Source organism: Saccharothrix sp. CB00851 (assembly GCF_001905065.1).
In the GTDB taxonomy this organism is placed as follows: domain Bacteria; phylum Actinomycetota; class Actinomycetes; order Mycobacteriales; family Pseudonocardiaceae; genus Actinosynnema.
Genome location: NZ_LWLC01000034.1, coordinates 91,973 through 149,643 on the forward strand (window position 1 = coordinate 91,973; position 57,671 = coordinate 149,643).

48 protein-coding genes, 2 tRNA genes, 1 pseudogene and 1 riboswitch (2 of these 52 running past the window's edge) are annotated in these 57,671 nt (G+C 71.4%); of the genes and pseudogenes, 31 read left to right on the plus strand and 20 right to left on the minus strand.

Annotated features, from left to right (window positions below; translation table 11 throughout):
* From A6A25_RS29205 to A6A25_RS29240, 8 genes and pseudogenes are all read left to right on the plus strand, one after another.
* Positions 1–457, plus strand: partial view of a UTP--glucose-1-phosphate uridylyltransferase gene (locus A6A25_RS29205; RefSeq protein WP_073895613.1) — the 3' portion only. 425 nt of this gene lie to the left of the window's left edge; only the last 457 of its 882 coding nucleotides appear in the window; its start codon lies off the left edge, out of view; the stop codon is at positions 455–457.
* Between the two features lie 13 nt (positions 458–470).
* Positions 471–1,694 carry a molybdotransferase-like divisome protein Glp gene (gene glp, locus A6A25_RS29210; protein ID WP_073895615.1) on the plus strand — a complete coding sequence of 408 codons (1,224 nt, stop codon included), beginning with the start codon at positions 471–473 and terminating at the stop codon, positions 1,692–1,694.
* A 33-nt stretch (positions 1,695–1,727) separates the two neighbouring features.
* The gene (locus A6A25_RS29215; protein ID WP_073895617.1) at positions 1,728–2,384 is read left to right on the plus strand and encodes a GNAT family N-acetyltransferase; all 657 of its coding nucleotides are present in this window, start codon (positions 1,728–1,730) and stop codon (positions 2,382–2,384) included.
* Between the two features lie 161 nt (positions 2,385–2,545).
* A complete protein-coding gene (gene sepX / locus A6A25_RS29220; protein ID WP_073895619.1) occupies positions 2,546–3,250 on the plus strand; it encodes a divisome protein SepX/GlpR in 705 nt (234 codons plus the stop codon).
* A gap of 62 nt (positions 3,251–3,312) precedes the next feature.
* Positions 3,313–3,385 (plus strand) — tRNA-Ala (locus A6A25_RS29225).
* Between the two features lie 296 nt (positions 3,386–3,681).
* Positions 3,682–4,595, plus strand: a pseudogene (locus A6A25_RS29230) (DUF1028 domain-containing protein).
* Between the two features lie 166 nt (positions 4,596–4,761).
* A complete protein-coding gene (locus A6A25_RS29235) occupies positions 4,762–7,731 on the plus strand; it encodes a UvrD-helicase domain-containing protein (protein WP_073895623.1) in 2,970 nt (989 codons plus the stop codon).
* A 130-nt stretch (positions 7,732–7,861) separates the two neighbouring features.
* Positions 7,862–9,178, plus strand: a complete 1,317-nt coding sequence (locus A6A25_RS29240) for an alpha-lytic protease prodomain-containing protein (protein ID WP_073895625.1) — start codon at positions 7,862–7,864, stop codon at positions 9,176–9,178.
* Between the two features lie 91 nt (positions 9,179–9,269).
* Here A6A25_RS29240 and A6A25_RS29245 read toward each other — a convergent pair whose 3' ends face one another.
* A complete protein-coding gene (locus A6A25_RS29245) occupies positions 9,270–9,767 on the minus strand; it encodes an SDR family oxidoreductase (RefSeq protein WP_158073838.1) in 498 nt (165 codons plus the stop codon).
* Between the two features lie 58 nt (positions 9,768–9,825).
* On the opposite strand from A6A25_RS29245, the gene A6A25_RS29250 reads away from it, so the two are divergent.
* Both A6A25_RS29250 and A6A25_RS29255 read left to right on the plus strand, forming a co-directional pair.
* Complete coding sequence (locus A6A25_RS29250; protein ID WP_198932903.1) at positions 9,826–10,209, plus strand: hypothetical protein; 384 nt, start codon at positions 9,826–9,828, stop codon at positions 10,207–10,209.
* Positions 10,210–10,225: 16 nt separating this feature from the next.
* Positions 10,226–12,139: a serine/threonine-protein kinase gene (locus tag A6A25_RS29255; RefSeq protein ID WP_083668776.1), complete on the plus strand. Its 1,914-nt coding sequence runs from the start codon at positions 10,226–10,228 to the stop codon at positions 12,137–12,139.
* Here the strand turns inward: A6A25_RS29255 and A6A25_RS29260 are convergent.
* Positions 12,090–13,208 (minus strand): APC family permease, encoded by a 1,119-nt coding sequence (locus A6A25_RS29260; RefSeq protein ID WP_073895629.1) that lies wholly within the window; start codon positions 13,206–13,208, stop codon positions 12,090–12,092. The genes A6A25_RS29255 and A6A25_RS29260 overlap by 50 nt on opposite strands.
* Positions 13,205–13,597 (minus strand): DUF2000 domain-containing protein, encoded by a 393-nt coding sequence (locus A6A25_RS29265; protein WP_198932904.1) that lies wholly within the window; start codon positions 13,595–13,597, stop codon positions 13,205–13,207. Before A6A25_RS29265 ends, A6A25_RS29260 begins: the two co-directional genes overlap by 4 nt.
* Positions 13,598–13,700: 103 nt before the next feature.
* Here A6A25_RS29265 and A6A25_RS29270 point away from each other — a divergent pair, with 103 nt between their 5' ends.
* Entirely contained in the window at positions 13,701–14,159 is a 459-nt protein-coding gene (locus A6A25_RS29270; RefSeq protein ID WP_073895631.1) for an Lrp/AsnC family transcriptional regulator, read from the plus strand.
* 10 nt (positions 14,160–14,169) lie between these two features.
* Here A6A25_RS29270 and A6A25_RS29275 read toward each other — a convergent pair whose 3' ends face one another.
* On the minus strand, positions 14,170–15,414 hold the full coding sequence (locus A6A25_RS29275; protein ID WP_073895633.1) for a hypothetical protein: 1,245 nt from the start codon (positions 15,412–15,414) through the stop codon (positions 14,170–14,172).
* A gap of 31 nt (positions 15,415–15,445) precedes the next feature.
* Positions 15,446–17,017: a dolichyl-phosphate-mannose--protein mannosyltransferase gene (locus A6A25_RS29280; protein WP_073895635.1), complete on the minus strand. Its 1,572-nt coding sequence runs from the start codon at positions 17,015–17,017 to the stop codon at positions 15,446–15,448.
* A gap of 24 nt (positions 17,018–17,041) precedes the next feature.
* Here A6A25_RS29280 and rsmI point away from each other — a divergent pair, with 24 nt between their 5' ends.
* The 10 genes from rsmI to A6A25_RS29330 all read left to right on the plus strand — a co-directional run bounded on the left by rsmI (position 17,042) and on the right by A6A25_RS29330 (position 29,238).
* Positions 17,042–17,887: a 16S rRNA (cytidine(1402)-2'-O)-methyltransferase gene (gene rsmI / locus A6A25_RS29285; RefSeq protein WP_073895637.1), complete on the plus strand. Its 846-nt coding sequence runs from the start codon at positions 17,042–17,044 to the stop codon at positions 17,885–17,887.
* A gap of 87 nt (positions 17,888–17,974) precedes the next feature.
* Positions 17,975–19,765 carry a methionine--tRNA ligase gene (gene metG / locus A6A25_RS29290; RefSeq protein ID WP_073895639.1) on the plus strand — a complete coding sequence of 597 codons (1,791 nt, stop codon included), beginning with the start codon at positions 17,975–17,977 and terminating at the stop codon, positions 19,763–19,765.
* A 4-nt stretch (positions 19,766–19,769) separates the two neighbouring features.
* The gene (locus tag A6A25_RS29295; RefSeq protein ID WP_073895641.1) at positions 19,770–20,606 is read left to right on the plus strand and encodes a TatD family hydrolase; all 837 of its coding nucleotides are present in this window, start codon (positions 19,770–19,772) and stop codon (positions 20,604–20,606) included.
* A gap of 280 nt (positions 20,607–20,886) precedes the next feature.
* Positions 20,887–22,317, plus strand: coding sequence for a resuscitation-promoting factor (locus A6A25_RS29300; protein ID WP_073895643.1), 1,431 nt, complete (start codon positions 20,887–20,889; stop codon positions 22,315–22,317).
* Between the two features lie 167 nt (positions 22,318–22,484).
* Positions 22,485–23,363 carry a 16S rRNA (adenine(1518)-N(6)/adenine(1519)-N(6))-dimethyltransferase RsmA gene (rsmA, locus tag A6A25_RS29305; protein ID WP_073896155.1) on the plus strand — a complete coding sequence of 293 codons (879 nt, stop codon included), beginning with the start codon at positions 22,485–22,487 and terminating at the stop codon, positions 23,361–23,363.
* A gap of 86 nt (positions 23,364–23,449) precedes the next feature.
* A riboswitch (SAM riboswitch) is annotated at positions 23,450–23,542 on the plus strand.
* Positions 23,543–23,745: 203 nt separating this feature from the next.
* Entirely contained in the window at positions 23,746–24,756 is a 1,011-nt protein-coding gene (locus A6A25_RS29310) for a methionine ABC transporter ATP-binding protein (protein WP_073895645.1), read from the plus strand.
* Entirely contained in the window at positions 24,753–25,436 is a 684-nt protein-coding gene (locus A6A25_RS29315) for a methionine ABC transporter permease (protein ID WP_073895647.1), read from the plus strand. The genes A6A25_RS29310 and A6A25_RS29315 overlap by 4 nt, the downstream gene beginning before the upstream one ends.
* 28 nt (positions 25,437–25,464) lie before the next feature.
* Positions 25,465–26,271 carry a MetQ/NlpA family ABC transporter substrate-binding protein gene (locus A6A25_RS29320; RefSeq protein ID WP_073895649.1) on the plus strand — a complete coding sequence of 269 codons (807 nt, stop codon included), beginning with the start codon at positions 25,465–25,467 and terminating at the stop codon, positions 26,269–26,271.
* 131 nt (positions 26,272–26,402) lie between these two features.
* Entirely contained in the window at positions 26,403–27,368 is a 966-nt protein-coding gene (locus A6A25_RS29325) for a 4-(cytidine 5'-diphospho)-2-C-methyl-D-erythritol kinase (protein WP_073895651.1), read from the plus strand.
* Between the two features lie 100 nt (positions 27,369–27,468).
* Complete coding sequence (locus A6A25_RS29330) at positions 27,469–29,238, plus strand: ABC-F family ATP-binding cassette domain-containing protein (protein ID WP_073895653.1); 1,770 nt, start codon at positions 27,469–27,471, stop codon at positions 29,236–29,238.
* Between the two features lie 158 nt (positions 29,239–29,396).
* Here the strand turns inward: A6A25_RS29330 and A6A25_RS29335 are convergent, their stop codons facing one another.
* Both A6A25_RS29335 and A6A25_RS46465 read right to left on the minus strand, forming a co-directional pair.
* Positions 29,397–29,966 (minus strand): dienelactone hydrolase family protein, encoded by a 570-nt coding sequence (locus tag A6A25_RS29335; RefSeq protein WP_073895655.1) that lies wholly within the window; start codon positions 29,964–29,966, stop codon positions 29,397–29,399.
* A 34-nt stretch (positions 29,967–30,000) separates the two neighbouring features.
* Positions 30,001–31,251 carry a DivIVA domain-containing protein gene (locus A6A25_RS46465; RefSeq protein WP_073895657.1) on the minus strand — a complete coding sequence of 417 codons (1,251 nt, stop codon included), beginning with the start codon at positions 31,249–31,251 and terminating at the stop codon, positions 30,001–30,003.
* A gap of 107 nt (positions 31,252–31,358) precedes the next feature.
* On the opposite strand from A6A25_RS46465, the gene A6A25_RS29345 reads away from it, so the two are divergent.
* A complete protein-coding gene (locus A6A25_RS29345) occupies positions 31,359–33,008 on the plus strand; it encodes a fatty acyl-AMP ligase (RefSeq protein ID WP_073895659.1) in 1,650 nt (549 codons plus the stop codon).
* A 238-nt stretch (positions 33,009–33,246) separates the two neighbouring features.
* On the opposite strand, the gene pth is transcribed toward A6A25_RS29345, so the two are convergent.
* The 5 genes from pth to A6A25_RS29370 form a co-directional block, all read right to left on the minus strand.
* A complete protein-coding gene (pth, locus tag A6A25_RS29350) occupies positions 33,247–33,816 on the minus strand; it encodes an aminoacyl-tRNA hydrolase (RefSeq protein WP_073895661.1) in 570 nt (189 codons plus the stop codon).
* Entirely contained in the window at positions 33,806–34,318 is a 513-nt protein-coding gene (locus tag A6A25_RS29355) for a DivIVA domain-containing protein (protein ID WP_073895663.1), read from the minus strand. The genes pth and A6A25_RS29355 overlap by 11 nt, the downstream gene beginning before the upstream one ends.
* A gap of 58 nt (positions 34,319–34,376) precedes the next feature.
* On the minus strand, positions 34,377–34,982 hold the full coding sequence (locus A6A25_RS29360) for a 50S ribosomal protein L25/general stress protein Ctc (protein WP_073895665.1): 606 nt from the start codon (positions 34,980–34,982) through the stop codon (positions 34,377–34,379).
* 233 nt (positions 34,983–35,215) lie between these two features.
* Positions 35,216–35,584, minus strand: a complete 369-nt coding sequence (locus A6A25_RS29365; protein ID WP_073895667.1) for a hypothetical protein — start codon at positions 35,582–35,584, stop codon at positions 35,216–35,218.
* Positions 35,581–37,551: a hypothetical protein gene (locus A6A25_RS29370; protein WP_073895669.1), complete on the minus strand. Its 1,971-nt coding sequence runs from the start codon at positions 37,549–37,551 to the stop codon at positions 35,581–35,583. Before A6A25_RS29370 ends, A6A25_RS29365 begins: the two co-directional genes overlap by 4 nt.
* Positions 37,552–37,895: 344 nt before the next feature.
* Here A6A25_RS29370 and A6A25_RS44310 point away from each other — a divergent pair, with 344 nt between their 5' ends.
* Positions 37,896–38,066, plus strand: a complete 171-nt coding sequence (locus A6A25_RS44310; RefSeq protein WP_158073840.1) for a hypothetical protein — start codon at positions 37,896–37,898, stop codon at positions 38,064–38,066.
* Positions 38,067–38,081: 15 nt separating this feature from the next.
* Positions 38,082–38,306 carry a hypothetical protein gene (locus A6A25_RS29375; RefSeq protein ID WP_143193485.1) on the plus strand — a complete coding sequence of 75 codons (225 nt, stop codon included), beginning with the start codon at positions 38,082–38,084 and terminating at the stop codon, positions 38,304–38,306.
* Positions 38,307–38,348: 42 nt separating this feature from the next.
* On the opposite strand, the gene A6A25_RS29380 is transcribed toward A6A25_RS29375, so the two are convergent.
* The 5 genes from A6A25_RS29380 to A6A25_RS29400 all read right to left on the minus strand — a co-directional run bounded on the left by A6A25_RS29380 (position 38,349) and on the right by A6A25_RS29400 (position 44,193).
* Positions 38,349–39,320, minus strand: a complete 972-nt coding sequence (locus A6A25_RS29380) for a ribose-phosphate diphosphokinase (protein WP_073896156.1) — start codon at positions 39,318–39,320, stop codon at positions 38,349–38,351.
* Between the two features lie 13 nt (positions 39,321–39,333).
* Positions 39,334–40,812 carry a bifunctional UDP-N-acetylglucosamine diphosphorylase/glucosamine-1-phosphate N-acetyltransferase GlmU gene (gene glmU, locus A6A25_RS29385; RefSeq protein ID WP_073895673.1) on the minus strand — a complete coding sequence of 493 codons (1,479 nt, stop codon included), beginning with the start codon at positions 40,810–40,812 and terminating at the stop codon, positions 39,334–39,336.
* 67 nt (positions 40,813–40,879) lie between these two features.
* The gene (locus A6A25_RS29390) at positions 40,880–42,529 is read right to left on the minus strand and encodes a GGDEF domain-containing protein (protein ID WP_241828980.1); all 1,650 of its coding nucleotides are present in this window, start codon (positions 42,527–42,529) and stop codon (positions 40,880–40,882) included.
* 93 nt (positions 42,530–42,622) lie between these two features.
* Positions 42,623–42,693, minus strand: a tRNA-Gln gene (locus A6A25_RS29395).
* Positions 42,694–43,047: 354 nt separating this feature from the next.
* Positions 43,048–44,193 carry an alpha/beta hydrolase family protein gene (locus A6A25_RS29400; RefSeq protein WP_083668777.1) on the minus strand — a complete coding sequence of 382 codons (1,146 nt, stop codon included), beginning with the start codon at positions 44,191–44,193 and terminating at the stop codon, positions 43,048–43,050.
* A gap of 154 nt (positions 44,194–44,347) precedes the next feature.
* Between A6A25_RS29400 and A6A25_RS29405 the strand changes: the two genes are divergently transcribed.
* Both A6A25_RS29405 and A6A25_RS29410 read left to right on the plus strand, forming a co-directional pair.
* Complete coding sequence (locus tag A6A25_RS29405; protein WP_073895676.1) at positions 44,348–45,307, plus strand: acyl-CoA desaturase; 960 nt, start codon at positions 44,348–44,350, stop codon at positions 45,305–45,307.
* Positions 45,308–45,422: 115 nt separating this feature from the next.
* Positions 45,423–46,016, plus strand: coding sequence for a TetR/AcrR family transcriptional regulator (locus A6A25_RS29410; RefSeq protein ID WP_053719425.1), 594 nt, complete (start codon positions 45,423–45,425; stop codon positions 46,014–46,016).
* A gap of 155 nt (positions 46,017–46,171) precedes the next feature.
* Here A6A25_RS29410 and A6A25_RS29415 read toward each other — a convergent pair whose 3' ends face one another.
* From A6A25_RS29415 to A6A25_RS46475, 3 genes are read right to left on the minus strand one after another with little or no spacing between them, the layout of a single operon-like run.
* A complete protein-coding gene (locus A6A25_RS29415; RefSeq protein ID WP_073896158.1) occupies positions 46,172–47,290 on the minus strand; it encodes a PQQ-dependent sugar dehydrogenase in 1,119 nt (372 codons plus the stop codon).
* Positions 47,291–47,327: 37 nt separating this feature from the next.
* Positions 47,328–47,594 (minus strand): DUF4291 family protein, encoded by a 267-nt coding sequence (locus A6A25_RS46470; protein WP_274534352.1) that lies wholly within the window; start codon positions 47,592–47,594, stop codon positions 47,328–47,330.
* Positions 47,567–47,851, minus strand: a complete 285-nt coding sequence (locus A6A25_RS46475) for a DUF4291 family protein (RefSeq protein ID WP_274534353.1) — start codon at positions 47,849–47,851, stop codon at positions 47,567–47,569. Before A6A25_RS46475 ends, A6A25_RS46470 begins: the two co-directional genes overlap by 28 nt.
* A 149-nt stretch (positions 47,852–48,000) precedes the next feature.
* Here A6A25_RS46475 and mfd point away from each other — a divergent pair, with 149 nt between their 5' ends.
* From mfd to A6A25_RS29445, 5 genes are all read left to right on the plus strand, one after another.
* Entirely contained in the window at positions 48,001–51,579 is a 3,579-nt protein-coding gene (gene mfd / locus A6A25_RS29425) for a transcription-repair coupling factor (RefSeq protein ID WP_073895678.1), read from the plus strand.
* A 13-nt stretch (positions 51,580–51,592) separates the two neighbouring features.
* Positions 51,593–52,537, plus strand: coding sequence for a SurA N-terminal domain-containing protein (locus A6A25_RS29430; protein ID WP_073895680.1), 945 nt, complete (start codon positions 51,593–51,595; stop codon positions 52,535–52,537).
* Entirely contained in the window at positions 52,534–53,448 is a 915-nt protein-coding gene (locus tag A6A25_RS29435) for a MazG family protein (RefSeq protein ID WP_073895681.1), read from the plus strand. Before A6A25_RS29430 ends, A6A25_RS29435 begins: the two co-directional genes overlap by 4 nt.
* 355 nt (positions 53,449–53,803) lie before the next feature.
* Positions 53,804–56,971: a S41 family peptidase gene (locus A6A25_RS29440; protein ID WP_073895683.1), complete on the plus strand. Its 3,168-nt coding sequence runs from the start codon at positions 53,804–53,806 to the stop codon at positions 56,969–56,971.
* A gap of 200 nt (positions 56,972–57,171) precedes the next feature.
* Positions 57,172–57,671: the 5' portion of a lytic transglycosylase domain-containing protein gene (locus A6A25_RS29445; RefSeq protein ID WP_073895685.1), read on the plus strand. 340 nt of this gene lie beyond the right edge of the window; 500 of the gene's 840 nt are visible here — the first part of the coding sequence; it begins with the start codon at positions 57,172–57,174; the stop codon falls past the right edge of the window.

The window sequence follows — 57,671 nt, forward strand, 5'->3', positions numbered from 1 at the left end:
GCTGAAGAAGATGGCCGCGGTCCGCGAGAAGTTCGGCGGCAGCGTGCTGTGCGCGTTCGACATCCCCAAGGAGCAGATCTCCGCCTACGGCGTCTTCGACGTCCGGGACACCGGTGACGACGACGTCAAGCAGGTCGTCGGCATGGTGGAGAAGCCCAAGCCGGAGGACGCGCCGTCCACGTTCGCCGCGGCCGGCCGCTACCTGCTCGACCGCGCGATCTTCGACGCCCTCAAGCGCATCACGCCGGGCGCGGGCGGCGAGCTGCAGCTCACCGACGCCATCGCGCTGCTGATCAACGAGGGTCACCCGGTGCACGTCGTGGTCCACCGCGGTGGGCGACACGACCTGGGCAATCCGGGGGGATTCCTCAAAGCTGCGGTTGACTTCGCACTTGAGCACCCCGATTACGGGCCCGAGCTGGGGGAGTGGTTGCGGGCACGCCTCGCCAACTCCTAAAACGAGGTCAACTATGAGGTCAGTGGACGAGCAGCTCGCCAGGGTGGTCGCCGCCGCCGTGCGGCCCGCCCCGGTGCGGGTGGCGATCTCCGAGTCGCAGGGCCTGCTGTGCGCCGAGGAGGTCGTCGCCGAACGCGCGTTGCCCGGGTTCGACCAGGCGGCGGTCGACGGCTACGCCGTGCGCAGCGTCGACGTGCAGGCCGCCAACGAGGAACCGGTCACGCTCCCCGTGGTCGGCGAGATCCCGGCGGGGTCGCGCCAGCCCAGACGGCTGCAGCCCGGCCAGGCGGTCCGGGTCGCGACCGGCGCGCCACTGCCCACCCTGGCCGACGCCGTGGTGCCCATCGGCTTCACCGACGGGCACCCGGCGAAGGTGACCGTGCGGCGCTCGGTGCCGTCCGCGGCGTTCGTCCGGCGCACCGGCGAGGACGTGCAGACCGGTGACGTCGCGGTGCGCCGCGGCGCGTCCATCGGCGCCGCGCAGGTCGGCCTGCTCGCCGCCGTCGGCCGCAACAAGGTGCTGGTCCACCCGCGGCCGCGGGTGTCGGTGATCTCGATCGGCGAGGAACTGGTCGACGTCGACCGCACCCCCGGCCAGGGCCAGGTCTACGACGTCAACTCCTACTCGCTGGCCGCCGCCGCGCGGGACGCGGGCGCCGAGGTCAGCCGGGTCGGCATCCAGTCGCCGGACCCGCGCCGGCTGCGCGAGGTCGTGGAGGGACGGCTGCTGCTGTCGGAGATCGTGGTCGTCGCGGGTGGCGTCGGGGGCGTCATCGGCGACGAGGTGCGCGCGGCGCTGGCCGACCTGGGTGACGTGGACGTGACGCGGGTGGCCATGCACCCCGGTTCGGTGCAGGGTTTCGGCCGGCTCGGACCCGACGCGGTGCCGACGTTCCTGCTGCCCGCGAACCCGATGAGCGCCCTGGTCGTTTTCGAAGTGCTGGTGCGTCCGCTGATCCGGGCCGCGCTGGGCAAGCGCAACCCGTACCGGCGGGCGGTCAGCGCGCGGCTGCTGTCGCCGCTGACCTCGACCAAGGGCCGGCGCGGCTACCTGCGCGGCCAGCTGCTGCGCGACGCGGACAACGGCGAGTACCTGGTGCAGCCGCTGGGTACCTCCGGGTCGCACCTGCTGGCGTCGTTGGCCGAGGCGAACTGCCTGATCATGGTCGACGAGGACGTGACGGACGTGGCGGTCGGCGAAGAGGTCATGGTCAGCTTCCTCGCGCAACGAGGATGACCTCGCAGCGGGGAACGAGCACGGTGGGGATGGATGGGTTTCGCGGGTGACGGTGGTCGGCACCCCGGCTGGCCCGCGCGGCTCGGGCCGTTGCGGGTCGACGCGGGCCTGGTGGCGCTGCGCCCGCCGAAGCTGTTCGACGCCTCGGCGTGGTCGCGGGCCCGGCTGCGCGACCGGGCGTACCTGGAGGACTGGGAACCCACCGCGGCCGAGGGGTGGCACGAGCGCAACGCGCCGATGGCGTGGCCGCAGCAGTGGTCGTCGCTGAGGGCGTTGGCCCGGCGCGGCCAGGCGCTGCCGTTCGTGATCACCGTGGACGGCGTGCTGGCCGGGCAGATCACCGTGGGCAACATCGTGCGCGGCTCGCTGCGCTCGGCGTGGGTCGGTTACTGGGTGGCGGCCGACCGGGCGCGCGGCGGCGTGGCCACGGCGGCGCTCGCGCTCGTGGTCGACCACTGCTTCGGCGAGGGCGGCCTGCACCGGCTGGAGGCCACCGTCCGGCCGGAGAACGGGGCCAGCCTGCGCGTGCTCGCCAAGGCCGGGTTCCGGGAGGAGGGCCTGTTCCTGCGGTACCTCGACGTGGCGGGCGACTGGCGCGACCACCTGTGCTTCGCGATGACCGCGGAGGAGACGTCCCCGGAGGGGTTGGTACGCCGGTTGGTCGCACAGGGATACGCCCGATCTGCCTGATCTGCGCGCCGAGCGGCTTATTCGGATCACCCGAAAGTGGGTGATACACCACACTTTGGTACGTACGCCAGTCGGCGTGCCTCCGACACAGGTGTGACTGTTGTGACTAGCGTGGCATGCGCACCACCGAGCGTGCCGCGGGGTAGGGGGAGGTGACGGGGATGCCGAGCTCGCTGATCGTCGTGGGACTGGTCGTGGCCTGGTTGGTCGTCCTCGTGCCGATGGTCGTGCGCAAGCGCGCCGACGCGTCACGCGGCAGCATGGAGGAGGAGTACGACGCCATGCCCGAGGACGACACGGACTTCGACGACTACGACGACTACGACGAGCCGGACGCCGACTACGTCGCGCACCGGCCGTTCCGCCCCGGGCGGGGCGGCTACGACCCGGAGACCGCGGCGATCGTGGCCCAGGCGAAGTACGCGTTCCGCCGTCGGGTGGTCGGTACGCTGCTGCTCCTGGCCCTCGTCACCGGTGTCGTCGCCGGTGTGCTGTACCCGGTCGTCTGGTGGGGCCACGCCGCGGTCGACGTGACGCTCTTCTCCTACCTCGCCTACCTGCGCCGGCAGGTGCGGATCGAGGAGGAGATCCGCGCGCGCCGCCAGGCCAGGCTCGCCCAGGCCCGTCGCCGCTCCACCACGCGCCAGGCAGCCGACGTGCCGCCGCAGGCCGCGCCCACGCCGTCGTCCGCGCCTTCCCCGGAGGCCGAGAAGACCCGTGACCAGCCCGGCCTGGCACCGCAGCCGAGGTTCCAGCACCAGCCCCGCCCTGGCACCGTCGTGGTGGACCCGGACGACGAGGACCCGCTGTTCGTCGAGCTGGACGGCCCCGAAGCCCTCCCGTACCGGCGGGCGTCGGGCGAGTAGAGGGGGGTGGCAAAACCACCCCCCGACTACTGATATGCTTCCTCCGCACGACAACAGAACACGGGGCTGTAGCGCAGTTGGTAGCGCGACTCGTTCGCATCGAGTAGGTCAGGGGTTCGATTCCCCTCAGCTCCACTCGTCGAGGGGCGAGGTGTGTCGATGGAAAGCGTCGACCATCTCGCCTCGTCGTGTTTTCCGGGGGTGCAACCCCCGGACCCCGCCCGGAGGGCGCTGCCCCCGGACCCCCGTTCGTAGGTGGTCGGGTTGGTGGTGCGGGGTTGTATTTGCGGAGTGCGGACGCCCTTGACTCGTCATCGCTGGAACTCCGAGCCCTTGGCGTGATTCCGGGGATGTGGGTGAGGGCGGGCACTCGGTAGGTGGGCGATTGTCCGCGTCGGATATTCGATTGCGGCGGCGGAACGCGGGTTCGGATGATCGCGGCCGTGACTTACTCGATCGTGGCGCGTGACGCTGAGACCGGATGCCTGGGCGTGGCGGTGCAGAGCGGGGTGCTCGCCATCGGCCGCGGGTGCCTGCCGCGCTCGCTGGAGTCGGCGCGGTGGTGGTGCAGGCGGGGTCGGAACTGCCTTGGCGGTCGATGCTGCTGGACCTGCTGGCGAGCGGGATGAGCGGCGAGCAGGCGGTGCGAGCGCTGGCGACCGTTCCCGGTGCGGCGGAAGCGCAGTTCGCGGCGGTGGGCGTGCGAGGTCCGGCGTCGGTGTTCACCGGTCCCGACTGCATTTCAGAGGCGGGGCACAGCGCGCGTGACGCGGTGAGCGTGCAGGCGAACATGATGGCGTCCGCGACGGTGTGGCCGGCGATGCTGGAGGCGTACTCCACGGCTCCCGGTGACCTGGCCGACCGGTTGGTGGCCGCCTTGGTCGCCGCCGAACGGGAAGGCGGGGACGTGCGCGGCCCGCAGTCGGCCGCGCTGCTCGTCGTCGGGCCGCAACGGGGTGCGCAGGCGACGGGCAACGCGGACGACCCTGTGATCGACCTGCGCGTTGACGACTCGCGCGACCCGGTGGGTGACCTGAGCCGTCTGCTGACCGTCGCGCGTGCCCACCGCCACCTGATCCGCTCCGGGATGACGGCCGGTGACGACGCGCTGCGCAACGCCGAACTCCCCGCGGCCGTCGCGATCGCGCCCGACGATCCGGCGGTGTTGCGGTCGGCCGGCATCACCCTCACCCTGCACGGTTTCGCGGACGAGGCTCTGCCGCTGCTCGAGCGCGCGATCGCGGTGGAGCCGGGGGTGCAGCGATGGGCGCGGGTGTCGGCTGAACGCGCGCTCCGCAACGGCAACCTCAACGGCGCGGTGCTGCTCGACTGGCTGAACGGCTGAACGGCAGTAACCGTCCCGGTGACCGCCCGACCGCTGCCGTGAAACGCGCCGATGTGATTCGACGGACTTCTCGGGCTACCCGTGAGTGTGGGGCGCCAGGGTGTGGGTTCCTGGTGAATCAGGGTCGGGCGGGAGGCGTTGTCGATCACTCACTACGATCTCGTCGGTGCGCTTTGTGGCGGATCTCCACATCCACTCCAAGTACTCCCGGGCCTGCAGTCGTGACTGCGACCTCGAACACCTGACCTGGTGGGCCCGGCGCAAGGGGATCTCGCTGGTCGGCACCGGCGACTTCACTTACCCCGCCTGGTACGACCACCTGAGTGACAACCTGGTCGAGGCCTCGCCCGGGTTGTTCCGGTTGCGGGACGAGTTGGACCGGGACATCGACCGCAGGCTGCCACCATCGTTGGCCTCGGCGCCGGTGCGGTTCATGCTCTCGGTGGAGATCTCGACCATCTACAAGCGCGGCGACCGCACCCGCAAGGTGCACCACCTCGTGTACATGCCGGACCTGTCGTCGGCGGCGCGGTTCAACGCCCGGTTGGCCAAGATCGGCAACCTCGGGTCGGACGGGCGGCCGATCCTCGGGCTCGACTCGCGCGACCTGCTGGAGATCACGCTGGAGTGCGGCGGCTACCTCGTGCCCGCGCACGTGTGGACGCCGTGGTTCGCGGTGCTCGGCTCGAAGTCCGGGTTCGACGCGATCGAGGACTGCTACGCCGACCTCGCGTCGCACGTCTTCGCGGTGGAGACCGGGCTGTCGTCGGACCCGCTGATGAACTGGCGGGTGTCGGGGCTGGACCGCTACCGGCTGGTCAGCAACTCGGACGCGCACTCGCCGCCGGTGCTGGGTCGTGAGGCGACCGTGTTCGACACCGAGCTCGACTACTACTCGGTGCGCAACGCGCTGGAGACCGGGGACGGGTTCGGCGGGACGTTGGAGTTCTTCCCGGAGGAGGGCAAGTACCACGTCGACGGGCATCGCAAGTGCGGTGTGCGGATGGAGCCCGAGGAGACGTTGGCGCACCGCGGGATCTGCCCGGAGTGCGGCAAACCGCTGACGGTCGGGGTGCTGAGCCGGGTGGAGGAGTTGGCCGACCGGCCGCACGGTGCCCGGCCCTCCGGCGCGGCCGGGTTCACCAGCCTGGTGCCGTTGCCGGAGGTCGTGAGCGAGATCGTCGGCACCGGGCCGAAGAGCAAGAAGGTGCTGGGCGAGATCGACAAGCTGACCGCCGCGCTGGGGCCGGAGCTGGTGATCCTGCAGGACGTGCCGGTGGACGACATCGCCGTGCACTCGCCGTTGCTGGCCGAGGCGGTGACCCGGCTGCGGCGCGGTGAGGTCGTGCGCGACTCGGGGTACGACGGCGAGTACGGCGTGATCAGGGTGTTCGAGCCGGGGGAGTTGGAGCGTCGGCGTTCCGCTTTCGCGTTGTTCGACTACGCCGCTCCGGTGCCGTCCACTGTGGAGCGTCCACGGGTCGCTGCTCCTGTTGTTGCTCCTGTTGCTGTGCCTGTCGTTTCAGCTCCGGGTTCGTTGCTGGACGGGCTGGACCCGGAGCAGCGCGCGGCGGCCGAGGTGGGCGGTGGGCCGTTGCTGATCATCGCCGGGCCGGGGACGGGGAAGACGCGGACGTTGACGCACCGGATCGCGGACCTGGTGACGTCACGGGACGTGCCGGCGTCGGAGTGCCTGGCGATCACGTTCACCCGACGTGCGGCGGAGGAGATGGCGGAACGGCTGGCCGCCCTCGTCGGTGACGCGGTCGGTGAGATGACGATCGCGACGTTCCACTCGCTCGGCGTGTTGATCCTGCGTGCGCACGGTGCGGCGTTCGGGTTGTCGGCGTCGTTCGGGGTGGCGGATCCGGAGGGGCAACTCGCGGTGGCGCTGTCCGTGGTGGCGGACGAGAAGGAGGCGCGGGCGCTGATCGCCGCCGGTGACGACCGGTACAAGAAGGCGTTGCGGGCGCAGGACCTGGTGGACTTCGACGACCTGATCACGCTGCCGCTGTCGTTGCTGGAGTCGTCGCCGGACCTGGTCGAGGCCTACCGGCCGCGGTGGCGGTGGGTGTCGGTGGACGAGTACCAGGACGTGGACGAGCAGCAGTACCGGCTGTTGCGGCTGCTCGTGCCGCCGGACGGCAACCTGACCGCGATCGGCGACCCGGACCAGGCGATCTACCGGTTCCGCGGTGCCGACGTCGGGTTCTTCCTGCGGTTCCGGGAGGACTTCCCGTCGGCGCGGACCGTGCAGCTGACCAGGAACTACCGGTCGTCGTCAGCGGTGGTGACGGGTGCGCTGGAGGTGATCGCGCCGTCGTCGCTCGTGCCGGGGCGGGAGCTGCGGCCGATGGTGGACCACGGTGCCGCGCCGATCGGTGTGCACCACGCGTCGTCGGAGGCGGCCGAGGCGGCGTTCGTGGCGCGGACGATCGAGCAGGTGCTGGGCGGTGCGTCGTTCCACGCGTTCGACAGCGGGCGCGTGGTGGGTGACGGCACGCAGGGGCTGGGTTTCTCCGACTTCGCTGTGCTGTACCGGACGGATCGCCAGTCGCGGGCGTTGGTGGAGGCGTTGACGCAGTCGGGGTTGCCGTTCCAGAAGCGGTCGCACGACCGGTTGGCGGACCGTCCCGGGGTGGCGCGGATCGCCCATGAGGTCGCTTACGCCGCCGGTGCGACCGTCCTGGAGCGCGTGCGTGCGGTGGCGGGTGACGACCACACCGCGTACGAGCTGCTCAAGCCCCTGGCCACGGAGTGCGGGACGGACTTCGAGCGCTTCCACACGGCTCTCGCGCTGGGGGTGGAGGTCGACACGTGGGATCCCCGGGCGGACCGGATTTCGCTGCTCACGTTGCACGCGTCGAAGGGCCTGCAGTTCCCGGTCGTGTTCATCGTCGGGTGCGAGGACGGCGTCCTGCCACTGCGCTGGCCGGGTGAGGAGGACGAGGAGTCGGTAGCCGAGGAGCGTCGACTGCTGTTCGTGGGGATGACGCGGGCGCAGCGGCACTTGTTCGTGAGTCACACGACCGGGCGACCGAAGTCACCGTTCTTGGCGAGCTTGAAGGCCTTCGAGCAACTGGGCGACGCGCAGCCGCGGCGCAAGCGGAAGGGTACCCAGCTCAGCCTGCTGTGAAGATCACGAGTGGACTGGACCATAACGCGGCGTTATGACTGGACTGGCATATCCGCCCGGCCTTTTCGCCGGCTAGCGTCGGGTCAACGGCCCCGCATCCCGTGTCACCACCCCTGCAAGGAGACAGCGGATGACTCGACGTAGCGTCGCCGCGGTCGCCGTGGCGGTCTTGAGCGCTGCCGGACTGGCAGCTGCACTGGCCACCACCGCGACCGCGGGTCCCCCACCGCCCCAGACCGCCGCCGACGGCGGCATGGTCGCCGCCATGGCGCGCGACCTCCACCTGACCCCCGACCAGGCCCGCGCGCGCATCCAACGGGAGGCGGACGCGGCTCGGACGGAGAGCACGCTGAAGGCACGGCTCGGGCCCGGCTTCGCGGGTGCCTGGCTGAACGCCGACGCCACCGAACTCGTCGTCGGCGTCACGTCGGCGTCGCAGATCCAGGCCGTCGAAGCGGCGGGCGCACGGCCGAAGCTGGTCCAGCGGTCGCTCGCCCAGCTCGACGCCCTCAAGGTCAAGCTCGACCAGAACGCCGGCAGCGCACCGAAGTCCGTGCCCGGCTGGTACGTCGACACACCCACCAACACCGTGGTCGTCCTGGCCCGCGATGTGGCAGCCGCGAAAGCGTTCGCGCACGCCAGCGGGCTCGCCGACGCCGACGTCCGGATCGAACGGTCCACTGAGGAACCGCGCCCGCTGATCGACGTGATCGGCGGCAACGCCTACTACATCGGCAGCGGCTCGCGCTGTTCGGTCGGGTTCGCGGTCAACGGCGGGTTCGTGACCGCCGGACACTGCGGCCGCACGGGTGCGAGCACGACCCAGCCCAGCGGCACGTTCGCCGGCTCCAGCTTCCCCGGCAACGACTACGGCTGGGTCCGCACGGCCGCGGGCAACACCGGCCGCCCGCTGGTCAACCGCTACCCCGGCACGGTGCCGGTGGCGGGTTCCACCGAGGCACCCGTCGGCGCCTCCGTCTGCCGCTCCGGTTCCACCACGGGCTGGCGCTGCGGCACCATCCAGCAGAAGAACACCTCCGTGACCTACCCCGAAGGCACGATCACCGGCCTGACCCGCACGAACGCCTGCGCCGAACCCGGCGACTCCGGCGGCTCGTGGCTGACCGGTGACCAGGCGCAGGGCGTCACCTCCGGTGGCTCCGGGAACTGCACGTCCGGCGGGACGATCTACTTCCAGCCGGTCAACGAGATCCTCCAGGTCTACGGCCTCCAGTTGATCGTCAGTGGCGGCGGCCCCACCAGCACCACCTCGCCGACCACGACGAGCACCACCAACCCGGGCCAGACCACCTGGCAGCCAGGCGTCGCGTACGCGATCGGCTCCCTCGTGACGTACGAAGGCGTCGGGTACAGGTGCTTGCAGGGGCACACGTCCCAACCAGGCTGGGATCCGCCGTCGGTGCCCGCCTTGTGGCAGCGCGTGTGAGCTAGCGGCGAGCGCACGCGCGGGGGTCCGGCTCGCACACGCGGCGAGCCGGACCCCTTCGCCGCACGGCCCGACCTCACGCGGCCCGACCTCACGCGGCTCGACCCACCCGGCCAGACCTCGCACGGCTCGACCCCGCGCACCCCAACCCGGCGCGGCCGGATCCCGCACACCTCGACCCAGCGCGGCCCAGCTGCGCACGGCCCAACGCCTGCGGACGCCGACACCGCGCGGCCGGACCCCACGCGGCCCGGCTCAGCACTGCCGGACCCCGCGCGGCTCGGCCCCACGGCGCCCGCACGTTCACCGCGAACACCTCGTCGAACGCCTCGGGCGTCACGTCCTCGATCGCCGCCGGCAGCCCGATCGCGGCGTTGTTCACCAGCACGTCCAACGGTGGCAGCGCCGCCACCAGCGCGTCGAGCTCCGAAGGCAACGACGCCCGCACCGCGAACGAACCACGCCCGGCCTCCGAAGCCACGGCGGCAGCCGCGTCGGCGTCCCGCGCGCAGTGCACGACCACCCGCATCCCGTCCGCCGCCAACCGCAGCGCGATCGCCCGCCCGATCCCACGACTCGCCCCGGTCACCAACCCGCCGAGCCTCTACGCCGCGTTCGGCGACAAACGCGCCCTCTTCACCGAAGCCGTGGCCCGCTACCAGCAGACCTACGGCGCGTTCACCGCACGAGCCCTCGACGAGGAGCTGACCGCGCGCCAGGCCGTCGAGCGGATCCTGACCGAGGCCGCGGTCGAGTACACGACCCCCGACCGCCCCAAGGGCTGCCTGGTCCTCAGCGCCCCCGAGCTGCACGACCTGCGTGACCAGGCCAGACAAGCCCTGGAGAGCAAGATCCGGCACGACGTCGCCACCGGCGCGCTCCCCGCCGGCACCGACCCGCACCGCCTGGCGGTGTTCGTCGCGGCCACCGTCCGGGGCATGTCCTCGCTCGCCCGTGACGGCGCCACGCGGGCTGAACTGCACGACGTTGCCCGGACGGCGCTGACGGCGTGGCCCGCACCCGTACCCTGAGAGGCGACGAGAAGGGGTGGTGCGGGTCGTGGAGCTGGCCGAGTCGCTGCTGGCGTGGCTGCACGGCTGGACCGGTGTGCCCCTCTGCCCCGGCGACTGGGCCTGGACGGTCACCGCGTTCGGCGCGCTGATCGGCGTGCTGCCGACCATCGCCGCCCTGCTGTCGATCACCGTCCGCCGCGTGGTCGGCAACTCCTACGGGCCGTTCACCGGCGCGATCTTCGCCGTGCTGGGTGTGGTCAGCACCCTGGTCCTGCCGTGGATGGCGTTCACGGCCGCCTACAAGCTGCTGCGCACCCGCGCGCTGCCGGGCATGGAGTCGCTGGACGAGGCGCCGTGCATGGCGTTCAGCCAGTACGACTACCTGGTCCTCGCGGACTCGTTCGTCACGGTGGTCACCGGCCGGGCCGGGGTGGAGGACATGATCGCCGCGGGTGCCGCCGCGGTGCTCGCGCTGCTGTGCCTGCTGTTCGTGATGCTCCAGGCGGGCTCGGCGTTCCGGCTCGGCCCGAACTGGCCGCGGCGGGTGTTCTGGCCCCCGTTCCTGGTCCTGCTGCTGTCGACGTCCGCGCTGCCGGTCACGCTGGTGGGCCACCTGCTGCTCGGGTTCTTCCCGATCGCGGTGTTGGGCTCCTTGGTCGTGCGGGTTTTCGGGTTGACTACCGCCATGCTGAACCGCCCCGGTCGCGATCGCGGGAACCCGAGCCCGCAACCCGCGGTGTCGAGAACGCCCTCGGCGCCGCAACCCCAGAACCGCCAGTCCCAGCCGCACAACCAGCAGCCGCACAACCAGCAGCCGCAGAAACCGCCGCCGTACCAGGTGGAGAAGCCGCCGCCCTACCAGCCCGCGCAGATCCCGCCGTACCAGCCGATCCCGCCCTACCGGCCCACCCCGCCGCAGCGGCACTACCCGCCGACGCGGGTCGCCGACGTGCCCGTCGAGCCGCCGAAGCCGACCAGGGTGGAACAGCCGGCGCAGCTCGCCGACACCCCCGGCCCGCTGCCGTTCGGCCCGGGCAGCGGCGCCACCAGCGCGCCGACGCCCACGCCAGACTCCGGCAAGGTGTGGAACCCGGCCGGTGGCAGGTTCCGGCGGATCCGCCAGCTGGGCCGGGGCGGGTTCGGCACGGTGTGGCTCGCCGTGGACGAGCAGCTGGCCCGCACGGTCGCGGTGAAGCTCGCGCACGCGCCGGACAACGACACCGAGCAGCGCATGCTGCGTGAAGCGCGCGCTCTGGCCGCCGTACGGCACCCGAACTGCGTGCGCGTGTTCGACATCGTGCAGGACCCGGACGGCCTGGCGATCGTCATGGAGTACATCGACGGCCAACCGCTGTCGGACGTCGTGCTCAACAGCGGTCTGCTCGCCGACACCCTCGCCGCCCGGCTCTGGGTGAACATGGCGGACGCGCTGGCCGCCGCGCACGAGCAGGGCGTGCTGCACCGGGACGTGAAGCCGTCCAACGTCATCGTGGACACCCAGGGCACCGCGCACCTGATCGACTTCGGCATCGCCAGGTCGAAGGGCGACAGCACGCTCACCGCCACCGGGATGATGGTCGGCACGCCCGACTTCCTCGCACCGGAGACCGCCCGCGGTGAGACGGCCAGCCCCGCGTCGGACGCCTGGCAGCTGGCCGCGACGGTCAGCTACGCGCTCACCGGCCACCCGCCGCGCGGGTCGCGGGAGAACCCGATCTCGTCGCTGATGGCCGCCGCCCAGGGCGAGCCGTGCGTGAAGCTGCCCCAGCACAGCGCCCACGCCCGGTTGCTCACCGCCGCGTTGGACGCGGACCCGGCCAAGCGCCCGTCGTTGGCCGCGATCCGCACCGAGCTGAGCACGTGGCTGTCGCAGGCGGGGTTGAGCAAGGAAGGCCCGGTCACGAGGATGATCGACCGGCCGGAGCCGCCGACCCGACCCGTGCGCTGACCACGGCCGCGACCCCGATCACCAGGGGCACGGCCAGCAGCACGCCCGAGAACGCCAGCACCAGCGCGGTGCAGCCGAGGGCGAACGCGGCCGTGCGGCTGCGGAGGAGCTTGACGGCGGCGGCCAATCCCGCCGCCGTCACCGCGGCCAACGCGGTCGACGCGACGCGCATCACCGCGTCCAGCTCGACGTGCACGCGCAGCGTCACGGCGGTGAGCAGCGCGCACAGCACGAGCAAGCCGGTCAGGCCGTGCCGCCCGCCCAGACGCGCGCCGCCCGCCAGGTAGGTGTTGATCGCGCCGAACGTCAGCAGCGTCGCGGCCACCGCCGTGACCAGCCGGGCGGACGGCCCGAACGCGCGTTCCAGCAGGTCGGCGAGCGGGACGTCACTCGTCGTGCCCGCCGTGGTGACGGCCAGCCCCAGGTACAGCACCGCGACGACGACCAGCGTCCGCCGGGTCGCCCGACGCACGTCGCCGAACTCGTCCGCCAAGGCGCTCGCCGCCTCCCACCCGGAGAACGCGAAGAACAGCACCACGGCCGCGTGCCCGACGGCGAGCCACCCGTGCGGCGCGAAGGGCTCGAAGTCCTCCGCTCGGACATGCGGAACGCTGTACGCGACAGCCACGACCAGGACCGTCGCCAGCAATCCGACCAGCAGCACCTGCGCGCCCGCCGACACCCGCACCCCGGCGTAGTTGGTCGCGAAAGCCCCGGCCAGCAGCACCACGCCGATCAACGCGGGATCGCCGCCACCCAGCGCGTAGGCGATGTACTGCCCACCGACCAGCGCGCCCCCGAGCACGCCGAACGGCACGCCGACCAGGTAGAACCACCACCGGACCGCTCGTGCGGCCGGTCGTCCGTATGCGATCTGCACGAAACCGACCACTCCGCCCCGGTGGTGCACGCCGAGCCGGGCGAACGACACCGCGATCGGCACGCTCAACGCCAGCAGCGCGGCCCACGCCAGCACGGAAGCGGGCCCGGCGGCGGCGTTGGCCAGGGCGGGCAGCACCAGCACGCCGGGGCCGAGCACCGCGCCCACGTACATCGCGGTGAGCCTCATGCCATCAACGGGAGCTTGCGGGTCAACCGGGTCACCTCGGCGCGCGGGCCGTACAGGGCGACGGCGACGAACTCGGGGTCCTCGGTCCCGGCGAGGGCTTCCAGGTAATCGGGGTAGGTGCGGGCCCGGCGGGCGACCTCGGTGAAGCCGATCTTCAGCACGCCGTCGGCGCGGTGCAGGGCCTTGAGGTGCTCGGCGGACGTGGTCAGCACCGGCACCGGGTGGGTGTTGAGGCCGAGGTGGACGGTGCCGTCGGCGTCCTTGGCGTCCTCGCCGAGGATCTCGGGCAGCCGGGCGCCGAGGGTGAGGCCGAGGCAGACGGCGGCGTTGGCGGCGAGGTTCGGCGGCAGGTCGTCACGCAGGACGATCGCGAGTTTGGTGGGCAGCACTTCAGGTCCGTTCGTTCGGTGGATTGCCTCCAGACTTGTCCACCTGAATGCTGCGATCCAGAGCAGCCGAACTTAATTCGTGCCAGCGTGTCATGATCTGGACGTGGACGAACTTGATTCGGCGATCGTCAGGGATCTGCAACTGGATGCGCGGCTGACCAACCGCGAGCTGGCCAGGCGTCTCGGCATCGCCCCTTCGACGTGCCTGGAACGCGTGCGCGCGCTCCGCGACCGTGGCGTCATCAAGGGCTACCACGCGGACGTGGACCTGAGCGCGCTCAACCGCCCCGTGCAGGCCTTCGTCGCCGCCCGCCTGCGCCCGATGAGCCGAGCGGTGATCGACAACTTCAAGGCCGCGATCGGCGCCCTGCCCGAGGTGACCGCGATGTACGTCGTGGCGGGCGACGACGACTTCCTCATCCACCTGGCCGTGCCGGACCTGGAACACCTGCACGCGTTCCTCATCGACCGCCTGAGCGAACGCCGCGAAGTCATCAGCTTCCGCAGCTCGGTGATCTACGAGAGCATCCGCAACCCCGTGCTCACCGAGCTGCCGGGCTGACCACGCGTGCTCAGGGCGCCAGGCGCCGGAAAGCGACCGCGAACGGCGCCAAGCGCGTCGACTCCAGCGCCAGTTCCCGCAGGAAGACCAGGTGCGGTCGACGGCTGGTGACCAAGCGCGCGCTCCACTGCTGGCGCGACCGGGAGACCTGGCTCGTCGTCTCGACCGACGCCAGCGGCACGGCGAACCTCAGCGTGACCTCCTGGCTGCCCTTCTCTCCCAAGCCCAGTTCCCGCTCCACCTCGCGCACCACCGCGCGCAGCTCCTCCTGGGCGGTGGCCACCCCGTGCAGGTCGCTCTCGTCGCGCAGGCTCCGCTCGACGTCGCGCAGCCACTTGCGGAACCCGACCACCTTCGGGTTGCGCCGCACCTCCGCGGCCACCCGGAGCAGCTCGCCGCGGGACGACGACTGGCCGATGACGAACGAGGCGATGAGCGGGAAGTCCGTCGACAGCGCGGTGGCCGCGCCGAACTCCCGGTCGATCCGCTTGCGCAGCACCCGCCGCAGCTTCCCGGCTTCCTCCAGGACGAAGTCGCTGAACCGCGCCCGCGGGTGGTCGAGCTGACCGCGGATCAGCTCGGAGCGCCACGAGTGCGGCATGTACGACATGCTCACCAGGTGTGCCAGGTCCTGGTAGTAGAAGCCGCGGAACGCGAAGAACGCGAAGTTGCGCACCGGCTCCGGGTACTGGTCGAGGGTGGCCGCGAGGTGCCGCAACCGCTCCTGCCCGGCCTCCGCCGCCTCGGTCAGCCCGCCGCCCGGCTTGCCCATGGCGGGCGCGGTCAGGCTGATGAACTGCTCCGTGCTCTGGTACAGCGGCGGCAGCACGTCGAGGTCCCGCGCGGTGGGGAGGAACCCGAGGTGGCGCACCAGGTCACCGGCCCGCAGTGACCGGGAGGTCTTCTCGGCGCTCGACGCGATCAGCACGTCGTGGAACTCGTGCCCGAGCCGCTCCAGGACCGACGTGTCCTGGAAGAACGAGCCGGACGCGTCGCTGACCGCGCCCAGCTCCGGCCACGCGTAGTACTCCCGGCTGGACGCGTCGACCGCGAAGCGGTCCAGCAGCACGACCGCTTCGAGCACGTCCATCAGCGAGCGCAGGTCCACCCCGGACGGCAGCTCACCCGGTCGCGGCGGATCCCACTCGAACGCGTGACGCGCGCCGAAGATCGTCGTGTTGTCGAGGAGGACCACCCCCTCGAACGGGTTCGCCACGCCGTCATCGGCACGGACCCGCCGCCGGAACCCGAACACCCCGCCTCCGAGCACGCGCCGCCGTCGGACCTCAGTTCCAGGAGGGGAGCCACTTCTGGGCGTCCCACAGCTCCGGGGTGATCGGTATGCCGTTGAGGATCGGCCAGAGCCACACGAAGTTGGCCACGACCAGGCCCACGTACAGGGCCACGGCGAGCAGACCGGTGCCCCGGCGCTCCTTGCCGTCGGTCCGCTTGCCCAGGACCTCGCCCAGCGCCAGCGCGATGCCCAGCACCAGGAACGGCGCCATCGGCATCGCGTAGAAGTAGTACATCTGCCGGTCGACGTTGATGAACCACGGCAGGTAGCCCGCGCCGTACCCGACCAGCACCGCCGCGTACCGCCAGTCCAGCTTGGCGATCGCCTGCCACATCGCCCACGCCAGCATCGGGAACGCCAGCCACCACATCGCCGGCGTGCCGATCAGCATGATCGCGCCCACGCAGGTCGGCCCGCCGCAGCCCTGCACGGCGCCCTCGAAGTAGTACAGCATCGGCCGCAGGCCCATCGGCCACGTCCACGGCTTCGACTCCCAGGGGTGCGGGCTCCCCTCCGGCGTCACCAGCTTGGTGTGGAACTCCAGCACGTTGCCGCTGTAGAACCAGAGCGCCCGCAGCGGCGCCGGGATCCAGCCCTCCTCGGGGATCTTGGTGCCCGCGATGTGCCGGTCGATGGCCGTCTCCGACGCGAACCACGCCCACCACGTCGCCAGGTACGCCAGCAGCGGGACCACCAGCAGCCCGAACAGCGACGGCAGCAGGTCCCTGACGAACGCGCCGGCCCACGGCCGCTCCACGCCCGCCGCACGCCGTGCCAGCGCGCTCCACACCACCGACAGCACGCCGAAGAACGCGATGTACCACACGCCGGACCACTTCACGCCGCACGCGAGCCCCAGCGCGATCCCGGCCGCGAACCGCCACCAGCGGAAACCCAGCCACGGCCCGTACGGCGAGGTCGTCACCCAGCCCTCGCGCGTGGCTTCCGCCAACCGCTTGCGAACCTGGTCCCGGTCCACCACCAGGCACGCGAACGCCACCACCACGAAGAACGTCAGGAACGCGTCCAGCATCCCCATCCGCGACTGCACGTGGCTCAGGCCGTCGGCGATCAGCAGCACGCCCGCGATCGCGCCGATCAGGTCCGACCGCGTCATCCGCCGCGCGATCCGCACCACCAGCAGGATCGTCAACGTGCCCACGGCCGCCGACGCGAACCGCCAGCCCACGCCGTCGTAGCCGAACAGCCACTCGCCGATCGCGATGAGCTGCTTGCCCAGCGGCGGGTGGACGATCAGCTCGTAGCCGGGGTTGTCCTCGTACCCGCCGTTGCGCAGCACCTGCGCGCCCTGCGGCACGTAGTGCTTCTCGTCGAAGATCGGGGTGCCCTTGTCGGTCGGGAACCCGAGGTTCCAGAACCGCACCACACCGCCGATCAACGCCACGGCCAACGTGACGAGCCAGCCCTTCAGGGCGTCGCTCATCGGGCCGGGTTCGAGCAGGCGGGCCCGCTGTTCGCGGTCGTTGCCCGGTGGCGGGCTCGTCGGCGGTACCTCGCCGGCGTCGACCACATCGTCTGCGGACTGCGGTGCGATCAGGCTCACGCGCCCGATCGTAGGGTGAGAGGCGTGAGACCTGTATCTGGATCAGGCCGTTTGGTGCTGGCGGCTACTCCGCTCGGCGACGTCCGGGACGCTTCACCGCGCCTGGTCGAGGCGCTGGGCACGGCCGAGGTGATCGCGGCCGAGGACACCAGACGGCTCCGCTCGCTCGCTTCGGCCCTCGATGTCACCCCTTCGGGGCGGGTGGTCAGCTTCTACGACCAGGTCGAGACGGCCCGGCTGCCCGGCCTGCTGGAGGCGCTGCGGGACGGGCAGACGGTGCTGCTGGTGACCGACGCCGGCATGCCGAGCGTGTCCGATCCCGGCTACCGCCTCGTGGACGCGTGCGTGGCGGAGGACATCCGGGTCACGTGCCTGCCCGGCCCGTCGGCGGTGACGACCGCGTTGGCCGTGTCGGGCCTGCCGTCGGACCGGTTCTGCTTCGACGGCTTCCCGCCGCGCAAGCAGGGTGAACGCCGGCGGTGGTTCGCCGCGCTGCTGGCCGAGCCCCGGACGTGCGTCTTCTTCGAATCACCCCATCGGCTGGCGGACACCCTCGCCGACGCCGTGCACGTCCTGGGCGCGGACCGTCGTGCGGCGGTGTGCCGTGAGCTGACGAAGACGTATGAGGAGGTCAAGCGGGGTGGTCTCGGCGAGTTGGCCGAGTGGGCGGCGGACGGCGTGCGGGGCGAGATCACCGTCGTCCTGGCACCCGCCGAGGCCCGCGAGGCCCCGCCGATGGAGGCGCTGGTCGCCGAGGTGAAGCAACGCGTGGCCGCCGGCGAGCGGATGAAGACGGCGGCGGCGGAGGTCGCCGAGGCGGCGGGGGTGAGCAAGAAGGCCCTCTACGACGCCGCGATCAGCAAGAGCTGAGACGGGCGGACGGCCTGCCGCGCACGGCCCTTCGCGGACTGCCCAACCCGCGGAAAAGTGCTGGAAGGGCCTCCGTAGGCTTGGCCCATGAGTGCCTCCGTGCTGACCGCGGTGGCGTGGCCCTACGCCAACGGCCCCCGCCACATCGGTCACGTCTCCGGTTTCGGTGTCCCCTCCGACGTGTTCTCCCGCTACATGCGCATGTCGGGCAACCGGGTGCTGATGGTCTCCGGCTCGGACGAGCACGGCACGCCCATCTCGGTGCAGGCCGAGAAGGAGGGCATGTCCACCCGCGAACTGGTGGACAAGTACCACCGCGTCATCGCGAACGACCTGCACGGCCTGGGCCTGTCCTACGACCTGTTCACCCGCACCACCACCGGCAACCACTACAAGGTGGTGCAGGAGCTCTTCCTCGCCCTCTGGCGCAACGGCTACGTCATCCCCAAGACCGAGATGGGCGCGATCAGCCCCTCCACCGGCCGCACGCTGCCCGACCGCTACATCGAGGGCACCTGCCCGATCTGCGGCTACGACGGCGCCCGCGGCGACCAGTGCGACAACTGCGGCAACCAGCTCGACCCCGTCGACCTGAAGAACCCGCGCTCCCGCATCAACGGCGAGGTGCCGAAGTTCGTCGAGACCGAGCACCTGTTCCTGGACCTGCCGCAGTTCATCGACGCGCTCGGCGGCTGGCTGCAGACGCGCACCGAGTGGCGCCCGAACGTGCTCAAGTTCAGCCAGAACCTCATCGACGACCTGCGCCCGCGCGCCATCACCCGCGACCTGGACTGGGGCATCCCGATCCCGCTCGACGGCTGGCGCGAGCAGCCGATGAAGCGCTTCTACGTGTGGTTCGACGCGGTGATCGGCTACCTCAGCGCGTCCGTCGAGTGGGCCCGCCGCAGCGGGGACGACGACGCCTGGAAGGAGTTCTGGACCGGTGACGCCCAGGGCTACTACTTCATGGGCAAGGACAACATCGTCTTCCACTCGCTGATCTGGCCGTCCCTCCTGCTCGGTCAGAACGGCCAGGGCGCGAAGGGCGGCGAGCCGGGCGCGTTCGGCACGCTGAACCTGCCCACCGAGGTGGTCAGCTCCGAGTTCCTGACCATGAGCGGCTCGAAGTTCTCCACCTCGCGCGGTACCGTGATCTACGTCACGGACTTCCTGGAGCAGTTCGGGCCCGACGCCCTGCGCTACTTCATCTCGGTGGCCGGTCCGGAGAACCAGGACACCGACTTCACCTGGGAGGAGTTCGTCCGCCGGACGAACTTCGAGCTGGCCAACGAGTGGGGCAACCTGGTCAACCGGTCGATCTCGATGGCGCACAAGAACGTGGGCGCCGTGCCGAAGCCGACCAGCCCCACCCAGGCCGACCACGAGCTGCTGGAGCTGTCCCGCAAGGCGTTCGACGTGGTGGGCGCGAACCTGCGCCGCTCCCGGTTCAAGCAGGCCTCCAGCGAGGCGATGAAGGTGGTCGGCGCGGCCAACCGCTACCTGTCCGACCAGGAGCCGTGGAAGCTCAAGGACGACCCCGAGCGCCGCGACACCGTGCTGCACACCGCGTTGCAGGTCGTGCAGGACGCCAACGCCCTGCTGACGCCGTTCCTGCCGCACTCGGCGCAGAAGGTGCACGAGGCGCTGGGCGGCACGGGCGTGTGGGCCGCGCAGCCGCAGCTGACCGACGTGGCCGACCTCGACGTGCCCGACCGCGAGTACCCGGTGCTGACCGGCGACTACGCGGCCGAGCAGGCGACCTGGGCGTCCACGCCGATCGAGGTGGGCAGGCCGCTGGCCAAGCCGGCGCCGCTGTTCGCGAAGCTGGACCCCGAACTGGGTGAGACCGGCCCCGAGTGGGCCCCGATCGTCAAGTGACGAAGTGACGAAACGCCGCGGCGAACGGCCACCGGTCCCGGAACCCCTTCCGGCGCCGGTGGTCGACGCCCACACCCACCTGGACGCGTGCGGCGCGACGACACCCGACCAGGTCCGCGAGGTGGTCGACCGGGCCGTCGGGGCGGGCGTGGACCGCGTGATCACCGTGGCCGACGACCTCGACGCCGCCCGCTGGGCCGCCGAAGCCGCGACGTGGGACGAGCGGGTGTTCGCCGCCGTCGCCCTGCACCCGACCCGCACGTCGACGTTCGGCGAGGTCGAGCAGGCGGAGTTGAGCAGGCTCGCCGAGCAGCCCCGGGTCGTCGCGATCGGCGAGACGGGCCTGGACTACTACTGGGACTACGCGCCGAAAAGCGCCCAGCACGAGGCGTTCCGCTGGCACATCGACCTGGCCAAGAAGGTCGACAAGCCGCTGATGATCCACGACCGGGACGCGCACGACGACATCCTGAAGGTGCTCGACGCCGAGGGTGCGCCGTCCACAGTGGTCTTCCACTGCTTCTCCGGTGACCTCTCCTTCGCGCGCGCGTGCGTGGAACGCGGGTTCGTGCTGTCCTTCGCGGGCACCACGACGTTCCGCAACGCCCACGCCCTGCGGGAAGCCGCACTGTGGGTGCCGGAGGACCACCTGCTCGTCGAGACCGACGCGCCGTTCCTCACGCCCCACCCGTACCGAGGTCGCCCGAACGAGCCTTATTGCGTCAACTACACGGTCCGTGACCTAGCGACTCTGCGTGAGACCGATCTGGCCGAGCTGGCCACGAAGATCACCCGAAACGCCGAACGGGTCTTCGGTCTTCGTGACGCGGCGGAGTCGTAATCCTCCTTACAACGAATGGCGGACAGACTTGCTCCCCTAACGGAGTGACTGAACTCACAAGGATTGCGGGGGTGTTGGCACAACCGCCCGGGACCCGTTACGGTCCCGTGACCGTGCCCCGAGTAGCAGTTCGGGGCGCACCCGCAGTCGGGGCGGGTCACGTTGACACCAGAAGCGACGAAGCCGAACACGCACAGGAGTTGCCGGAGATCACCAGCTGACCACCGACATCGAACGTGCGCGTCGCCGGACTTCGCGCCTTCAGGAGGTATGGCACCCCGTGAACTCGTTCAACGAGGACACCGACTGGTTTACGCCCGTGCAGGCACCGATCACCGGTGTCGACGTCCTGGACAGACCCGGGCCGCCGTCCGAATGGGACACCGCGGTGTTCACCATCACCCCGGACGACGTCCTGGAAGTACTGGGACCTGACGCCGACGCGCTGCTGGAGAGCGCGAACGTCGACGTCGACGAGCTGATCCGGCTGATCAACGCCGAGACCACGCTCCTACCCCCGATCATCATCCCCGACGAGGTCTCCCAGGACCGGGTCGCGGGCGCACTGGCCGCCGAGCGGCCCGACGCCCCGCCGGCCGCCCTGGTCGAAGCCGCGGGGAAGTGGAAGCGGCGTTTCCTCAAGGCCGCGGTCGCCACCGTGCTGGTGACCATCTCCGGTGGCGGTGCCACCGCGATCGCGATGGACAAGTCCGTCACGGTCGACGTCGACGGTGAAGCCAAGACCGTCCGCACCTACGAGTCCACGGTCGGCGAGATCCTCGCCGACGAGGGCATCACGATCGGCGAGCACGACGCGCTCAGCCCGTCACCCCAGGCGAAGGTCGGCGACGGCGGGAAGATCTCGCTGGACCGCGGCCGGCTGGTGAAGATGACGGTCGACGGCGAGCAGCGCGAGGGCTGGGTCCGCTCGGTCACCGTGGACGAGGCGCTGGACCAGATGCAGGTCAACGACGAGGGCGCGTGGCTCTCGCACGACCGCGGCATGGACGTGCCCCTCAGCGGCCTCTCGCTCGAGGTCAAGAGCCTCAAGACCATCACGCTCTACGACGGCGGCAACGCGCCCCGGCAGCTGCAGACCACGGCCGTGACCGTCGAGGAGCTGCTGAAGAACGAGAACCTCACGCTCGGCCCGGACGACAAGCTCGAAACGGCGATGGACCTGCGCGTCACCAACGGCGCCGAGGTCCACATCACGCGCACCGGCGTGTCGGTGATCAACGCGACGGAGGCCATCCAGCCGCCCGTCGAGGAGGTCAAGGACGACACGATGATGAAGGGCCAGAAAGAGGTCCTGGACCCGGGCGAGGCCGGCGAGCAGATCGTCACCTACCGCGTCACCGTGAAGAACGGCGCCGAGGTCGGCCGCGAGAAGCTGGGCGCGAAGGTCACCAAGGAGCCGAAGCCCAAGAAGGTCAAGGTCGGCACCAAGCTCCCGCCGGACGGCGAGATCTGGGACCGGCTGGCCTACTGCGAGGCGACCGGCAACTGGGCCATCAACACCGGCAACGGCTACTACGGCGGCCTGCAGTTCAACAAGGGCACGTGGGACGCCTACGGCGGTGGCCAGTACGCCGCGTACCCGCACCAGGCGACCCGCGAGCAGCAGATCGCGGTGGCGACGAAGCTGCGCGACGCGCGCGGCGGCTACTCGGCCTGGCCCCACTGCCAGCAGAAGCTGGGCCTCCCCTAGATTGCCGCTGCTCCGCAGACGGCGGGCTCGGTCGCCTGGAAGTCGATCGTTCGCGCCTGATTTTCCGACGATCGAAAAGCGTGATCGCCGGAAAATGAGTCGCGAACGATCGACGCGACCTCGCGTGGTGGTCCAGGGGCGTGCGTGACGTGGTGGAGAATGCACGGGTGACTGAGGATTCGACGTCGGCCGGTTCGGGGAGCCACCTCCTCGGGCCGGCCGACGTGCGTCGGCTGGCCGCCGAGCTGGACATCCGCCCCACCAAGAAGCTGGGGCAGAACTTCGTGCACGACCCCAACACGGTGCGGCGCATCGTGTCGGCCGCCGACCTGCGCCCGGACGACGTGGTCCTCGAAGTGGGCCCCGGCCTGGGTTCGCTGACGTTGGCGTTGCTGCCTTCCTGCCGCGCGCTGGTGGCCGTGGAGATCGACGGGGTGCTCGCCGACCGCCTCCCCGTCACGGTGGCCGAGCGCGCGCCCGACCTCGCCGACCGGCTGACCGTCGTGCACGAGGACGCGATGCGCGTCACACCCGACCAGCTCCCGACCGCCCCGACCGCCCTGGTCGCGAACCTGCCTTACAACGTGGCCGTGCCCGTCGTGCTGCACCTGCTGGCCGTGCTGCCGTCGTTGCGCACCGGCCTGGTGATGGTGCAGTCCGAAGTCGCCGACCGGATGGCCGCCGGTCCCGGCAGCAAGGTCTACGGCGTGCCCAGCGTGAAGCTCGCCTGGTACGCCGACGCCCGCCGGGCCGGCCCGGTGCCGCGCTCGGTGTTCTGGCCCGTGCCGAACGTGGACTCCGCGCTGGTCGCGTTCGAGCGCCACCCACCGCTGTCCACTGTGGACCCGAAACGGCTGTTCTCGTTGGTGGACGCCGCTTTCGCGCAGCGGCGCAAGATGCTGCGCGGCGCGCTGTCCGGCTGGGCGGGTTCGGCCGCCGAGGCCCAGCGGCTGCTCGTCGCCGCGGGCGTGGACCCGGCGGTGCGCGGCGAACAACTGGCCGTCAGTGACTTCATCCGGATAGCCGAGGCCGCGTCCCCTCGGTAGTCGATGATCTTTCGGCCGAAAGTGTGATTTGCCGGACGATCCGGTTTCAGGCTTGCGTCAGCGAGGCTCGGTCAGGTCTACTCGTGGTGCCATCCCGAGCGGCCGAGAGACCTGGCTCTACGACGCCGCAGCAACCACCCCTCCATGGGGGCAGGTGCTTCAGCCAGGATCGATGGAGGATCACGTGCCCAGGATGCGAATGCTCACCCGCCGGCGGGTCGTCGACCACGGCCGCCGCACGTCGTCAGCCTGTCGCAGCTGCCGCTAGCAGCCCTGGGCGCCTTCGAATCCTCGCGTCCTTCATTCAGGACACCTTTCTGAGCTGAGCCGTCGGTCACGCACGCCACCAGCGTGCGCGCCGCATGCTGTCGTGGAGCGAAACGTGATCACTGTCGAGAACCTCACCAAGACCTTCCCCGGGAGTACCGGGCAGGTTCGCGCGCTGGACGGCGTGAACCTGGACGTCGCCGCGGGCACCGTGCTCGGCGTCGTCGGCCCCAGCGGGGCGGGCAAGTCCACCCTGGCCCGGTGCGTCGCGCTCCTGGAGCGCCCCGACAGCGGTGCGATCCGCGTCGACGGCACCGACCTCGTCTCCCTCGACGGCACCGCCCTGCGTGCCGCCCGCCGGCAGATCGGCGTCGTGCCGCAGGGCGACTCACTGCTGCGCCAGCGCACCGCCGCGGGCAACGTCGCGCTGCCGCTGGAGGCCGCGGGCGTGGCCGGGCCGCAGCGCCGCACCCGCGTCGCCGAACTCCTCGACCTGGTCGGCCTGACCGACAAGGCCGGCTCCTACCCCGACCAGCTCTCCGGCGGCCAGCGCCAGCGGATCGCGGTCGCCCGCGCCCTGGCCGCGTCGCCGTCCGTGCTGCTGGCCGACGAGCCGACGTCCGCGCTCGACCCCGACACCACCGGCTCGGTGCTCACCGTGCTGGACCGGGCCCGCGCCGAACTGGGCGTCACCGTCCTCGTCGTCACGCACGACATGGGCGTGGTCCGCAGGATCTGCGACGACGTCGCGGTGCTGGAGGACGGCCGCGTGGTCGAGCACGGCAAGGTGCTGGACCTGGTGTCCGACGCCACCAGCCGCACGGCCTCGTCCCTGCTGCCCGCCGTGGACCAGAACCCGGCGCTGGAAGGCTCGTTCGACCGGGTCGCGGACGTCGTGCTGATCGGCTTCGCCGCCGTCGGCGCGCTGCTGCCCGAGGCGACCAGCCGGTTCGGTGTCGAGCTGAACCTGCTCGGCGGCGGCCTGACCCGGCTCGGCGAGACCCCGGTGGCGCGGTTCCGCGTCGGCCTCAAGGGTGAGCGCGCGGACTCGGCGCTGGAGTGGATCTCGGAAGCGGGCGGCTCGGTGCGACGGACCCTGTCGGGTCCGCAGGGAGTAGCTGCGTGAGGTCTGCAACACCCTGGTCCATCGTGTTCGACGACGTGCTGGTAGCCACCGGCGAGACGTTGTACATGGTGGTCGTCTCCACCCTGATCGCTGTTCTGCTCGGCGCACCCGTCGGCATCTGGCTCCAGCTCACCGCGCCCGGTGGGCTGAAGCCCCGGCCGGTGCTGCACAAGGTCCTCGGGTTCGTCGTGGACCTGGGCCGCTCCATGCCGTTCCTGGTCCTGCTGGTGGTGCTCACCTCGCTGACCAGGTTGCTGCTCGGCAGCACCATCGGACCCACGGCGGCCATCGTGCCGCTGGCCGTCGGCGCGATCCCGTTCGTCGGCAGGCTGGTCCAGAACGTGCTGGCCGAGGTGCACGTGTCGGTGGTCGAGGCCGCCGTCACCACCGGGTCGTCCACGCTGCGGATCGTGCGCAGCGTGCTGCTCCGCGAGTCGTTGCCCGCGCTGGTCAACGCCGTCGGCGTCACCGCGATCGCCCTGCTGGGCTACTCGGCGATGGCCGGCGTGGTCGGCGGCGGCGGCCTCGGCGACCTCGCCGTGCGCATGGGCTACCAGCGCTTCAACGACCGCTACCTGTGGAGCACGGTCGTCGTGCTGGCCGTCATCGCCACCCTGATCCAGTTCACCACCAACCGCGTGGCCCGCGGCGTCGACCGCCGCCGCACCGCGTCCGTCTGATCGTCTTTCTCCTCACCTAAGGAACGAAATGCGTATTCGTGCTGCCCTGCTCGCCGTGCTGCTGACCGCAGTGGGCTGCGGTAGTGGCGACACCGGGGCCGCGTCCGACCCGAACGCACCCCTTAAGGTCGGCGTGAGCCCCGTCCCGCACGCCCAGGTGCTGCGCTACGTCGCGGACAACCTGGCCGCGTCGAAGGGCCTGAAGATCGAGGTCGTGGAGTTCACCGACTACGTGCAGCCGAACGTCGCGCTGGTCGACGGGTCGCTGGACGCGAACTACTTCCAGACCGTGCCCTACCTGGACACGTTCAAGGCGGAGAGCGGCGCGCCGCTGGAGTGGATCGGCCCGGTCCACCTCGAACCGCTCGGCGTGTACTCGAAGAAGCACAAGTCGCTGGCCGACCTGCCGTCCGGCGGCCGGGTGGCCGTGGCCAACGACGCCACGAACGAAGCCCGGGGCCTGCAGCTGCTCCAGGCCAACGGGCTGATCAAGGTGATCCCGGGCAAGGAGAAGACGGCGACCATCCGTGACATCGCGGAGAACCCCCGCAACCTGGAGTTCGTCGAGCTGGAGGCCGCCCAGCTGCCGCGCTCGCTGGACGACACCGACGCGTCCGTCGTGAACGGCAACTACGCCATCGACGCGGGCCTGAAGCCGTCGACTGACGCACTGGTCCTGGAGAAGACCGAGGGCAACCCCAACGCGAACGGCCTGGTCACCAGGGTCGAGCTGAAGGACGACCAGCGCGTCAAGGACCTGCTCGCCCTCCTGCAGTCCCAGCAGGTCAAGGACTACATCAAGGAAACCTTCGCCGGCTCCGTCCTCTCCGTCTGACCCCTGTCCACCGACCCGTGACTCGCGGTAGCCGGTCCCGGGACGCGAACGGAGGCACCTGACGTGCGTTTCACCGCAGGTCAGCGGTCAGTGGCAGCGAGCTACCCGGAAACGCCCGTACGCTTCATGGCGTGCTCGCTGTCGTCCCACCCCCGGTCACCGTCCGCGTCCCGGCCAAGGTCAACCTGCACCTGGCCGTAGGCGACCTCCGCGCGGACGGGTACCACGACCTGGTGACGATCTTCCAGGCCTTGTCCCTGACCGACGAGGTGACCGTCGCCATCGCCGAGGACCCCGGTGTCGAGGTGCACGGTGAGGGCGCCGACTCGGTGCCCACCGGCGCGTCCAACCTGGCCTGGCGGGCGGTGCGGGCGTTGGCCCAGCACGTCGGCCGCGACCCGGACGACCCGAAGGTCCGCGTCGTCATCCGCAAGTCCATCCCGGTCGCCGGTGGCATGGCGGGTGGCAGCGCGGACGCGGCGGCGACGCTGGTCGGCCTGGCCTCGCTGTGGCGGCTGGAGATCAGCCGGGACGAGCTGGCCGGCATCGCGGGCAAGATCGGCGCGGACGTGCCGTTCGCCATCTACGGCGGCACGGCGCTCGGCACCGACCGGGGTGACCGGATCGTGCCCGTGCTGTCCCGCCACACGTTCCACTGGGTGCTCGCGTTCGACCGGCGCGGTCTGTCCACGCCCGAGGTGTTCGACGAGCTCGACCGGCTGCGCGCGGACGGCGACCCGCCCCGTGTCGGTGAGGCCGAAGCCGTGCTCGAAGGCCTGGCCTCGGGCGACCCGCGCCAGCTCGCGCTGCTCCTCGGCAACGACCTGCAGGCCGCCGCCGTCTCGCTGCGCCCCAACCTGCGCCGCACGCTGCGCGCGGGCGTGAACGCGGGCGCGTTGGCCGGCATGGTGTCCGGCTCGGGTCCGACCTGCGCGTTCCTCTGCACGGACGGCGACTCGGCGGTGCGCGTCGCCGCCGAACTGGCGGGCGCGGGCGTCTGCCGGACGGTGCGCGTGGCGCAAGGCCCGGTGCACGGGGCGCGCGTCATCGGCACCGAGGAAGCACCCCGCCCGATCCCGCCCGAGGTGCACGCCTGACCTGCTCGCCGCTCTGCCGTGCGGGCCGGGTGTCGTCGCCGGCGCGATGGCTAGGCTGGCGTACCGCGTGGTCACCCGTTCTCGATGAAGGTGCTGGTAAATGGCCAACTTGGTCAACTTGGAGAACGTCTCCAAGTCGTTCGGCGTGCGTCCGCTGCTCGACGGCGTGTCCCTCGGAGTCGGCGAAGGCGACCGCATCGGCGTCGTCGGCCTCAACGGCGGCGGCAAGACGACGCTGCTGGAAGTGCTGGCCGGGCTCGCCGAACCGGACGAGGGACGGGTCAGCCAGAACCGCGGCCTGCGCATGGCGGTGGTCACGCAGCGCACCGAGCTGCCCGAGGGTTCCACGGTCCGCAACGCCGTGATCGACCCGCTCGGGTTCACCTCCGAGCACGAGTGGGCCTCCGACGCGCGGGTGCGGTCGATCCTGGACGGCCTCGGCATCACCGGGTTCGGCATGGACGCCCCGGTGGGCACGATGTCCGGTGGCGAGCGGCGGCGGGTGGCGCTGGCGGCGGCGCTCGTGCGGGACCTGGACCTGGTCGTGCTGGACGAACCGACCAACCACCTCGACGTCGAGGGCGTGCGGTGGCTCGCCGAGCACCTGCTGGCCCGTCGCACGGCACTCGTCGTGGTGACACACGACCGGTGGTTCCTGGACACGGTGTGCAGCCGCACGTGGGAGGTCGTCAACGGCAAGGTCGAGCAGTACGAGGGCGGCTACGCGGACTGGATCTTCGCCCGCGCCGAACGCGCCCGGCTGGCCGACGCGATCGAGGAGAAGCGCCGCAACCTGGCCCGCAAGGAGCTGGCGTGGCTGCGCCGCGGCGCGCCCGCCCGCACGTCCAAGCCCCGCTACCGCATCGACGCCGCCGAGGCGTTGATCTCCGACGTGCCGCCGCCGCGCGACTCGGTCGAGCTGCTGGCGTTCGCCAAGCGCCGGCTCGGGCGCACCGTGCTGGAGCTGGAGGACGCGACGCTGACCGTGCCCGACCGGGTGCTCGTGCGCGACCTGACGTGGCGGATCGGGCCGGGTGACCGGATCGGCATCGTCGGCGTGAACGGGTCGGGCAAGACGACGCTGCTCAGGGCGTTGGCCGGTGAGCGCGAGCTGGAGAGCGGCAAGCGCGTCCAGGGGCAGACGGTGAAGCTCGCGCACCTCAGCCAGGAGCTGCACGACCTGGACGGGTCGATGCGGGTGCTGGAGGCCGTCGAGGAGGTCGCGCGGCGGGTGGTGCTGGGCAAGCAGGAGATGTCGGCGTCGCAGCTGGCCGAGCGGTTCGGGTTCTCGTCGCAGAAGCAGTGGACGCCGGTCGGTGACCTGTCCGGCGGTGAGCGGCGGCGGTTGCAGCTGTGCCGGTTGCTGATGGCCGAGCCGAACGTGCTGCTGCTGGACGAGCCGACCAACGACCTGGACATCGACACGTTGCAGCAGCTGGAGGACCTGCTGGACTCGTGGCCCGGGACGCTGGTGGTGATCTCGCACGACCGCTACCTGGTGGAACGGGTGTGTGACAAGGTGGTGGCGCTGTTCGGCGAAGGTGGGCTGACCGACCTGCCCGGCGGGATCGAGGAGTACCTGCGGCGGCGGGACAAGCAGAAGGAAGCCGCCGTGCCGACCGCGAAGCCGGTCGCCTCCGCCCCTTCGTCCGCGGCTGACCAGCGTGCGGCGCGCAAGGAACTGGCCCGGCTGGAGCGTCGCCTGGAGACGTTGCAGAAGAAGGAAGCCCAGCTGCACGCGGCTCTGGCCGAGGCCGCCACCGACCCGGAACGACTGCTGGCCCTGGACGCCGAGCTGAAGGCCGTGCTGGCCGAGGCCGAGGACGTCGAGGCCCAGTGGCTGGCCGCCGCCGAAACCGCCGAATCCTGACCCGCGAGTCGAACGCTCAGGTCCCGCGTGTCGAACCTCCAGGACCCCCGAGTTCCGCGTTCAGGACAGACGTGAGTGTTGAACTCGGGGGTCCTGAGCGCTCGACACGCCCGACCTGAGCGTTCGACACGCGGGACCTGGAGGTTCGACTCGCGGGGTTAGGTGAGGAAGGTGGTGGTGCGGATCAGGAGGGTGGTGGCGGCGTCAGGGGTGTAGGTCGGGAGGCTCGGGTCGGCGAACAGGTGGTGGTCGCCGGGGTAGAGGAACAGCGCGGCGGTCGGTGTGGACGAGACCAGCGCACGGGCCGCGTCCAGGTCACCCTCCCCGACGAAGAACTCGTCGCCCTCCATCGCGTGCACCTGGACCGGCACGCCGTCAGGCCACGCCGAGCCGAACTCCGACACCGGGACGCACGCGCTGTACAGCAGCGCACCCCGGGCGCCCGGACGGGTCTGGGCCAGCATCTGAGCAGGCAGGACGCCCAGCGAGAACCCGGCGTAGAACACGTCCGACGGCAGCTCCGACACCGCCGCGCGCCCGCGCTCGACGATCGTGCCGAACCCGACCTCCTGCGCGTGCGCCGCACCGTCCTCGAGCCGCTCGAACACGCGTCCCTCGAACAGGTCAGGCGTGTGCACGGCGTGACCGGCCTGCCTGAGCAGCTCGGCGAACTCCCGCACACCGGACGTCAACCCGTGCGCGTGGTGGAACAGCACTACCTCGGCCATCTCGCCTCCAGCTGACGATCGGAGCACGGACACCCTAACGACCGCGCCGCCGCAGCTCCGCCGCCAGCAACGGCATCAACTCGTCCACGAACGCGCAGTCGTAGCCCTGCCCCGCCAGCAGCGACGTGGCGAACTTCGTCTTCGCCACCTCCGCCGACGACGCGCCGACCATGCCGTCCAGCGCGATCCCGACCTCCTCCAGCACCCGGTCCACCTGCGACGTCCGGTAGCCGCGCTGCGTCGGTCCGGCCAACGGGACCTTGATCAAGCGCAGCTGCTTCCACGACGTGATCGGCGGGAGCGCGCTCGGCCGCAGCGGTCCCTCGCCCAGCTGCTTCTCCACCCGCGCCAGGAACGCGTCCACCTCGGTCTCGTCGTACCCGCGCCGGCCGAACATGGGCCTGCTGAAGCGGACCTCGCGCACCTCGCGCGCGGTCAGGTCGTCCTGACCGAGCAGCGTGTTCTCGATGCGGTCCAGGAACTTGTCCACCTGGGACTCGTGGTAGCCGCGCCGACCACGCGGCGGCTTGCCGAAGGCGGCGGTGCGGACGTCGCGAGCGGTCAACGGGCGCGTGCCCGGACCCGGTCGCGGTCGAGCGGGAACGACAGGAGGTGCAGCGGGTGCAACGGCGACCCGGGCCGATGAGACCGGCCGGACGGGGGCGACGGGGGCGGGCATCCGCTCCAACGTCACCACGACGAGGTCGAGGAACGTGTCCACGTCGTCCTCGTCGTAACCCACCTGCCCCGGCGGCGCGTAGCTGAACTCGAAGTCCTGCACCTCCCGGGCGGTCAGGTCGTCGCGACCCGCCAGGGTGTTCTCGATCCGGTCGAGGAACGCGTCGATCTGGCCCTCGTGGTAGCCGCGGTTGCCCGGTCTGGGCTTGTGGAACCGCACCCCGCGCACGTCCTGCGGCGTCAGCCGCGGCGCCGGTCTCATCCCGGTCGACGTGGCGTGCGCGCCCTGCGCGGGAGCGGTGGCCTGGCGGCGCTGGGGCGTGGAGCCGAGCGTCTCGGCCGCCAGGTCCATGAACGCGTCGACCTCGGCCGCGTAGTAGCCGGGCCGCGCGGGTCTGAACCGCACCTGCCGCACGTCCTGCTCGGTCACGTCGTCACGGCCCAGCAGGGTCGCCTCGATGCGGTCCAGGAAGGCGTCCACCTGGACCTCGTCGTATCCCGGCTGGCCGGGAGGCGGTCGGTGGAAGGCGACCTGCCGCAGATCCTGCGCGCCCAACAGCGGCGCCGGATGTGCCGGCAGGTGCTGACGAGCGTCGAACCCGGCCACCCAATTACCTCCTTCGTGTGGTGTACCGGGGAGTATCGCTGGCCACGGCTTCGGATGTTTCGCCCTATCGGCTCAATGCGCCGGAAGATCGCTCTACCCTGACGGGCATGAGCCGGTTCGTGGACACGATGGTGGCAACCGCTACGGGTGCCGGGGGACGGGCGCGGGGCATGACCACGGGGGAGCCGAACGCTCCGACCCGCCGGTCGTGGGCGGAGGTGCACGAGGTGGCCACCCGCATGGCCGGCGCACTCGTCGCGGGCGGGGTGGCGCGCGGCGAGTCGATCGCGGTCCTCGCGGGTGACCCCGCGGAGATCGCGCCCGCCGTGCAGGCGGTGTGGCTGGCCGGCGGCAGCACGACCATGCTGCACCAGCCGACGGCCCGCACCGACCTGGCCGAGTGGGCCGGTGACACGTTGCGCGTGCTCACCATGATCGGCGCGAAGCTGGTGCTGCTGGGCGCGCCGTTCGACGCGCTGTCGGGCGTGCTGGACGAGAACGGCGTCTCCTACCGCAGGCTGGCCGAGCTGGACGGCGAGCCGCTGGCGGCGCCCGTCGACGTCGACGAGGACATGCCCGCGCTGCTGCAGCTGACCAGCGGTTCCACCGCCGACCCGAAGGCCGTCCGCATCACGCACGGCAACCTGTGGTCCAACGCCAAGGCCATGGAGACCGCCGCCGAGCTCGACCCGGAGACCGACCGGATGGTCTCCTGGCTGCCGCTGTTCCACGACATGGGGATGGTCGGGTTCCTGACCGTGCCCATGCTGTTCGGCATCGACCTGGTCAAGGTCACGCCGGTCGACTTCCTCGGCAGGCCGACCCTGTGGCCGGACCTGATCAGCCGCTACCAGGGCACCATCACGGCCGCGCCGAACTTCGCCTACGCCATCGCCGCCCGCCGCATGCAGGGCGTGGACGACGGCGCGTTCGACCTGTCCACGCTGCGGATCGCGCTCAACGGCGCCGAGCCCATCGACCCGGCCGCGGTGAAGATGTTCACCGACGCGGGCGCGCGGTTCGGGCTGCGCCCCGAGTGCGTGCTCTGCGCGTACGGCATGGCGGAGACGACGTTGGGTGTCGCGTTCGCGCCGGTGTTCACCGGCATCTCGGTCGACGTGGTCGACCCGGAGGAGCTGGAGGCCGGTCACCGCGCCGTGCCCGTGCCGCCGGACAGCCCGAACGCGCGGGCGTTCCCGCTGCTCGGGCCGCCGCTGCCGGAGCTGGAGGTGCAGGTCGTGGACGAGTCCGGCACGGTGCTCGGCGAGCGCGAGGTCGGTCAGCTGCGGGTGCGCGGCGAGGCCGTGACGCCCGGCTACCTCACCGTGAACGGTCCGCAGGCCACCCAGGACGCCGAGGGTTGGCTGGACACCGGGGACGAGGGCTATGTGGTGGACGGCCAGGTCGTCGTCTGCGGGCGGCGCAAGGACGTGATCATCATGGGTGGGCGCAACATCTACCCCACGGACATCGAGCGCGCCGCGACGGCTGTGGAGGGCGTGCGGGCGGGGAACGCGGTGGCCGTGCGGCTGGACGCGGGTACGCGGCGGGAGCGGTTCGCCGTGGTGGTCGAGTCGAAGCTGGCCGGTGACGACGAGGCGGTGCGCGGGCTGGGCAAGGAGATCAGCGCGCGGGTCGTGGACGCGGTCGGGCTGCGGCCGTTCTCGGTGGTCGTGCTCAAGCCGGGCAGCCTGCCCAAGACGCCGTCCGGCAAGCTCCGCCGCTCCGCCGCCGCGGCCTTGGTGCCCACTGTGTGATGTCGCCGGCAGAGCGCGCTCTGGAGTACGTGAGGGTGCGGTCGACCGGTGAGCCGCTCGACCGCGCCCTGCGCGTCACCCTGAACTTCCACCCCGAACGGGTGGTCGCCGCTCTCGCGGACACGGGCCGTTACGTCTCGCAGTTCGTGACCGGGACGGGTAACGGCGGCTTGACCGCGTTCGCACCCGAACCCATGTCAAATCGAGCCTCGGTGGGCTGGCTGCGCGTCCGTTGTGGTCAGTGGAACTTGTTCTGGGCGGCTTCCAGGCCGAGTTCCAGCAGGGCTTCCACGGCATCGGCTGCGCGGTCCAGTTCCAGGGCCAGTTGTTTGCGCTCGACCAGCGAGAAGTCGCGCAGCACGTAGTCGGCGGGGTCCATCCGGCCCGGTGGGCGGTCCACTCCGAACCGCACCCGGTGGTAGTCCTTCGTGCCCAACGACTTGGTGATCGACCGCAGTCCGTTGTGCCCGTTCTCGCCGCCGCCGAGCTTGAGCCGCACCGTGCCGAACGGCAGGTCCAGCTCGTCGTGCACCACGATGACCGACGCCGGCGGCGTCTTGTAGAACTTCGCGGTGCCCGCCACCGGGCCGCCGGAGGTGTTCATGTAGCCGCGCGGCTTGGCCAGCACGACCCGGCGGCCGGCCAAGCGGCCCTCCACCACCTCGGCGCCGCCCTTGTGCGCCTTGAACTTCCCGCCCACGCGCGCGGCCAGCTCGTCCAGCACGAGGAAGCCCACGTTGTGCCGGTTGCCCTCGTACTTGGGGCCGGAGTTGCCCAGCCCGACGACCAGGGCGACGTCATCGACCACGGAACCGCAACTCCTGCTCAAGCTCGTCCAACAGGGCGTCGACCGCCCGCACCTGGTAGCCGCGCCGGAGCCCGGACGTGGTGGTGAACCTGGTGTGGCGCACCTCGCCGGAGGTCATCCGCCCCCGGCCGTCCAGCGCCGCGGCGGCCCGGCCGAGGAACGCGTCGACTTCGCCGCGATCGTAGCCGTTCGGCGAGCGCGGCAGCTTCACCGCCAGCAGGGCCGCACCGGTCTGCAACGTGGTCGGTGGCACGTGCCCGGACCGCAGCTGGTGCTCGCACACGGCCAGGAAGTCGTCCACGGTCCGCTGGTCGTAGCCGCCGGCGATCTCCGTGAACGCGATCGTGCGCACCTGGTCGGGAGCCAGCGGGGTCCGCCCGGCGAGCGCGTCGGCGATGCGCAGCACGAACGCGTCCACCTGCGCCGGGTCGTAGCCCTTGCCCCGGCGACGGGGGAACCGGGTGGCGCGCACCTGCGCCGGGCTCAGAAACGGGAACGGCACGCCGCCCCAGCCGTTGGGCGGGGGAAGCGTGCCGTCCGAGTTGCCCGACGTGATGGGCTCAGCCTTCTTCGGTGGCCTCGGGCTCGGCGGCCTCGCCGGTGTCGCCGTCCAGCTCGGCGGCGGTCGGCGCGGCGTTCACCGCGAGGACCATCGCGTCGCCGTCGGTCACCAGGGTGGTGCCGGCGGGCAGCGTGAGGTCGGACGCGTGCACCTGGGTGCCCGCCTCCAGACCCGCGATGGAGAACTCGACCTGCTCGGGGATGTTCAGCGCGTCGGCCTCCACCTGGACGGTGGTGAGGTCCTGCGTGAGCAGGGTCGCCGCGGCCGGGTCGCCGGTGAGGACGATCGGCACCTCGACGGTGACCTTCTCGCCCCGCTGCACGAGCAGCAGGTCGACGTGCTCGATGTAGTTCTTGATGGGGTGCGTGGTGACGGTCTTGGTCAGCGCCAGCTCGGTGGAGGACTCGATGTCCAGCGTGAGAACTGCGTTGTGACCGTGCTCGCGGACAACACGGGCGAACTCCAGCGCCGGCAGGGCCAGGTGCTTCGGGTCGGAACCGTGGCCATAGAGCACCGCGGGGATCTTGCCGGCGCGGCGGGTGCGGCGGGCGGCGCCCTTGCCGAACTCGGTGCGCTGCTCTGCGGCGAGACGGACCTCGGACACGGTGGGGCTCTCCTAACGGTCTGGCCTGGTAAACGTCGGCGGGTACGTCGGGCGGGGCGAAGCGGGGGTTGGCCTGCGGCGGCGGGCGGCGCGGAGGGTGAACACGCGCGGCATCACAACCGCCGCGTCGATCACGCCGAGCGTGATGCTCGCCCTCGCCGAGGCAACCTGAACAGTGTAGGCCGACCTCGGGGACGAGGCCTAATCGGGGTTGCCAACGCGCCGATCCGGCACTAGGCCGGGCCGCTCACCCGTTCGATGGCCGTCAGTTCCCCGATCATGGCCGGGAGCGCTTCCGGAGCCACTTGGCAGAGGGTTCCCAGGTACAACGTCCAGTGCTGGTCCGAGAAGGTGCGGGCCACCAGGCGTCGACCCGTCGCTGGTTCGAGGCTGCTGACCAGGTGTAGCGCGCTCGACGGCTCCTCGGCCGCGGTGATCGAGTCGACGAGTGCCCCCGCGCGGTCCGGGTCGCCCGACCTGAGCAACGCCGAGGCGACGGCAGCCAGGGCCTTGCCGCGCCGCGAGGGATCCACGATCGACCGGGCGAGTTGGAGCGCCCGGTCGTGGTCGCCGAACGCTATGACGGCTTCGGTCACCGTCATGAGCGCTCTTGCTTCGGCATGCGCCTCGCCCGCTGAACGGCTGCGACCTCGGCACGGTCCAGCAACAGCTCCGCCCGGTCGGGGTTGCCCGCGGCCACCATCGCGGTGACCACCCTTTTGATCTGCCAACTGGAGCGCCCGGACTCGATGAGCGAGAGGACGAGCTTTTCAGCACGGTCGAGGTCACCGGTTCGGATGGCGGCATCCGCTATCCGGCCGGCCATGTCGTCGCGGGAGTAGCGCGTGACGATGGCGCCGGCCAGCGCCTCGGCCCGGTCGAGGTACCCGGCGGCCCGGTCGGCGGCACCGAGGCCGAGCGCCGCCTCGGTCAGGGCGTGCAACGCCCGGCCGCGGTGCCGTACCTCGGTGATGCTGTCGGCCAGCGCGTCGGCGCGGTCGAGGTCACCGGCTGTGATGGCCGCGTAGACCGCTGCGAGCAGCACGCGGCCCTGGTGCATGGTGGCGACCTTGGCGCCCAGGCTGCCGGTGCGGGTGAGGAAGTCGGCCTCTTCCTCCGCGTCGTCGGTGCGGATCACCTCGCGCACCGCGGTGGTGAGCGACTGGCCGGGGGCGGTGGCGTCGGTGGTCGACCGCGCGGTCGTCAGGACCAGGTCGAACACCCGATCGGCCAAGACGTGTCCGGTCCCCGCCCTGGCCACTCGGACCAAGGCGTAGCCGCGCCGCGCGGTGTCCACGATCCGCTCCGCCACGGCCGAAGCCCGCTCGAGCTCACCGCGCTCGACCAGGCGGCGGACCACCGTGTCCAGCGCCCGCCCCTGAGCCGCGGAGTCGGTGATCGACAACGCCAGGGCCCGCGCCCGGTCGAGGTCGTCCACCTCGGCCTCGACCACGGCTTGCAGCGCTCGGCCACGGCTGCGGGTGTCCTCGATCGAGCGGGCCACGTCGGTCGCCCGTGCCAGGTCACCACGCTCGGCCTCGACCACGGCACGGAGCGCTTCGCCGCGGAACCGGCGGTCCGCGATCGCAGCGGCCAGCCGTTCGGCACCGAGGTGATCTCCCAGCCGGATCATCGACCGGACCAGAGCCGCCATCGCCCTGCCTTGCCGGTAGGCGTCCTTCACCAGCCGGAAGGTCCCTTCGGCCCGTGCGACCAGCGTTCTGGCCTGATCGAGGTCGTCACCCTCGACGGCCGCCTTGATGATCGACTCCAGAGCGTCGCCGTAGTAGTCGATCCCGTTGATGGCCGAGGCCAGGTCGACGGCGCGGTCCGGATCACCGAGTCGGAGCACCGCTTCGACGGTGGTCCGCAACGCCCGGTCACGTCGGTTGCCGTCGCTGAACGAGGTCGCCAGCGCCTCGGCCCGGTCGACGTGACCGATGCCCGCCCACAGCGAGGGCAGGTCGTGGGGTGCCCACCTGTTGCGGCCGGTCAGGTGGTCGCGGTGCACGGCCAGCCTGCTCATCGTGACCAGGTCCGGCTCCTCGGCGGCCAGCACGACCTGCTGGGTGGCCGTGATCTCGGCCATCGCCGCGCCGTCGCCACCGGACAGCTCCAGCATGCGGTCGTGCCGGTGGGGGTCGGTGCAGCACCTGATCATCAGGTCCAGGTCACCGGTGGCGCCCAGCATCGAGAAGTAACCGCGGAGCAGGTACTCGGGTGTCTCGGCGGGCCACTGCCGGTCGCGGTACGTCGCGGCCCAGCCGTGGACGCGGTCGCGGTACTCGCGCATGCGGGTGGGGCCGAGCATGTCGATGGCCTTGACGTGCAGGTCCTCGTGGCCGAGCAGGTAGACGTCCGGTGACCGGCCCGGCTGGTAGTGGGCGTTGCGCCTGCTGAAGCTGCGGCCCGTCACGGTGCGCAGGTGGTCGTCCACCTCCCACGCCGACCAGCCCGTCAGCTCGGCCAGGTCGGGCGCGGTGAGGCCGCCGCCCGCCGCGGTGAGCAGGCCGAGCAGGTCCCGCTCGGCCCGGGTGCCGTGCAGGAGGCGCTTGAGCTCGCGTTCCATGTCGGCGCGTTCCGCCTGCGCGGCCGGTGACGTGGTCAGCGGCCGGACGATGTCCGGGTCGCGCAGCGGGTGGTGATCGGGGACGTCGGTCGGGATCGGCGGGTCCGGGCGGCCCGCGACGACCCACCCTCATCCCCGCGGGCGGGTCGACCGGCAGCAGCGCCGCGATGCTGTGGGCGTCCGGGCCGGTCGTCACGCCGCGGTCCTCGTCCAGGCCGTCGACCAGCACCACGAAGTGCTCACCGCGGTCCCGGCACGCCTCGGCGGCCTCGGTCAGCAGACCGAGCAGGTGGCCCTCGCGGGTCGACTCGGTCAACAGCGGCGGTAGGTCTTGCCCGAGGATCGTGACCAGCTGCTCCAGCACGTTGTCGATGAACGCGGTGCGGTCGTTCTGCGCCGCCAGGCGGGCGGTGATGAAGAACGACACCACGCGGACACCGGGTGGTGGGTTCAGCACGAACGTCGACATCAACGCCGACTTGCCCGACCACGCCGGCGCCCGCCACCAGCGGTAGGGGGTGGGGGAGGACGTGCAGAAGTCCGTCAGGTCGGCCAACTCCGCCTCGCGGCCGATCAGTTCCGGTGGCGCGATCCGCCGCACCTGCTCCCGGTACCGGGTCCGCACCGGTGCGCCGGTCACGAGGTTCACGTCGCCGTGCACGACGCCGATCTGCGCGACCGGGCCGTGCACCGCGCCCGACACCGAGTTGGACGACGAACGGCCCGACGCACCAGGTGCGTCGGGCCGTTCGTGATCGAGCGCCATCCGGGGATCATCCCGCAGGGCGCGCGAAGTGTCAGGCGTTGCCGTCGAACAAGGAGGTCACCGAGCCGTCCTCGAAGACCTCCTGGATCACGCGGGCCAGCAGGGGTGCGATCGGCAGCACGGTCATCGCGTCGAACCGCTTCTCGGCCGGGATCGGCAGGGTGTCGGTGAACACCACCTCGCGGGCCCCGCAGTCGCGCAGCCGGTCGATCGCCGGGCCGGACAGGACCGGGTGGGTGGCCGCGATGACGACGTCGGACGCGCCTTCGGCCAGCAGCTGGTCCACGGCCTTGGTGATGGTGCCGCCGGTGTCGATCATGTCGTCGATGACCACGCACAGCCTGCCCTCGACCTGGCCGACCACCCGGTTGGCCACGACCTCGTTCGGCCGCAGCGGGTCGCGGGTCTTGTGGATGAACGCGATCGGCGTGCCGCCGAGGGTGTCCGCCCACTTCTCGGCCAGTTTCGTGCGGCCGGCGTCGGGGGAGACGACGGTGATGTCGCGGCCCGCGTACTTGTCCTTGATGTGCTCGGCCAGCAGCGGCATGGCCCAGAGGTGGTCCACCGGGCCGTCGAAGAAGCCCTGGATCTGCGCGGTGTGCAGGTCGACGGCCACCAGCCGGTCCGCGCCCGCGGTCTTGAACAGGTCGGCCACCAGGCGCGCGGAGATCGGCTCACGGCCGCGGTGCTTCTTGTCCTGCCGCGCGTACGGGTAGAACGGCATGATCACGGTGATGCGCTTCGCGGACGCCCGCTTCAGCGCGTCCACCATGATCAGCTGCTCCATCAGCCACTGGTTGATGGGCGCGCAGTGCGACTGGATGACGAACGCGTCGCAGCCGCGCACGCTCTCCTCGAACCGCACGAAGATCTCGCCGTTGGCGAAGTCGTACGCCGACTGCGGGGTCACCGACACGTTCAGGTGCTTGGCGACCTGCTCGGTCAGCTCGGGGTAGGCGCGCCCGCCGAAGAGCATCAGGTTCTTCTTGGGTGTCCCGGCCATCGTGGGGTTCACGTCAGCGCCCTTCATCGGTTGTGCCTGCATTCTCGGGCGTCAGAGCGCGCTCCGCCGCTTCGGCCGAAGGGGTGCCCGCGCGGCGGGACACGACCCATCCGTCCAGGTTGCGCTGGGGTCCGCCGGACACGGCCAGCGCGCCGGGCGGCACGTCGCGCCGCACCACGGTCCCCGCGCCGGTGTACGCGCCGTCGCCCACGGTGACCGGCGCGACGAACATGTTGTCCGAACCGGTGCGGCAGTAGGACCCGATCGTGGTCCGGTGCTTGTTCACGCCGTCGTAGTTCACCGTGACGCTCGCCGCGCCGATGTTGGAGTGCTCGCCGATGGTGGCGTCGCCGATGTAGCTCAGGTGCGGCACCTTGCTGCCCGCGCCGATGTCGGAGTTCTTCGTCTCCACGAACGTGCCGATCTTGCCGCGCTCACCGAGCCGGGTGCCCGGCCGCAGGTAGGCGAACGGGCCGACGGACGCGCCAGCGCCGATCTCCGAGCCGGAGCCGTGCGTGCGCACCACGGTCGCGCCGGCACCGATCACGCACGCCGACAGCGTGGTGTCCGGCCCCACGACCGCGCCCTCGCCGACGGTGGTGCCCGCGCGCAGCTGCACGTTCGGCTCGATCAGCACGTCGCGCTCCAGCCGCACGTCGGCGTCCAGCCAGGTGGTGGCCGGGTCGACCACGGTGACGCCCCCGCGCATCGCGCTCTCCACGAGCCGGCGGTTGAGCTCCGCGCCCAGCTTCGCCAGCTGCACGCGGTCGTTCACGCCCTCGACCAGCCAGGCGTCGTCGGTGACGAGCGCACCCACGCGCCGACCGTCCGAGCGCGCGATGGTCAGCACGTCGGTCAGGTACAGCTCGCCCTGCGCGTTGTCGGTGGACAGCTGGGAGAGCCCGTCGCGCAGCACGGCCGCGTCGAACGCGTACACCCCGGAGTTGATCTCGGTGATCTCCCGCTGCTCCGGCGTGGCGTCCTTCTGCTCCACGATGCCCTCGACCGAGCCGTCCGCGGACCGCACGATCCGCCCGTACCCGGTGGGGTCGGCAACCACGGCGGTCAGCACGGTGACCGCGTTGCCGCGCGCACCGTGCTCGGCCAGCAGCCCGCGCAACGTGTCGGCGTCCAGCAGCGGCACGTCACCGTAGGTCACCACGACCGTGCCACCGAGCTCGGCGGGCAGTTCGGCCAGGCCGCAGCCGACCGCGTGCCCCGTACCCTTCTGCTGCTCCTGCACCGCCACGGTGACCTTGCGGTCCAGCGCGGTGGCCAGGGTGTCGAGGTGCTCGGCCACCGCGGCGCGGCCGTGGCCGACCACGACGGCCAGGTGGTCCGGCTCGGTCCCGGCGGCGGCGCGCACGGCGTGCTCCACCAGGGAACGACCGGCGATGCGGTGCAACACCTTCGGGGTGGCTGAGCGCATGCGGGTGCCTTCACCCGCTGCGAGGACGATCGTGCTGACTGGGGTGGGGACACCCTCGAGCATCAGCGCTCTCCCTAGCTGAGTGCGTGCCTTCAGCGGGAGGGGCCTGGCTTCCCGCCAGGTGCCGATACTAAGCCTCCGAGGAGGCCTCGCCTTCCACGGCCGCAACCTGGCAGCCACCTCGCCGCTTCGCCACGTACATCGCGGAGTCGGCTCGGGCCAGCGCCGCGTGCGCCGCCTCGTGCGGTCGCACGGAGATCACGCCCACCGACAGCGTCACCCCCCTGGACAGGTCGGAAGGCAAGTCCGCGACGGCATCCACGGCTCGGGCGAGGGCCGCTTCGGCGGCGTGCAGCGGCGCGCCGGGGAGCAGCACGACGAACTCGTCGCCGCCGTAGCGGGCCACCAGGTCGTCACCCCGCAACGCCTGGCGCAGTGTGCTCGCAATCACGCGGAGGACATCGTCACCCTCCGCGTGCGAGTGCTTGTCGTTGACGACCTTGAACCCGTCGAGGTCGACCAGCGCGATGGCCATCGGGTGGGTCTGCGCGTTGATCAGCGCGGCCAGCCGGTCGTCCAGCGCGCGGCGGTTCGGCAGGCCGGTCAACGGGTCCTGCAACGCCTGCTGCGCGATCGCGCCGTGCGCCCGGGTCAGCCGCTCGTGGTCGCGCCGGGTGAGCAGGGTGGCGGTGCGCGCCTCCTGCATCAGCCACAGCTCCACCTCCAGCGCGTTGGCGTAGGTCTGCAGCGCCGAGATGGTGCGCTCGCCGTGCGGGCCGGACATCCGGGCGTACTCGCGGGTCAGGCACAGCATCAGGGTGGGCTCGGAGTTGTCGTGCTCCAGCCGGTCCTGGGCGTCGTGCAGCACCTGGAGCGCCTGCTGCGGCAGCTCCTCCATCTCCAGGCAGCGGGCCAGCGCGATGGACACGATGAACAGCTCGCGGGCGTACATGGCCAGCTCGCGCAGCGACCACAGCCGCGCGATGTGCTCCGCGCCCGGCTTGGCCAGCGCGTGCGCCGCGCCGATCACCGGCACCTGCTCGGCGGCGGTGCGGTCACGCCTGCCGGGGTGCAGCGACTCGCGGAACGGGCCCTCGACGGCGGTGGCGATGGCCGACGCGGTGACGAACCGCTCGGCGGCCTCCTCGAAGTTGCCCACCCGCTCCAGCCGCAGGCCCCAGCCGATCAGCAGCCGGGCCCGGTTGACCAGGTGGACGTAGATCAGGTGCGGGTAGGCGCTGTCCCGGATCGCGTTGTGTGCCCGCGCCATCACCTCGTCGGCCATCTCGTAGACGCCCAGCTGGGTGAGCACGAGACCGGTCGTCTGCAACGCGGAGGCGAGCAGCCGGTCCCAGGTGCGCTTGTCCAGCATCGGGTCGGGTGCGAGGTCCTCCTCCAGCATCGCCAGGCCCGCCGCGACCTCGGTCAGCGCCTTGTCCTCGAACCCGCCGAGCAGGTAGCGGCGCCCGCGCAGGGCGTGCGCCTCGGCCTCCAGCACCAGCAGGCCGTGCCGGCGGCAGTGCGCCAGCATCTCGTCCAGCACGGAGTCGGACAGGTCGACCAGGCCGGGCGTGACGATCCGGACCACGGCCGCCGCGCGCAGCAGCTGGCCGACGATCCGCGGCTCGCCGCGCCCCTGCGCCTCGGCCAGGATCTCGTCGACCTCGTGCGCCGCGTCGAGCTGGTCGGACAGGTGGCTGCTCTGGGCCACGGCCACGAGCTCACTCGCGCGGCCGACCAGCCACGCGTCGGACATCTCGTGGAGAGCCGGAGTCGCCACGTTGCCCTGCTCGTCGACCGCTTCCTCGTGCAGCGACTCACACCCCCATGCAGACGCAGGGCGGCCGGGACCCTTCGTGGCCCGGCCTCCTCGCTCCGCCACCAGGATTCGAACCTGGACCATCGGAACCAAAATCCGAGGTGCTGCCTTTACACCATGGCGGAACGGTCGGGGCTCGCCCCGACCGCGCGAACACATGTTGTCACGAGTCCCCCTCGAAGGTCAGCACCACCACTCATGTGGCGGCAACCCCACCGTAACGCGATCATGACACTGCGTGTTTACGCAGGCCAGCGGGGTTGTCCGAGGTGGCCTGGATCACGTTCCGGTGAACTCGTCACGGCCGTGCGGCGACGCTCGGTGGTCCCGTGCGGGGGTTCATCGACCCCTGTTCGACACGATTTCGGCCGAAACAGTCACACGCTTAACTACCTTGCGTAGTCGAGCGGGCACGGTGGGGTGCCGCCGTGTGCGCGACGGGATGCCGCCGTGTGCGCTGTGCGCCACCGCCGAGCGGGCTAACGGATCGCGGTGACCGAGTCGAGGAACTCCGTCAGCGCGCGGTCGTAGGACTCCGGGTCGACGTTCCACGCCGCCGTGTGCTCCGCCGCGGGCACCTCGACGTACCGCAGCGGCCAGCCGAGCCGGTCCGCCGCCGCGGCCAGGTCCCGGGACGCCTGCACCGGCACGGTGCCGTCCGCGCCGCCGTGGAACAGCAGGGTCGGCGGCCGGTGCGCGGGAGGGTTGGCGACCAGGTCGAAGCGGCTGAACTCCAGGTCGACCCGCCAGTCCGAGACCAGCTCCGCGACCGGCACCAGCTGCTCGGGCACGCCCCGGTTGCGCGACTGCAGTTCCAGCGTCTTCGTCCAGCTCACCACGGGTGCGTCGAGCACGACGGCGGCCACGTCGTCCGCGTCCGCCGAGCGGCCGAGGAACTGGCCGACGATCGCGCCGCCCATCGACCACCCGTACAGCACGACGTTGCGCGCGCCGTGCTCGCGGGCGTACCGCACGGCCGCCTCGACGTCACGCCACTCCGTGTCGCCCAGGTGGTAGAGGCCGTCCGGGGAGCGCGGCGCGCCCTCGTCATTGCGGTAGGTCACGGCGAGAACGGGTAGCCCGAGTTGGTGCAGCGCAGGCATGACCCGCAAGGCCTCGGCCCTCGTGCCGCCCCGACCGTGGACCGCGACGACCCAGGTGGACGACGTCGCGGGGACCAGCCAGGCCGGTGCGTCACCCAATTCGGTAGGAATTCGCACTTCCGTGTACTCCAGGTCGTGCGCGGTGTCGGGGTCGGTGCTCCAGACCGACGTCTCCAGCCGGACCCGGGTGCCGTCCGCGGGCGCCGTGCCCTGCAGCTCGCGCACCACCGTGCCCTCGGACCGCTGGGTCACCTGGCCGATCTTCGCGCCGCCACCAGGCCAGACGAGACCCCACGTGCCGGGGAGCACTGTGACCCTGGACTCCACCAGCGAGACGGTCCCCGAAGCCGACGACGTGACCGTGTCGCGGTAGCCGGGACGGGCGTTCCCCGGGTCGAGGAGCTGGCCGCTGTAGTACCAGCCGAACCCGAGCAGACCGCCCGTGACCAGCAGGAACACCACCGCGAACGTGACCAGTGCGATGCGCAGGCGGCGGCGCCCGCGAACGTTCGGTGACCCCATCACCGAATGATGCCCCGGCGTTGATCGACACGCCCGACTTCCTGAGAACACGCCATGAGTTCGGCTTCGACTCTGGCGGCACGAGGCTCACCTAACTTACGCTCCCGTAAGTTACGGTTCCGTAGGTAGCACCGATACACAACGAGGTACATGTATGACCAGCACCCTGGAGAGCAGGTCCACGCCGCAAGGTCCCGAGGATCGCGGACCCAAGCCGATGATCGAAGGGCGACGGGGGCACGTCGAGCAGCTCGGCGTGTACGTGTTCGTCATCGTGCCGTTCCTGGCTCTGCTCGCGGCCGTTCCGTTCGCCTGGGGCTGGGGGCTGGGCTGGGTCGACGTCGCGCTGTTCGTCGCGTTCTACTACCTGGCCGGCCTCGGCGTGACGATCGGGTACCACCGGTACTTCACGCACGGCTCGTTCAAGGCCAACCGCGCCCTCAAGATCGGTCTGGCGATCGCGGGCAGCATGGCGCTGCAGGGACCGGTGATCGTCTGGGTCGCCGACCACCGCCGCCACCACGCGTTCTCCGACCGCGAGGGCGACCCGCACTCGCCGTGGCTGTTCGGCAGCGGCCCGGTCGCGCTGGCCAAGGGTTTCTGGCACGCCCACATGGGCTGGCTGTTCGAGCGCGACAAGACCAACGCGCAGCGCTTCGCGCCGGACCTGCTCGCCGACAAGGACCTGGTGCGCGTCGACCAGCTGTTCTGGCTGTGGACCACGATCAGCCTGCTCGCACCCGCCGCGCTCGGCGGCCTGATCACCATGTCGTGGTCCGGCGCGCTGTCGGCGTTCTTCTGGGCCGGTCTGGTCCGGGTGGCGTTCCTGCACCACGTGACGTGGTCGGTCAACTCGATCTGCCACATGGTGGGCGACCGCCCGTTCGCCGCGCGTGACCGTTCCGCGAACGTGTGGGCGCTGGCGATCCTGAGCTTCGGCGAGTCGTGGCACAACCTGCACCACGCCGACCCGACGTGCGCGCGGCACGGCGTCAAGCGCGGTCAGATCGACACGTCCGCGCGGCTGATCTGGCTGTTCGAGAAGTTCGGCTGGGCGACCAACGTGCGCTGGCCGAACCAGCAGCGCCTGGCCCGCATCAGCGCCAAGAAGTAAGCGGTCGAACGAGCTGTCGCCTGCCCCTCGCGCTCCACGCGGGGGGCAGGCGTTTAGGGTGGTCTGGGTGGCGGGGAGACGGCGTGGCGACGGAACACCGGTGCCGCGCGTGCGGATGACGGGCAAGGAGCGGCGCGAGCAACTGCTCGACGTGGCCCGCGCGTTGTTCGCCGAGAAGGGCTTCGAGGTCACCTCCATCGAGGAGATCGCGCACCGGGCGGGCGTGTCCAAGCCCGTGGTGTACGAGCACTTCGGCGGCAAGGAAGGCATCTACGCGGTCGTGGTGGACCGCGAGATGCAGTACCTGATGGACCACATCGTCAACGCGCTGTCCGGCGGGCACCCCCGTGAGCTGCTGGAACAGGCGGCGTGCGCGTTGCTGGACTACATCGAGGGCTCGACGGACGGCTTTCGGATCCTGGTGCGCGACTCGCCCGTGGCGTCGTCCACCGGCACGTTCTCGTCGTTGCTCAACGACATCGCCTCGCAGGTGGAGTCGATCCTGGGCCTGCACTTCTCCCGCCAGGGCTACGACCGCAAGCTGGCCGCCCTCTACTCCCAGGCCCTGGTGGGCATGGTGGCCCTGACCGGCCAGTGGTGGCTGGAGGTCCGCAAGCCGAAGAAGGACGAAGTGGCCGCCCACCTGGTCAACCTGGCCTGGAAGGGCCTGTCCCACATGGACCACAAACCCCGCCTCCGCACCCGCTGACCTCCAGAACGCGCGTGTCCTACGTTCGCGTCACGCGTGTCCTACGTTCGGAACACCCATGTTGAACATTCAGCACGGCCATGGCCATCGTGAGTGTTCAACATGGGGTGCGCGAACGTAGGACACGCGCGTTCTGGACGTAGGACACACGGGGGTTAGTTGTTGGTGATGCGGAGGAGTTTGTCGTCGGTGCCGTTCGAGGTGGTGACGTAGAGGGAGCCGTCGGGGGCCAGTTCGGCGGCGCGGAGGCGGCCGTGGGTGTCGTCCAGTTCCGCGGGGATGGCGACGGAGTGGACGCCGCCCTCCTGGGTGACGGTGAACAGCAGCAGCTTCGAGCCCTTCAGGGCGGTCACGGCCAGGACGCCGTTGAGGGTGCCCCACTGCTCGCCCACCAGGAACGCGGCGTCGCAGATCGCCTCCGTCGGACGCCCGGACGACCACACGGCCGGCACGGCATCGGGGAAGCGCGAGAGGTCCGTCATCGGCACGTCCTCGTCGTACCCGCCGACCGTGCCGCCCTGTGACGGGTCCCAGCCGTAGTTCCCACCGGCCTTGAGCACGTTGACCTCGTCGTCCACGTCCGGCCCGTGCTCGGCGGTGAACACCATGCCGTCCTGCCGGACCGCGACACCCTGCACGTTGCGGTGCCCGTAGGTGTAGATCCGGTCGCCGAACGGGTTGCCCGGCACGCCCTCGCCGGTCGCCAGGTCGATCCGCAGCACCTTGCCGCCGAGGCTCGACTTGTCCTGCGAGACCGAGCCGCGAGCGGTGTCACCGGTGCCGACCAGCAGGTTCCCGTCGAGGTCCAGCGTCATCCGGCACCCGGAGTGACGTCCGCTCGATGCCGTCGGCAGGCCCGCGAGCAGCGGGTCCTTCACCCTGGTCGCCTTGGTCCCGTCCAGCTCCCACGTCACCAGCCGCACGTCCGACGACGTGTTGAAGCACGTGGTGAACCGCCGGCTGGTGGCGAAGTCCGGGTGCACGACCAGGCTCATCAGCCCACCCTCGCCCCGCGCCTCCACGTCACCGAGGTCGGCCTCGACGTCGGTCACCCGACCGTCCGCGACCAACGCGATCCGCCCCGGCCGCTGCGGCACGAGCACCCGCCCGTCGGGCAGGAACCCCACGTCCCACGGGTGGCTCAGCCCGGACGCCACGACCTCGACCTTCAGCCCCTCGGGCGTGGTGGTCGACGGCGCACTGCCGCCGGTGCCCTCGGCCGAACACGCCGCACACGCGGCCAGCACCGCAGCGAACCCGACAAACCGACGCATGCCGCCCAGCATGGCAACCCCCGTGTGTGCTCCCCGTTCACGGCATCGGGTACGGCCGCTCCACGGGCAGCAGGGCACGGGCGCCGTCCAGGTCACCCGCCCGCACCAGCGCGTGCACCTCCCGCGCCAGCGGCGTCACGTCGGTCAGCCCCACGACCCACTCGTCCACGTACCGCCGGGCCGCCTCACCGGCCAGCCCGAGCTGCAACGACCGGTACGGCAGCGCGCCCAGCCGCAGGCTCCGCTCCGGGTCCCACTGCACGCGCACGTCCGGCTTCAGCCCGATGCCCTCGTTGCTCGGCACGGCCTCCCGCACGCCCAGTCGAACCCCGATCGGGTGATTCGCACGGCCGGCACGCACTCCTGGTCCGGCTTCGTCCCCCACCCGGACCGGTACATCATCCACAGGAACGACGGCTTGACCCACGTCATCCGGCCGCGCTTGAACGGCGGCACGAACCGTCCCGCGGCCAGCGCAAGCTCGGCGATGGCGGGCGAGTACGCCTGGTAGACGGTGATGTGCCGATCGTCGTAGTCGGCTCTGATCTCTCTCTGTTCCACGTACTCAGGGTCACCCCGCGGTCAACCGAAATCACGGCGCACCCGGCGGGGCAGGGCCGTAGGCTGGGCAGTCGAGAACCCCTCCGGTGGACGTGGACGTTCGGTCCCGGGCAGGGGTCTGTCCGCGTTGATCCCGGGGAGCCATCGCAATGCCCCAGCCCGGCCCGCTGTCCGGCCTGCTGACCGCTGTCCTGCCCGACAAGGCGCTGCGCGCCCTCGCCGACTCGGTCGGCGTGCCCGACCTCGAACTGGAAGGACCGCCGGCGGCCCGACCGCTGGTCGCGGCGGCCCTGGCCCACCACGCGCCGGTGCTCGCGGTCACCGCGACCGGCCGGGAGGCGGACGACCTCAAGGCCGTGCTGTGCGACCTCATCGGCGCCGAACAGGTGGCGCTGTTCCCGTCCTGGGAGACGCTGCCGCACGAGCGGCTGTCACCGAGGGCGGACACGGTCGGCGCCCGGCTCGAGGTGCTGCGCCGGCTGGCCCACCCCGACGGCAACCCGCTCAAGGTCGTCGTCACCACGGTCCGCAGCCTGATCCAGCCGATGGCGCCCGGCCTGGGCGAGCTGAAGCCGGTGCACCTGGCGGTCGGCTCGGAGCACGACTTCGAGGCGCTGCTGGTCAACCTGACCGAGATCGCCTACACCCGCGTCGACATGGTCGAGAAGCGCGGCGAGTTCGCCGTCCGCGGCGGCATCCTGGACATCTTCCCGCCGACCGCCGAGCACCCGCTGCGGGTCGAGTTCTGGGGCGACGAGGTCAGCGAGATCCGCCCGTTCGCGGTCGCCGACCAGCGGTCGCTGCCGCAGGAGGTCGACGGGTTCGTCGCGCCGCCGTGCCGCGAGCTGCTGCTGACCGCGGACGTCAAGGCCAGGGCGGCGGCACTGGCCGAGCGGCACACCGCCGACGCCCACCTCAACGAGCTGCTGACCAAGATCGCCGAGGGCATCCCGGCGGAGGGCATGGAAGCCCTCATCCCGGCCCTGTGCGAGGGCGAGCTGCAACTGCTCACCGACGTCGTCCCCGAGGGCACGCACGTCGTGCTGAACGACCCGGAGAAAATCCGGGCCCGCGCCGCGGACCTCGTGCGCACCGGCCAGGAGTTCCTGGAAGCGTCCTGGATGGCCGCGGCGGGCGGCGGGCAGAGCCCCATCGACCTGGACTCCAGCGCCTACCACAGCCTGGCCGACGTGGCGCAGTCCGCGCGGGCGAAGGGCCGCCCCTGGTGGACGCTCAGCCGGCTCACCACCGAGGGCGAGGACGTCGTCCGGCTGGAGCTCAAGCAGGTCGAGGCCTACCAGGGCGACATCGAGCGGGCGTTCGCCGACCTGCGCGCGCACACCGTCTCCGGCGGCACGGCGGTGCTCGTCGTCCCCGGCGCGGGCACGGCGCAGCGCGCCACCGAGCAGCTGCGCGAAGCCGACGTGAACGTCGTGCTCCGCGACACCCTCGACACGGCGCCGCGGCAGGGCGCGGTCACCGTCGTGCGCGGCGCGCTGGAGGACGGCTTCTCGCTGCCCGAGCTGGCGCTGGTCGTGCTCACCGAGACCGACCTCACCGGCGGGCGGCACGGCACGTCCACCAAGGACATGCGCCGCATGCCCAGCCGCCGCCGCAACGCGGTCGACCCGCTGGCGCTCAAGCCCGGTGACTACGTGGTGCACGAGCAGCACGGCATCGGCAAGTACGTGGAGATGGTGCAGCGCACGACCAAAGACACCGCGGGCAGCACCGCGACCCGCGAGTACCTGGTGCTGGAGTACGGCTCCAGCAAGCGCGGCCAGCCCGGAGACCGGCTGTTCGTGCCGACCGACCAGCTCGACGAGGTGTCCCGCTACGTCGGCGGGGAGCTGCCCACGCTGAACAAGCTGGGCGGCAGCGACTGGAAGAACACCAAGGCCAAGGCCAAGAAGGCGGTCAAGCAGATCGCCGCCGAGCTGGTCCAGCTCTACGCCGCGCGCCAGGCCGCACCCGGTCACGCGTTCGCGCCGGACACCCCGTGGCAGCGCGAGCTGGAGGACGCGTTCCCGTTCACCGAGACGATCGACCAGATGGCGGCGATCGACGAGGTCAAGGCCGACATGCAGCGCACCGTCCCGATGGACCGGGTGATCTGCGGCGACGTCGGCTACGGCAAGACCGAGATCGCGGTGCGGGCGGCGTTCAAGGCGGTGCAGGACGGCAAGCAGGTCGTGGTGCTGGTGCCGACCACGCTGCTCGCCCAGCAGCACCTGAACACGTTCACCGAGCGCATGCGGGCGTTCCCGGTGAGCATCAAGGGCCTGTCCCGGTTCACCGACCCGCAGGAGGCCGAGCAGACGATCGGCGGCCTGGCCGACGGCGAGGTGGACATCGTCATCGGCACGCACCGGCTGCTGCAGAAGAGCCTGCGCTACAAAGACCTCGGCCTGGTGATCGTGGACGAGGAGCAGCGGTTCGGCGTCGAGCACAAGGAGCACATCAAGGCGCTGCGCACGCACGTGGACGTGCTCACGATGTCCGCCACGCCGATCCCGCGCACCCTGGAGATGTCGCTGGCGGGCATCCGCGAGATGTCCACCATCCTCACCCCGCCCGAGGAGCGGCACCCGATCCTGACCTACGTCGGCGCGTACGACGACAAGCAGGTCGCCGCCGCGATCCGCCGCGAGCTGCTGCGCGACGGCCAGGTGTTCTACGTGCACAACCGCGTGTCCTCGATCGAGAAGGCCGCCCGGCACCTGCGCGAGCTGGTCCCCGAGGCCCGCGTGATCACCGCGCACGGCCAGATGAACGAGGACAAGCTGGAGAAGATCATCCAGGGCTTCTGGGAGAACGAGTACGACGTGCTCGTGTGCACCACGATCGTCGAGACCGGCCTGGACATCTCCAACGCCAACACGCTCATCGTGGAGCGCGGCGACCTGCTCGGCCTGGCCCAGCTGCACCAGCTGCGCGGGCGCGTGGGCCGCGGCCGGGAACGCGGCTACGCCTACTTCCTCTACCCGCCCGAGGCGCCGCTGACCGAGACCGCGCACGACCGGCTGGCCACGATCGCGCAGAACACCGAGCTGGGCGCGGGCATGGCGGTGGCCATGAAGGACCTGGAGATCCGCGGCGCGGGCAACATCCTCGGCGCCGAGCAGTCCGGGCACATCGCGGGCGTCGGGTTCGACCTGTACGTGCGGCTGGTCGGCGAGGCCGTGGAGGCGTTCCGCAAGCACGCGGGCGCCGACGGCGAGGTCGAGGAGGAGCTGGCCGAGGTCCGCGTCGACCTGCCCGTGGACGCGCACATCCCGCACGACTACGTGCCCGGCGAACGGCTGCGGCTGGAGGCCTACCGCAAGATCGCCGCGGCGAGCGACGCCGAGGCGTTGCAGAGCGTGTGGGACGAGCTGAAGGACCGCTACGGCACGCCGCCGCTGCCCGTGGAACGGCTGCTCGCGGTGGCCAGGTTCCGGCAGACGTGCCGCGCGCACGGGGTGACGGAGGTCGCCACCCAGGGCGCCACGATCCGCTTCGCGCCGCTGGAGCTGAAGGACAGCCAGCTGGTGCGGCTGCGCCGGCTGTTCCCGAAGGCGATCTACAAGCAGGCCGCGCACACGGTCAGCGTGCCGCGTCCGACCGAGGGAGCGGCAGGCGGCCGGATGGGCGCACCCCAGTTGCGCGACCAGGAGCTGCTGGATTGGTGCGCGCACTTCCTGGAATCCTTGGCGGGGACTCCCGTGAGCGGCGTCACGAGGACGTGAGAAGGTACTGGTCGTGAGGACTGTGCAGAGGCGCTTCACCCTGATCGGCGCGGCCGTGGCATCGGTGGCTGTGCTGGTGGCCGGCTGCGGTACCGGGCCCAGCCACGTCGGCTCGGCCGCGATCGTCGGCGACACCGTGCTGCCGCTGGAGCAGGTGCAGCAGCGGCTGGACATCGTGCTCAAGAAGGAGCCCGAGGCCCAGAAGTTGCACGACCAGCGCAAACTCGACCAGGTCGCGCGGCAGCTGGTGACCCTGGGCGTGCAGCACGAGCTGATCGAGCAGGCGGCCCGGCGCGAGGGCGTGACCGTGTCCGAGGAAGCCGTGACCGAGTCGGTCGAGCAGGCCGGCGGCGCGGAACTGGCCTCGCAGAACACGGTGTACGACCCGGCGACGTTCCGCGAGCGGGCCCGCGACCAGCTGCTGGCGGTCGAGCTGGCGCGCAAGTACGTCGACCGGATGGAAGTCACGTTCGACTACTTCTTCACCAAGGACAACGCCGAGGCCGTCGAGAAGGCCAAGCAGGTCGCGGCGGACCCGGCGAAGATGGCCGAGTTCGTGGCCGCCGCGCCGCAGGGCACCCAGGGACAGGCGCTGTCCAAGCAGGGCCAGCGGGTGCGGTCGGCCGAGTCGCCGCAGGCCGCGCAGTCGCCGCTGTTCGGCGTGCCGGCGGGCACGGTGGTGGCGTTCGCGCCGGACCCGAGCAGCGCGCAGTGGATCGTGGCGTACGTGACCGGCCGCAAGACCGACGTGCGATCGTCCGGCGACTCGTCCACCGAGCAGCTGACGCCGCAGCTGCTGGAGCAGATCGGGCTGCGGCTGGTCTACACGCTCGCCGGTGAGCCGGAGATCCAGATCAACCCCCGGTACGGGCTGTGGGACGGCGCCGCCATCTCGCTCGCGCCGAGCGAGGGCGAGTTGAGCGGCTACCAGGCGACGGTGCGGCAGAAGTCGCCGTGACCGTTGTCGTCGTAGGCACCACCCCGGTACTGCCCGCCGCCGCGCTACCCGCATTGCGGGGCGCGGCGGTGGTGTACGCGGGGGAGGGCGTGGACGCCGCGGCGTGGTCGGCGGTGCCGGTGTCGGACTTCGTGGCGGGGCCCTCGGTCGTGTTGATCACGACGGACCCGGGTGAGCCGGCCGCGGTGGAGCTGATCTCGGCGGGGTCCGAGGTGATCCGCACGCCGGGTGCGCCGGTGCTGGACGCGGTGGCCGTGATGGACCGGCTGCGGTCGCCCGGCGGGTGTCCGTGGGACGCCGAGCAGGACCACAAGTCGTTGCGGCAGTACCTGGTCGAGGAGACCTACGAGCTGCTGGAGGCCATCGAGGACGGCGACCGGGCGGCGTTGCGGGAAGAGCTCGGGGACGTGCTGCTGCAGGTGCTGTTCCACGCGCGGATCGCGGCGGAGGACGCCGAGGAGCCGTTCGGGATCGACGAGGTGGCGGGCGACCTGGTGGCGAAGCTGGTCGGGCGGCACCCGCACGTGTTCTCCGGAGGGGATCCGGCGGTGCGTGACGCCGCCTCGCAGCAGCACCGGTGGGAAGAGCTCAAGCAGGTCGAGAAGCGGCGCGAGTCGAGCGTCGACGGGGTGGCGACCGGGCAGCCCGCGGTGGCGTTGGCGGGGAAGCTGGTGCAGCGGGTGGCGCGGGCCGGGTTTCCGGTGGACCTGTTGCCGGAGGGTGACGGGACCGGGGAGACGTTGTTCGTGGTCGCTGCGTTGGCGAAGTTGGCCGGGGAGGACCCGGAGACGGAGTTGCGGGCGGTGGCGCGGAGGTTTGAGGCGCGGGTGCGGGAGGTTGAGCGGGTGGCGCGGGCGGCTGGGGTGGAGAAGCTCGGGGCGGACGATTGGCGTGCGCACTGGGGTGGTTGAGGGTGCGGTTCTAGAGCTCGGTTCGGTGGTTTGGGCGCGGCTCGGTGGTTGGGTCCGGCTCGATTTGACATGGGGCCCTTACGGGCACTCCAGGCTGGCCAAAGCCGGGCAGGCCTGGCGGGAAAAGCGTCCGCCAAGCCTGCCCGGCTTCGACCAGCCTAAAGCACCCGAACCCATGTCAAATCGGGCCTCGGTGGGCTGGCGGCGGGTCCGTTGTGGGCCCGAGGGTTGTGGGCCCGAGGGTTGTGGGTCCGTTGCGCCGAACCGGTGATCATGGCCCGCTCGGGTCAGGATGCCGGGGCGTAGTGGCCGGGGTGGGTCGGGTGCTGGTCATCGGGGCGCTAACGTCGAATAGGTGACCGAGGCCTACCTCCGCTTCCCGCATGTGCACGGCAACCTGGTGACCTTCGTAGCCGAAGACGATGTGTGGCTCGCGCCGCTCGACGGCGGTCGGGCTTGGCGGGTTACCGCTGATCAGGTGCCGGTGTCCTGCCCCCGCTTCGACCCGACGGGGACCTTGTTGGCTTGGACCAGCCGTCGTGACGGTGCGCCCGAGGTCCACTTGGCGCCGGTCGAGGGTGGTGAGGCGAAGCGGCTCACCTACTGGGGTGATTACACGACCGGTGTGCGTGGGTGGACGGCTGAGGGTGAGGTGGTGGCCGTTACGTCGACCGGGCAGGCGACGTCGAACCGGCAGTGGGCGCACGCGGTGCCCACGGATGGTGGGCCGGGGCGGCGGTTGCCGTTCGGGTGGGTGGACGACGTGTCGTTCGGGTCGTCCGGGCAGGTGGTCGTGACGTCGGTGTACGGGCGTGATCCGGCCTGGTGGAAGCGGTATCGCGGTGGTGCGGCGGCCAAGTTGTGGGTCGACGTGAACGGTGATGGCGAATTTGTGCGGATCCTGTCCGAGTTGACGTCGTCGTTGACGTCGCCGATGTGGATTGGTGACAGGATCGCGTTCTTGTCCGACCACGACGGGGTCGGGAGTTTGTACTCCGTGTCCCCGGACGGGTCGGACCTGCGGCGGCACACCGAGCAGGAGTTCTACGCGCGGGTCGCGTCCAGCGACGGTGAGCGGGTCGTCTGGCAGCACGCGGGTGAGTTGTGGGTGCTCGACGGGCTGGAGGGTGCGGAGCCCCGGCGGCTGGACGTCAGGCTCGGTGGGCCGCGGACGGCGCGGAGGCCGCGGCCCGTGTCGTCGCGGCCGGACGACTTCCACCCGGACAAGACGGGGCGCGCGAGCGTGGTCGAGGTGCGTGGCACGGTGCACTGGGTGACGCACCGGGACGGGCCGGTGCGGGCGTTGGCCGAGCAGCCCGGTGTGCGGGCACGGCTGCCGCGCGTGGTCGGTGACAACGTGGTGTGGGTGACCGACGCGGACGGTGAGGAGGGCTTGGAGTTCTCGCCGATCGGTGGGGTCGAGCCGGGCAACGAGCCACGTCGGGTGGCGGTCGGCAAGCTGGGGCGGGTGCTGGAGCTGGCCGTCTCGCCGGACGGGCGGCGGTTGGCCGTGGCGACCCACGACGGGCGGTTGTTGCTGGTCGAGGTGGAGTCCGGTGAGGTGCGGGAGGTGCTGAAAGGCGCGAACCCGCACGTCAGCGACCTGGCGTTCGCGCCGGACTCGAACTGGTTGGCGTGGTCGCACCCCGGTCCGCGACCGTTGCAGCACATCCGGATGACGAACACGACGGACCTGTCCGTGGTGGACGTGACGCCGCTGCGGTTCTCCGACTTCTCGCCGACGTTCACCGAGGACGGCCGATACCTGGCGTTCCTGTCGGTGCGCAGCTTCGACCCGGTGTACGACGCGCACGTGTTCGACCTGTCGTTCCCGACCGGCTGCCGGCCCTACCTGCTGCCGCTGGCCGCGACCACGCCGTCACCGTTCGACCCGCTGCGCCTGGGCCGGCCGGTCGGCGACGACTCGTCGGACAAGGACAAGGACGACGAGAACCCGATCACGGTCGTCGACCTGGACGGGTTGGCCGACCGGGTGGTGACCGTGCCGGTCGCGGCCGCGCGCTACTCCGGGTTGACCGCGGCCAAGGGCGGGCTGCTGTGGCTGCGGTCGCCGTTGCGGGGCGTGCTGGGCGACAACCTGGCCAGTCCGTCGGCGCGGGCGCCGCGGGCCGTGCTGGAGCGGTTCGACCTGGCCAAGTCGCGCACCGACACGCTGGTGGACGGCGTGGACGCGTTCGAGGTGACCGGTGACGGGCAGCGGATGGTCGTGCAGGACGGCGGCGACCTGCGGGTCGTGCCGACGGACCGGAAGGTCGACTCCGACGACCACGACTCGGTGGACGTGGACCTCTCGCGGGTACGGGTGGTGGTGGACCGGGCCGCCGAGTGGCGGCAGGCGTACGCGGAGGCCGGGCGGCTGATGCGGGACCACTTCTGGCGCACCGACATGGGCGGCGTGGACTGGGCGGGTGTGCTGGAGCGGTACCGGCCGCTGGTGGACCGGCTGGGCAGCTACAGCGACCTGGTGGACCTGCTGTGGGAGGTGCAGGGCGAGCTGGGGACGTCGCACGCCTACGTGATCCCGTCAGGCGGGTCGCGCGGGCGCGCGGTGGGGTTGCTCGGCGCGGACCTGGAGCGGGACGAGGCGGGCGCGTGGCGGGTCGTGCGGGTGATCCCGGGCGAGACGTCGGACCCGGCGGCGCGGTCGCCGTTGGCGGCTCCCGGGGTCGCGGTGCGGGCCGGTGACGCGATCGTGGCGGTCGACGGGCGGCAGGTGGACCCGTTGACCGGACCCGCGCCGCTGCTCGTCGGCACGGCGGGCAAGCCGGTGGAGCTGACCGTGCGGCCCGGTGGTGGCGGCGAGCCGCGCCGGGTGGTGGTCGTGCCGCTGGAGGACGACGAGCCGCTGCGGTACCACGCGTGGGTGGCCGACCGGCGGGCACGCGTGCACGAGCTGTCCGAGGGCCGGGTCGGGTACCTGCACGTGCCGGACATGATGGGCGCGGGCTGGGCGCAGCTGCACCGCGACCTGCGGGTGGAGCTGGCGCGTGAGGCCGTGGTGCTGGACGTGCGGGAGAACGGCGGCGGGCACACGTCCGAGCTGGTGGTGGAGAAGCTGGGGCGCAAGATCATCGGCTGGTCGGTGGCGCGCGGGTACACCACGGCCGACAGCTACCCCGGTGACGCGCCGCGCGGGCCGGTGGTCGCGATCGCGGACGAGTTCGCCGGGTCCGACGGCGACATCGTGAACGTGGCGATCAAGGAGATGGGCATCGGGCCGGTCGTCGGCACCCGCACGTGGGGCGGGGTGATCGGCATCGACATGCAGTACCACCTGGTGGACGGCACGTTGGTGACGCAGCCGCGGTACGCCACGTGGTTCGCCGGGCCGGGGTGGGGCGTGGAGAACCACGGCGTCGACCCGGACGTCGAGGTGGTCGTCACGCCGCAGGACAGGGTGGCCGGGCGCGACCCGCAGCTGGACACGGCGGTCCGGCTGGCGCTGGAGGCGTTGGAGACCAGGCCCGCGGCCGTCCCGCCGCAACTCCCCCCGCTCCCCTGACACCCCGCGTGTCGAACGCTCACGTCCCGCGTGTGTCCTACGTTCGGAACGCGTGTGTCCTACGTTCCCGACCCCCGAATTCAACGTTCAGGACAGCCCGGTCGGAATGTCGCTGGTGGTGGGTGGTGTGGCCGGCCGGTTCCGGACGGGGTTGGGGCGAGGACGCTCGGGCGGCCGCGTTCAGCACGTAGCCTGGGGCCGTGGTCGTCCCGCCGCCGTCCAAGACCGAGCCCCGCCCTCCGTCGCGTGGCAGTGCCGGCAACCTCGTCGGACGCCTCGCGCTGGTGCTCCTGCTGCTGGTCGTCGTGGCCGGTGGAGCGTGGGCCTTGAGCACGTTCAACCGGTCCGCGCCCCGGCCCGCCGCCGATCCGCCGTTCCCGGTGCCGTTCCTGGAGGTCCAGCCGGGCGCGGCGGCCCCGGGGTCGGCGGGTGAGGTGCCGTCGAACGGTGAACCGCAGCCCGCCACCGCGGACCCCCTGATCGCGTGGGCGGCGGCGTTGTCGGAGAAGACCGACATCCCGGCACGGGCGCTGCGCGCGTACGCGGTCGCCGACCTGGTCATGCGGTCGCAGAACCCGGCCTGCCGGGTGTCCTGGGCGACGCTGGCGGGCATCGGCCGGATCGAGTCGCACCACGGCACGATCGGCGGCTTGCGGCTGGGTGAGGACGGTCGGCCGTCGCGCCCCATCATCGGCATCCC

What these genes read in the sequence shown, in the direction of transcription:
- glmU (WP_073895673.1), bottom strand. Translation starts at nt 40,812, where the DNA reads ATGCTCGAGGGTGTCCCCACCCCAGTCAGCACGATCGTCCTCGCAGCG.
- A6A25_RS29345 (WP_073895659.1), top strand. Translation starts at nt 31,359, where the DNA reads ATGAGCCGGTTCGTGGACACGATGGTGGCAACCGCTACGGGTGCCGGG.
- A6A25_RS29370 (WP_073895669.1), bottom strand. Translation starts at nt 37,551, where the DNA reads ATGGAACGCGAGCTCAAGCGCCTCCTGCACGGCACCCGGGCCGAGCGG.
- A6A25_RS29335 (WP_073895655.1), bottom strand. Translation starts at nt 29,966, where the DNA reads ATGGCCGAGGTAGTGCTGTTCCACCACGCGCACGGGTTGACGTCCGGT.
- A6A25_RS29400 (WP_083668777.1), bottom strand. Translation starts at nt 44,193, where the DNA reads ATGGGGTCACCGAACGTTCGCGGGCGCCGCCGCCTGCGCATCGCACTG.
- A6A25_RS29260 (WP_073895629.1), bottom strand. Translation starts at nt 13,208, where the DNA reads ATGAGGCTCACCGCGATGTACGTGGGCGCGGTGCTCGGCCCCGGCGTG.
- A6A25_RS29240 (WP_073895625.1), top strand. Translation starts at nt 7,862, where the DNA reads ATGACTCGACGTAGCGTCGCCGCGGTCGCCGTGGCGGTCTTGAGCGCT.
- A6A25_RS29320 (WP_073895649.1), top strand. Translation starts at nt 25,465, where the DNA reads ATGCGTATTCGTGCTGCCCTGCTCGCCGTGCTGCTGACCGCAGTGGGC.
- A6A25_RS29215 (WP_073895617.1), top strand. Translation starts at nt 1,728, where the DNA reads ATGGGTTTCGCGGGTGACGGTGGTCGGCACCCCGGCTGGCCCGCGCGG.
- A6A25_RS29405 (WP_073895676.1), top strand. Translation starts at nt 44,348, where the DNA reads ATGACCAGCACCCTGGAGAGCAGGTCCACGCCGCAAGGTCCCGAGGAT.
- A6A25_RS29365 (WP_073895667.1), bottom strand. Translation starts at nt 35,584, where the DNA reads ATGACGGTGACCGAAGCCGTCATAGCGTTCGGCGACCACGACCGGGCG.
- metG (WP_073895639.1), top strand. Translation starts at nt 17,975, where the DNA reads ATGAGTGCCTCCGTGCTGACCGCGGTGGCGTGGCCCTACGCCAACGGC.
- A6A25_RS29410 (WP_053719425.1), top strand. Translation starts at nt 45,423, where the DNA reads ATGACGGGCAAGGAGCGGCGCGAGCAACTGCTCGACGTGGCCCGCGCG.
- sepX (WP_073895619.1), top strand. Translation starts at nt 2,546, where the DNA reads ATGCCGAGCTCGCTGATCGTCGTGGGACTGGTCGTGGCCTGGTTGGTC.
- A6A25_RS29330 (WP_073895653.1), top strand. Translation starts at nt 27,469, where the DNA reads ATGGCCAACTTGGTCAACTTGGAGAACGTCTCCAAGTCGTTCGGCGTG.
- glp (WP_073895615.1), top strand. Translation starts at nt 471, where the DNA reads ATGAGGTCAGTGGACGAGCAGCTCGCCAGGGTGGTCGCCGCCGCCGTG.
- A6A25_RS29380 (WP_073896156.1), bottom strand. Translation starts at nt 39,320, where the DNA reads ATGGCCGGGACACCCAAGAAGAACCTGATGCTCTTCGGCGGGCGCGCC.
- A6A25_RS29415 (WP_073896158.1), bottom strand. Translation starts at nt 47,290, where the DNA reads ATGCGTCGGTTTGTCGGGTTCGCTGCGGTGCTGGCCGCGTGTGCGGCG.
- mfd (WP_073895678.1), top strand. Translation starts at nt 48,001, where the DNA reads ATGCCCCAGCCCGGCCCGCTGTCCGGCCTGCTGACCGCTGTCCTGCCC.